Source organism: Halomonas sp. BMC6, assembly GCF_964204995.1.
Taxonomy (GTDB): domain Bacteria; phylum Pseudomonadota; class Gammaproteobacteria; order Pseudomonadales; family Halomonadaceae; genus Vreelandella.
This window is the reverse complement of sequence record NZ_CAXNSH010000001.1, coordinates 2,275,664-2,333,334: the sequence shown is the minus strand read 5'-3', so window position 1 is coordinate 2,333,334 and position 57,671 is coordinate 2,275,664. Positions and strand designations below refer to the sequence as shown.

Below are 57,671 nucleotides of genomic sequence, written 5' to 3'. Positions count from 1 at the left end.
GAAAAGATCGAAGCGCTGTTGACGACCCTCAATCAAAAAGTAGCGGCGGCGTGAACCTTGGGGCAAACTTATACCTAAGCAGCACACATCGGCAACGCATCGCTGCCCATTACCATGCGTACCAGCAGTGCATACATTGATTAGGATCGACCATGAACATTCGTAACAACATTACCCGTTGGGGCCCCACTAGCCTGGCAGTATTGCTAGCAGCGAGCCTTGTGGGACCCGTCTATGCACAGCCATCGGCCGAACAGGCCGAGACTGCGGTGGCGATCACCGATGATGCCGCCGCTAGTGCCGAGCAGGTTGCCAATGCCCAGGAACAGCTGCCCCGCGGCCACTTCCGTCTACCCGAACAGGGCGATATTATCGGCGAGTACTACACTGTCACTGTCGAGAATCCAGAAGACACGCTGATCGACATTGCCCGTCGCCATAACATCGGCTACGAAGAGATTCGCATGGCGAATCCAGACGTCAGCCTGTGGGTACCGGGTGAAGGCACCGAGGTGGTAATTCCTGCGCGCTACATTCTGCCCCCCGCCCCCCGCGAGGGCGTGGTGGTCAATCTCTCCGAGCTGCGTCTTTACTACTACCCGGCCGACAAACCCGGCATCGTCGAAACCTATCCGGTGAGCGTTGGACGGGAAGAGTTCGCCACGCCCGTGGGCATCACGCGGACCACGGTCAAGGTCAAAGATCCCGCCTGGGCACCGCCCGCCTCGATGCGTCGTGAAGCTGCCGAGCGCGGCGAGCCCGCCCCCTCTATCGTTCCACCGGGGCCCGACAACCCGCTTGGCCGCCATGCCATCCTGCTGGCCATGCCGAGCTACTTGATTCACGGCACCAACCGTCCTGATGGCGTGGGTATGCGCGTCAGCCGCGGCTGCATTCGTATGTATCCTGAAGATATCGAATCACTCTACGAGCGCCTGCCTAGCGGCACTCAGGTCAACCTGATGGATGCGCCGTTCAAAGCGGGCTGGGCGGCTGACGGCACACTGTTCGTGCAGTCGTATCCGCAACTCGAAGAGAACGTCGGTGATTTCGAGCCATTGCTCAATGCCATCGAGCGCGTTAGCGAGCTTGCCGACGAACAAGCAGAGATCGACTACGAGCAGGTCAAGCGTGTGGTAGAAGCGCCGGATGGTCGTTTCGTGGCGCTGTACGGCCCCCAGGCGCCTGCTCCCGAGCCGGAACCCGAACCGCAACCCACGCAACAGCTGGAAGGCATTTTGAAGGGCGTTGAGCTTTCCACTACCGTCCGCGTGGAAGGCGATGCCTGACAAGGCAAATGCTAGCCAACAAAAAACCCCGCCGAGGCGGGGTTTTTCACATCTACAGCAACCACCGAACATACATCATGTCCGGTGGTCCAAGCAGAATTACTTCTGCATGGAACGCTGGAACATGCGGTTCATTTCTTCACGGTTCTGCTCAGACATCTGCAGAGCAGCTTGCGCGTCGCGCTGAGCTTGGTTTGCAGTGTTCAGAGCCTGTGAAGCCATGCTGCGAGCTTCTGCAGCGTCAGCTTGTGCAGATTCAGCAGTCATGCGAACTTCTTCCAGAGCGCTGGTAGAAGCACAGCCAGCCAGGATTGCCAGAGAAGCGGCAGCGGCAGTCATCTTCAGAGCAGTCTTCAGAGTCATAGTGTTCTCCTTGAGTCTTCCTTGGGTACTACGTTAAGGGTATGACAAAAAATAAGGCTAAAAGGTTAGCTTAAATTTGTCTACCTGCGGTGCAGGTTCGTTACAGCGACTTGTACCAGGGTTACGTACCAGGGCACGCAAGTCAAACGCTGTTTTATAATAGACCACAGCGGTTGTCTATAGCCACGTGTTCAAAACCTAGAACTTCCTTCAACAACACAAGCCTAGCGGATCACCACGCGAGTGCCAACATCAACTAGCTCGGCCACTCGCTCGATCTCTTCATTGGTCACTGCCACGCACCCTTGGGTCCAGTGGAAGTTGCCATGAATCTCCGGATCACCGCCGCCGATCCCGTGAATGCCAATGGCCCCGCCCAGCGCCGTATTTTGCGGGGGCGAGCCATAACGCCGATAGTGATCGAAGTAGGCCTCATAGTCCGCTTGGGAGTAGATACCGGCTTCAAGCGCCATACGCGCGTGAGGTGGCGTAGGATAATCGATACCGATGAAGATATGCCACTGGCTTTCGTAATTAAATCGGTTAATCCTGAATTCTCCCAGCGGCGTGACGTTATCTCCCCGTACGCGCTGGGTTTTGGCACCGCCACGCCCGAGTGAAATGGGGGCAAATCGCTCGACGAGAGCATTGCCTCGGAAGATGCTCAGCGTTGCCTCTTTGTCGTCGATCAGCACCCACAGCTCGTTGCTGTGGCGTGGCACCGGCGCCCGTGCGAGCAACGTGGCCACCAAGTCGGGTGGCGCGTAATCGTTCACAGCGCTGGTGGTCGCGGCGCTGGCCGCAACAGGCCAGCCCAGGGCCATCGCTAAAAATCGGCGGCGGTTCACAGGCATCATTATGGCTCTCAAAAAAACGGGCCAGCGGTGCTGACCGACAATGCGTTAATGACGGCTGTTATACCCCATAGACGCCGCCATTGTCAGCGTCTTAGTGAGCAATCTGCGTTGAGAACCGCCGCTATCTCTTCACGAAAGTCTAACGAAGAGACTGGCTCGCACGCCTCTATGCCGCCTAAAGATCGTCGAACTCTTGCATACTGGCGACGAGCTTGCGGGCTTCGGCGTTATGGCCCTGCGCTAGCGCGTTGAAAAACGTCTCCTCGGGCTCGATTTTGGCCCGCGACGCTCGATGTTCATAAAGGCTCTGCAGCTTACGGTGAGCCTCCACTGCCGTTTCGGTCAGCTCATCGATGGAACCCGCCACGCTCTGCTCGGCAAGCGCATCCAGTTCGGGGGGCTGGGGAAAGTCGCCGGAATCATCGAACCAGGTATCCAACACTTCCCGGTGGTCGGTGCCGTCATGAAACAGCGCTTCTAGCCCCGTTTTCATTTTCAGCTCGCTATCCGCAAGATAGTTCAGCGCCATCGCTAGCCGCTCGTGTTCCGCTTGACTGGCGGCATCGCTGTACTGACGGGCCATGCGGGCGTGATAGCCTGCGGCCCACTCGATGAGATCCTTCACTTGGTTGTAGCGCATCCGTGTCTCCTCTGTCGTTGTCTTAACAACGTGGTGGCGAATCGGCACATTTCAACGTCTGGCATGACTATCCACAACGCGGCGCACGTCCACCCGCGACGGCTACCGTCTGACTACCACTCCTCGCTCGTCTCACGCAGAGAGGCGATCTCTCGCTTGGCGGCGGCCAGGTTATCCATCAGCTGCTCCGCCAACAAACGCTGGCTGCCTACGGCAATCATGGCGGGGTTTTGCACGCTACGGCGTGCAGCACCTTCGTTGCTGTGCAGCTTGTCTAGCTGCCCCACCAGCCAATGAAGCCAGCTTTCGGGCTGGTGCATCGCATCCCGAAGACGCTGAAGCTCGGCCACGTCAGGGCCGTCACTGGCGAGCAACGCTCGCCAGTCATGGTTCGTCAACCGGGCGTGCTCGGTCACCTCTTTGAGCAGTGAACCCAGGGCCAGTTCGAACAGAGACAGCGCGCTCTCCTCGATGGCCATCTGCCGAGCGGGACTATGCTCGTCATCGCCCACCGGCAGGCCGACCAGCAGTTCGGCCTGATACAGTAATTGATTAGTACGGGAACGAGGGGTCACTTACGCTTATCCTCCACGTGCCATTTGCCACCTTCGAAGGTCGCTTTCCAGCCGGTTGCTTTACCCTCTTCATCGGTCATCACGTACTGCTCTTTGTTTTTACGCGAATAGCGAATTTGCGCTGGACGACCATCCGGATCTTCGCTCGGCGCTTTAAGAATAAAGTGATACTTCTCTGGTAGCTCATCGGCATGTGCCTTGAGCTCCTTGACCAACGGCGGACGCGTCTCACGATTTTTGGGGAACTTGCTCGCCGCTAGAAACAGACCGCTTGCCCCATCGCGCAGCACGTAGTGATCTTCCACCTTTTGGCAGGCCAGTTCAGGCATCGGGATCGGGTCCATCTTCGGCGGCGCGACCTCACCACTTCGCAACAGTTTGCGGGTATTTTTACACTCGCTGTTGGTACAGCCAAAGTACTTGCCGAAGCGACCCGATTTAAGCTGCATGTCGGCGCCGCACTTATCACACTCGATGAGCGGACCGTCGTAGCCTTTGATCTTGAACTTACCGCTTTCGATCTCATAGCCATCGCAATCTGGGCTGTTACCACAGATGTGCAGCTTACGGGTTTCATCGATCAGGTAGTTATCCATGGCCGTGCCGCATTTCGGGCAGCGACGCTTGGCGCGTAGCGCATCGGTTTCGGCCTCTTCGCCCGCGTCTTCCGCGACGGCTTCCTCACCAGGAATCAGGTCGATAGTGGTCTTGCAGCGCTCTTTGGGCGGCAAATTGTAGCCGCTGCACCCTAGGAAGACGCCGGTCGAGGCGGTACGGATCTGCATTTTTCGACCACAGCTCGGGCAGTCGATATCCGTAGGCACCGGCTGGTTGGGGCGCATGCCCTCCTCGCTCTCGGCCTTCATCAACTCCATGCGGAACTCGTCGTAGAACGCATCGAGCAGCGCCTGCCAGTTGCGTTCGCCTTCGGCCACTTCATCGAGGCTGTCTTCCATCCGCGCGGTAAAGGAGTAATCCATCAGGTCAGGGAAAGACTCTTTCAGCCGCTCGGTAACGATGTCACCGAGTTTCTCGGCGTAGAAGCGGCGGCTCTCCAGCTTTACATAGCCACGGTCTTGAATGGTCGAGATGATCGACGCGTACGTGGAAGGACGCCCAATGCCCTGCTTCTCTAGCTCTTTGACCAGGCTGGCTTCGGTATACCGCGCCGGCGGCTTGGTGAAGTGCTGCTGTGGGTCGAGGGCTTCAAGACGCATGCTCGTGCCGGTTGGCAGATCGGGCAGGCTCTGATCTTCGTTTTTGCCGGTGGGCTTCATCACCCGTGTATAACCGTCGAATTTCAGCACGCGGCCTTTGGCGCGCAGCTCGTAGCCATCCACTTCCACGCTGAGCGTGCTGGACAGGTATTCGGCAGGCGTCATCTGACACGCAACGAATTGTCGCCAAATAAGCTCGTAAAGGCGTTCTGCGTCGCGCTCCATCCCAGAGAGGTCAGACGCTTTGCGTTCGACGCTTGAGGGGCGGATGGCCTCGTGGGCCTCCTGGGCACTCTCTTTGCTGCTGTAACGGTTAGGCGACTCGGGCAGATAGCGCGCCCCATACTCATCACCAATAAACGAACGAACGCTCTCCACCGCATCTTTCGAGAGGTTGGTGGAGTCGGTACGCATATAGGTGATGTAGCCCGCTTCGTAGAGACGCTGGGCCATGGTCATGGTTTTCTTCACCGAAAACCCTAACCGACCACTGGCCGCCTGCTGAAGCGTCGAGGTGATGAACGGCGCGGTGGGCTTGGAACTGGTCGGCTTGTCCTCTCGCGAGGTGATCGACAGCTTGGCTTTACGCAGCTGCGCGATGCGCTCCATGGTCTCTTTTTCGGAGGTCGGGCGGAACGGCTTGCCATCCTGCCTTGCTAGAGCAAACCGCACTAGCTCACCGTCAGGAGAGACGAGATCCGCGTGGACATCCCAGAACTCCTCGGGAATGAACGCACGAATCTCGCGCTCGCGCTCGACGATCAGGCGAACTGCCACCGACTGTACGCGCCCGGCGGACAGCCCACGAGCGATTTTTGCCCACAATAAGGGGGAGAGCATGAAGCCCACGACGCGGTCGAGAAAGCGGCGTGCCTGCTGGGCCTCTACGCGGGGCAGGTTCAGCGCACCTGGGGCTTTGAAGGCGTCCTGAATGGCATTTTTGGTGATCTCATTGAACACCACGCGCTTGTAGCGGCTGTCGTCGCCCCCAATGGTCTCGCGAAGGTGCCACGCAATGGCTTCCCCTTCGCGGTCCAAATCCGTCGCAAGGTAGACGGCATCGGCTTTTTCGGCGAGCTTTTTGAGCTCGGCGACGACTTTCTCTTTACCGGGCAGCACCTCGTAGTGGGCTTCCCAGCCATTATCGGGGTCGATACCCATGCGCCGAATCAACTGGTCGTGGGCCTTGCGCTTTTTATACTCTGCCTTCTCTTCCGCCGACATCTTACGCGTTGCCGCGGCTTGGCGAGCGCGCTCCTTAGGGTCGGAGGCTGCCTTACCTGAGCCGCTGGTCGGCAGGTCACGGATGTGACCTACGCTCGACTTGACGATGAAATCGTTGCCGAGATACTTATTGATCGTCTTCGCTTTCGCAGGCGATTCGACGATGACCAGTGACTTGCCCATAGTGCTCCACTTTCCTATTGCCCAGGCGCTATCGCCCATGCTTTGAATACGTTACTGCCACCACGGTGACGTGGCGACCATGAGAAAAATGCGCCTACCCTACCCCAGCCCTTGATGAAGCGCCAGTAGCAACCTGATCAAGAGAAGCATGGCTTATGCTGCGCAACGTCAGTGAATGACACTCGCCAGGTGAAGTGCTGTTTTTACCAAGGGGTAGCTAGACACTAGACTGCCGCTTGCCACTCGGCAACCCAAATAGCCGCCTCCTATAAAAAAACGCCCCCACTCGGTGGTGGGGGCGTGGTGCCTTCAGGCAAACCCATTATCGCTTGCGCGGGGTGCCTCGGCGCTGGCCTGCCGCGCGACGGGCGGGCGTTTTAGCGGCCGTGTCGCTGGCCTGGTTCGGCGCAGCGGCTGCGGGCGTCGCATCGCTGATGTCGGCGCTGCCCGCCGAAGCGTTCTCCGCCTTAGCGGGTGCCCTGGCTGCGGGGGCAGCCACGGCTTTGGGGCGCGCCTTGTCGAATAACGACGTTACCTGTGCGAACCGCTCGGCGGCATGCTCCGATAGCTCGCCACTGGCAGCAAACACGTGCTCGAGGTGCTTCAGATAGCCGTCGATACGCTCACTGCTTTGGCCTTTCAGCAGCGTCGGCAGCGAGGCCAGCGCCTGTTCACGGTCCAGTTTCAAAATGAAGAACTGCTCGCGCACAAGACGCTTGAATTCACTGAGAGACGTGCTCGGTTCAAGCTCCGCACGAGACGCGCGTAGCCGCTTGAAGTTACGCTCGTCAGTGGCCGGAGCGCCACCTAAGACATATATGACGGAGCGCATAACCGCTTCAGCCGGGCCACCTTGAGCAATCTTGTGACGCAGCTCGTTTTGTCGATTTTCGATAAAACGGCGATGCTCTGGCTCTGCGCCCGGGCGGCGGCGATGCACATGGGCATCGCCATACAAGCCGACAGCGGCTTGCAACAGCGGCTGGCCGTAAATATCCATGAACAGGCGTTCTGTCGTACTGTCGCGTAGGTCCCGCCACGCGTCCAGGCTCGCGACGATCTGATCCGACGCCATGGTCTCCAGCGCCTTGAACATATTGTGCTGTTCGACCGGCTGACGGTGGCGGCGAACGTAATCTGCCATGACGGGCAGCGGCACCGTGAGCGGGTTGCGATCGGACAGCAGCTTGTAGCCCAGGCGGATGGGGTGCATACGCCGAATCCAGCGGGCGGCCTCAGGGGTCATCACGGCTTGCAACCAGGGCTGCAGATACAGACGGTAGAGGCCCAGGTTGATTTCAGAGATCCGAGCCACCGTGGCAAAGCGGCGATCGTCCTCCGGCTTGTGCATAACCTCCTGGTCCAACTCTGCGAAATTGCGCGGTGAGAACTCCAACAGGTAGTCCCGCTCAATCAGCTCGGCATCCGTGCGCTCGCTGGCATGGGAGATGGTCGTTTCGTACAGCCCCGGTGGCATCACGTCGATGTAATCCATATTCGCCGTGAACTCGGAGTGCTCTTTGCGCGATACGCTGCCAGAGACGAAAATACCCAGGTGGCCGGTGGTATCGTGCAGGCAGTAGATGATTGTCTGCTCGTTGGCGACGATATCCTCCTCGCCTTCGTAGAGATCACGGATCCAGCCCAGGGCCTGAGGCGGCGGGGTAATGTCGTCACCACGGGAGCAGAACACCACTACTGGCGAGCGCACGTTGCGCAGATCGATGCGACGGCCATCCCGGGTGACCAGCTGCGCCGTCGAGAGGCGGTTGCCGACAAACAGGTTATCGACAATGTACTGAATCTCTTCGCCGCCCAATACCACATGGCCGCCCCACCAGCGCTCGAACTCCAGGTAGCGCTTGGTTTCGGTATCCACGTTGGCATACAGATGGTACTGCTTTTTCCAATAGGTATTGGCGGGGTTAAGACGCTCGAAGTTCTGTACCAGCCAGGCACCATCGAACAGGCCGTTGCCGATATCACTGGTCAGCGCCGTGACCCAGCTACCGCCTGTCATACCACCGGTGTAGCGCATAGGCGCTTTACCATGCTCGCCAGCCCAGTAAGAGAGCGGCGCACCGGCAATCAGAATCGGACCGAACACATCCGGTTCTAGCGCGGCGGCCATCATGATCTGCCAACCCGCCTGACAGTTACCAACCACCATGGGCTTCTCGGTGGTTTCTGGATGCAGTTCGATCACATGGCGTAAAAACGCCACTTCCGCCTCGACCACGTCCTCGACGGTTTGGCCGGGCTCGGGAAACGGCAAAAAGCCGATGAAGTAGCAGGGGTGCCCCGCTCTGAGAGCGACACCCAGCTCGCTATCGGGCTTGAACCCACCGATGCCCGGCCCATGGCCAGCGCGAGGATCGACGACGACGAAAGGCCGTTTACCCGGTTCGATGTGGGTATCATTGGGCGGCAGAACGCGTAGCAGCTCATAGTTCGTCGGGTTGGGCAGCGTACGCCCATCCATCAACACTTCTGTCTCAAACCCCAGCACATTGGGCTTGGTTTGCTCCATGTGCGCTAGGTATTGATTACCGCGTTCACGCATGACATCCCAGTAAAGGATGTTACGCTCGACACTGTCGCGCCAGTAATTCATGGCGGCACGCCCGAACCCGAAGGGGTCCATCATGCTTGCAAGGGCGTCACCGCTCGATGTCGACGTCAGTAGAGGGTTTGCGAGAAAGTTCATAGAGTCTCCCGTTGGGTTGGTGCCTGGCACCAAGCCCGAAGCCATGATGCTGCAATGCAATATAGTTTAGGCCACTCCTTGCCTAACGTCGATGATTACCAGCCGCTTTTACGATGGGCCTCTCATGAATGCCGCCACTGCCGTATTTATATACCGCCAAGCTTTCAAGGCGGTAGCGTTGAATCAGTGATAGCATTTCGCCAATGAAGCCACGCTTGCAGCCGCATCGGCACTGCCAGCGATCGCGCATCGCATGATCGAGAAAGTTTACCCGAGGTGGTTATGTCATCCCCTACGCTGCTCAACCGCTTAACGTTCCGCCAGCTACAGGTGTTCCAAGCGGTTTATCGTCAGCGCTCTTACTCCCGAGCAGCCGAGCAGTTAGGGTTGACCCAACCCGCCGTGAGTGCGCAGATCCGCCAGCTCGAGCAAGCCCTGGGCCAGCCGCTGTTCAAGTACGCAGGCAAAACGCTTCACGCGCTCCCTGCCGCGGATACGCTCGCTCTCTCGACGCGGGAAATCTTTGGCCAGCTCTCTCGACTGCAGATGAGTCTGTCGGATATTAACGGCAAAATCAGCGGCAAGTTGAACATCGCAGCGGTCTCCTCCGCGCAATACGTCGTGCCCTACCTGCTGGCAAAATTTCGTGCCCGCTACCCGGACGTGCAGCTGCGTCTTAAGGTCTGCAATCGTAGCCAAGCCCTCGAGCGGCTGGCCGAGCAGCAGGACGATGTCGTCATCATGGCCATGGTGCCGGAAGACGACAATCTGGTGGTCATGCCGATTCTCGAAAACGAATTGGTAGCGGTAGTATGGCCCGAGCACCCGCTGCTGCGCATGACACAGCCAACGCTGGCGGATTTCGCGCGCCACTTCGTACTAATGCGAGAGCCGGGGTCGGGGGTGCGCAGTGCCTTTGAGCAGCTAGCCGTGGATCAAGAAGTGGGGCTGGCACACCGTATCGAGCTGGGCACTAACGAGGCGATCAAACAAGGCGTCATGGCGCACTTGGGCGTCGCTGTGCTACCCCGTTTGGCCGTGCAGCGCGAACTGGAGCAAGGCTTGCTGGCGACGCTGTCACTGCCGCACTTTCCAATCCGTCGCGCCTGGTGCACGGTCTATCGCCGGGATTACTTTCCCACCCCGGTGGCCGAGCTTTTTCTGCGCTTCGTCCGTGAGCATTTGAGCGAGTTCCAGCGCCACTTTCAGGCCCCCGGCAGTCCGCTCCCCAGCCATGGCGTTTCTTGTCTGCCCGCCCTCTCGCTGGCGCATGATGAGTAGTGGTTGGCGGTGTCTTGTTGATTGCCAGATATGTTACATTATCTACAACCTACGTATCAGTTAGCGTTACTCAGGGCATGGCAAGCAGTTGCCGAGCGACCCCGTTAGACAAACCTCGTTTGCAGCGTACGTCGCGTGATGGTTCCCTTTGCCAGCCGCACAGTAGAGAGGCTCTCTCCTATGAGCAACACCCCTTCCCAGCGCGTGCCCAGCGGCGAAAAATTCCGTAACGAACACGGCATGACGGTGATTAAAGATGGCATGAAGCAGCGCAAAGCGCAGGCCGAAGCCCCCTCACTCGAGCGCAAGCCCAAGTGGCTGCGCGCGCAAATCCCCGGCGGCGAGCGTTTCGAAGCCGTTAAGAAGAACGTGGCCACCCACCGATTGAGCACCGTGTGCGCCGAGTCCCACTGCCCCAACATGGGCGAGTGCTGGAGCAATGGCACCGCCACCATCATGCTGATGGGGTCCGTGTGTACGCGAGCCTGCCGCTTCTGCGCGGTGGACACCGGCAACCCAAAAGGCTGGCTGGACCGCGAAGAGCCGGAAAACACCGCAAAATCCGTGGAACTGATGGGCCTGCGTTACATCGTGCTGACGTCCGTCGACCGTGATGATCTCGATGACGGCGGTGCCACTCACTACGCCAACTGCATCCGCGCCATCAAGGCACGTACGCCCGAGGTAGTCGTGGAAGCCCTCACGCCGGATTTCGACGGCGACAAAGCCGCCATCGAGCGCGTGGTGGATTCTGGCCTCGAAGTATTTGCGCAAAACGTCGAGACTGTAGAGCGGCTGACCAGCAAAGTGCGCGACCCGCGCGCGGGCTACCGCAAAACGCTGGACGTATTGGCCCACGCCAAACAGTACCGCCCCGACATCATCACCAAAACCAGCTTGATGCTGGGGCTGGGTGAAACGGACGAAGAGATCCTGCAGACCTTTGATGATTTGCGCGACATTGGCGTGGACATCGTGACATTAGGCCAATACCTTCGCCCCACCAAAAACCACTTAGCGGTCGAGCGCTGGGTCAGCCCGGAAGAGTTTGAACGCTACCGGGTACTGGGCCTGGAAAAAGGCTTTATGGAAGTGCCGTCTGGTCCGCTGGTACGCTCTAGCTACCGAGCAGACCGCGTGTTCGAAAAGAACAACCTTGGCCTTGCCGCGCCAGCAGCCGTACCGGGCCAAGAGCCCGACAGCAATCGCATTCCTGCCTTCAACGTCGGCTAGCCTGCTAAAACGCCTGCATGGGCCTCCATGCAGGCGTCTCTCTTTCGCAAGACACTCCTACCGAAAAACACCGCCCCTGCGTACTACGACGGGCTCACCAAGGTGCGCTTCAGTCGCGCTGCCAGGGCGTAGGCTAACTGCTCGCCAACGTCTTTGTCGGACGAAAGCTCGGCTACATCGGCAAGGCGGGTCACCTGCATCCCCGCATAACCACAGGGATTGATACGCGCAAACGGCGACAGATCGCCGTCGACGTTCAGCGCGACGCCGTGATAGCTGGCCCCACGACGAATACGCAGGCCGAGCGAGGCAATTTTGGCCTCCCCCAGCGCCGTGTCCACATAGACCCCCGGTGCATCGGGCTTGGCCCAACCGCGTACACCGTGCGCTTCTAGTACATCGATCACGGCATTCTCGAGCGCCGTGACCAAATCGCGCACGCCGATCTTGCCCCGCCGCACATCCAGCAGCGGATAGAGCACTACTTGGCCCGGGCCGTGATAGGTCACTTGCCCGCCACGGTCGGTCTTCACCACCGGGATATCGCCCGGCATCAACAGGTGTTCCGGCTTGCCAGCTTGCCCCTGGGTAAACACGGGATCATGCTCGACCAGCCAAAATTGATCCACCGTGTGTTCGTCGCGGGTATCGGTGAGTTTCCGCATGGCTTCCCATACCGGCAGATACGAGCGATGGCCGAGGCGATGCAGCGCGATCGGGGCGTCGTGGTTCATGATTACACCACCATGTGCACGCGGCCAGTGGCTTTCAGGTCGTCGAACAGTTGACTTAACTGCTGCTCACCCGTCGCCACGATCGTCACCCGCACGGACTGGAAACGTCCATTACGACTGTCCACGACTTCCAGCGTGGTTTCATCGAAGTCCGGGGCGTGACGCACGATGACCTGACAAACGGCGGCTGGGAAATCGTCGGCGGCATCGCCGACGACCTTTAACGGGTAATCACAGGGAAACGTGATTTTCGGTGGCTCTGTGGCCGCGGGCTGGCGTAAATCACGGAGCCCTTGCTTGGCACCTTTTTTCATAACTGGCCTTTTGGAAATAAGTGAATCGTTGAGCTAATCCCAATAAATAAGGCCCAGCCCCTCACAATACAAGGTGTATTGCGTCGAGGCTGGGCCCGCCACCGGCAATTTAGCTGGTGAAATTGCTGATCAAGTTACTGAAGAAGCGCTGCACTTGATCGAACAGACGCTTGAACAACCCGCCCTCTTCGATATTTTCCAGCGCGACCAGCTGGCGCTCACCCACCATCTCTTCGCCCAGGTAAACTTCCAGGGTGCCGACGTCATCACCCACGGCCACGGGTGCGTGAATGTCCGCATCCAGGTTCAGGCGAGCGCGCAGCTCCTCGTTACGATTCCGGGGCAGCGTCATGAAGACTTCTTCATCCACGCCCACACGCAGTTCGTTGATGTCACCGCCCCATACGCGTGGCGTTGCCAGCACGGCACCACGCTCATACAGTTTCATGGTTTCGTAGAAGCGAAAGCCGTAGCTCAGCAGCTTTTGCGACTCCTGGGCTCGCGCTTCATCGGAATTGGTGCCCATCACGACAGAGATCAGGCGCATGCCATCCCGCTGTGCCGAAGAGACCAGACAGTAGCCTGCCTCGGTGGTCCAGCCGGTTTTCAAGCCGTCCACGGACGGGTCGCGCCACAGCAGGCGGTTGCGGTTCGGCTGATCGATTCCCCCGAACGAGAAATTGCGCTGAGAGTAAATCGCGTAATGTTCGGGATAGTCGTTGATGATATGGCGAGACAGGCGTGCCATGTCATGGGCAGTCGAGTAGTGGTTCTCATGGGGCAAGCCGGTGGCATTCATGAAATTAGTGTCATTCATGCCAAGCCGGGTGGCGTGCTGATTCATCAGGTCGGCAAACGGCGCTTCACCGCCCGCCAGGTGCTCTGCCATGGCCACGCTGGCATCGTTACCCGAGACGATGATGATGCCGTGTAGCAGGTTATCCACCGATATGCGGTCACCCACTTCGATGAACATCTTGGAGCCGCCGGTGCGCCAGGCATTTTCACTGATGTTGACCATGTCGGTCAGATTGATGGTGCCACGGTCCAGCTCGCGCTCAACCAGATAGGCCGTCATCAGTTTGGTCAAGCTCGCCGGCGGTAGACGCTCATCAGAGTTATGCTCTGCCAAAATACGCCCGCTGTTGGCATCCATCAAAATCCACGAACTCGCGGCAAGCTGCGGCGGCGCGGGAATGATCGTTTGCGGCTGAGGAATCACCTGCGCCATTGCAGGGGATATGACAGCCGTCATGGCCGCGAAGAGGCAGAGCTTGGCGGTACGGCGGATTGACATCAATACATTCATCACACACTTCTCACTGACAAAGAATATGGCGGCGCATAGCACGCCACTTGGGCACATGTTGAGAGCTATTATCTCACGACAAATACTTGAGGAAAGCCTGCACGACGGAGTTCTTCGCGGGCCTGTGTCTCTTGCTGGGGGCTCACTGGCCCCACCTGTACGCGGTGAACATCGGCATCGCTTTTCACGCGAACGCCATGGGGAAGCTCACCCGAGAGCCGCTGTTGAAGCTGTTGTGCCCCTTCGGCACTGCCTAACGCGGCAATCTGTAAATAGATGGCATCGCCACTGCCTGGCTCGGGTGCTGTCGCTGCAGCGGGACGAGCCGATGGCGCAGGCGTCCGCGCGGCAACGGCAGGCGCCGCCGGTGCCGTTTGAGAGGGCGTAGCGCTACCACCACGACCACGCTCCGCCAGCCACTGGGCGGGGTCGATCGCTTCGACGCGGACAGGCCCCGTCCCGTTATCGAGAATACCCAGACGAGCCGCCGCCGCATAGGAGAGATCGATTTCACGGTCGCTATGGAACGGACCACGATCATTGACGCGAACGATCACGGAACGACCGTTGTTCAAACTCGTTACTCTGGCAAAGGTCGGCAGCGGCAGCGAACGGTGCGCTGCCGACATTTTGTACATGTCGTAGATCTCACCGTTGGACGTGGCGTAGCCGTGGAATTTTTCACCGTACCAGGAGGCCGTTCCCTGGCGCGCGTAGCCGCGCGAATCGGGGAGCACGTGATAGGTTTCGCCCCACACTTCGTAGGTCGACCGGTTGCCCGCCCGAGAAGGGGCTTCGATACGCGGTTCGGCATCGGGCACGGTACTCACGTCTGGCGGGGCTACCGGGTAAGCGTCGCCGGTCATGGCGTAGCGCTCACCGCTGGCGGGAGCGGGAGTAGCGGGCGCCGGGCTTGCGCCCCCAGCTTCCCCCGCCACCCGCTGCGGAGAGGAAGAACTGGCGCAGCCGCTGACCAAGGCCGCCACCAGCAGCGAGCCGCTCAAAAGTCGCACATCGATTCGCAGTTTAATCATGCTCAGCCTCGGCTTGCTGCTTGATGGCCTCTGCCAACTCGGCTACCGCCATGGCGTAGAGGTGGCTGTGGTTATAGCGAGTAATGACGTAGAAGTTGGTCTCGCCTAGTCGATAGCGCTCCTGCCCATCGGCATACTCTAGCACCAATGGGATCACCGGCGTGTCGGGCGATAGGGACGCCTCCGTCACGACGCCTTGCTCGGCGGCTTCGGCAGCCGTGGTATCCGGGCGCACCGTTTGGTTAAAGCGGAGTGCGTCGGGGCGCGTCTCAGGCCCTTTGGCCTCATGATAAATCGCCCCTCCCCGTTGCCAACCGTGCTCAGCAAAGTAGTTGGCGACACTGCCAATCGCATCCACGGGGTTATTCCACAAATCGCGTTTGTCGTCACCGTCGAAATCGACGGCATACGCCTGATAGCTGGTAGGAATGAACTGGGGATAGCCCATGGCACCGGCGTAGGAGCCGTAGAGCGAGCTTGGCTCTACCTCTTGCTGGTAGGCAATCGTCAAGAATGCGGCGAGTTCGCCACGAAAGAAATCCCCCCTCGCCGGGTGATGGAAGGCCAGCGTGGCGAGGGAATCCAGCACCTTATGGCGCCCTTTATGGCGACCATAGTAGGTCTCCACGCCGATGATGGCGGTAATGACCTCCGGCGGCACGCCGTAGTCGGCCTCGGCACGCGCCAATGCGTCGGCATGCGTCTGCATGAACGCGGCCCCTTCGACGATACGCTGCTCGGTCAGAAAGATATCGCGATACTCGAACCAGCGCAGCCGACGCTCTGCCGCCCCCGCCATGGCGTCCAGCACCTCTTGGCGATAGCTTGCCTGAGTCAGCGCTTGCTCGAGCCACTCCTTTGGCACTCCCTGCTCGGTCAGTTCCTCGACCAACGGCTGGGTCTGCGGGTGTTGCCGAGGGTCGAAACTGACTGCTTCCTCTGCAAATGCCGCAGGGACCGAACACGCTACTAGCATGGCAATGGCATAGCCACCCGCTTGACTTCGCGCCCTGTTCATTGACTCACCACTCCTGTGAATTCGTACCGCCACGGTTGATGTCGTTAACGTGGCAGTAACCGCCGATGGGCGTGTATGGACATGAGAATACCGAACCCCGCTAACAAGGTCACGCTGGAGGTGCCGCCATAACTGACCAGCGGCAGCGGTACGCCCACCACGGGCAGAATACCGCTCACCATGCCCACATTGACAAAGACATAGATAAAAAACGTCAGAATAATACTACCTGCAAACAGACGCCCAAACGTGTCCTGAGACGATGCCGCAAGCCAAAGCCCGCGCCCCACGATCATCACGTAAAGTGCCAGCAGTACCAGCATGCCGACTAGACCAAACTCTTCGCCCAGCACGGCAATGATGAAATCGGTATGACGCTCCGGCAAAAACTCGAGCTGGGATTGGGTGCCTTCCAACCACCCCTTCCCCCACAACCCGCCACTGCCGATGGCCGTGGTGGACTGAATGATGTTCCACCCGGAACCGAGCGGGTCGCTATCGGGGTCCAAAAACGTGAGCACCCGCTGCCGCTGATAGTTGTGCATGTTCATCCACAGTACCGGCAGGCCCGCCGCGCCCAATGCAGCCACTAACCCAATCAATTTCCAGGACAGCCCGGCAAGCAGCACCACGATCAACGCCGCACTGGCCACCAACAGCGACGTGCCAAGGTCAGGCTGAATCGCCGTGAGCACGACCGGCACGCCGATGATCACCGCACACACGACGATATCGCGAAGCCGAGGAGGCAACTGGCAGCGGTTCAAGTAGGCCGCCACCATCAGCGGCACGCCCAACTTCATCATTTCAGAGGGCTGAAAACGGATGACGCCTGGAATTTCCAGCCAGCGCTTGGCCCCCATGCCAACATCACCGGCAATTTCCACGGCCAATAGCATGGCGAGCCCCACGCCGTACGCCAGCGGTGCCCAGCGTAAAAACGTCGACGGCGAGAACTGCGCAATGATGACCATACCCGCAAGGGCGACACCAAAGCGCATGGCCTGAGCGATGACGGTATCGAGTCGCTGCCCCGAAGCGCTGTAGAGCACCAGAAGGCCGCCCCCCATGAGCACCAGCAGCATGCCGAGCAACCATGGGTCGAGATGGATGCGTTCCCAGATACTTTTACGCCGAGCGATACCGCTATCGGGCGGACGCGTCGGGTAACGCCTCAGGGAACGGGTAATCAGTTGCCAAGGCATCGCTAGTTACCCTCCACGTTGGCAGTATCTTCTTCGAGCACCTCTTTGACGTCATCGACCTCGGGGGCATCCTCTTCGAGTAGCCACGCATCGGTCATCGCCCGCGCCAAATGCGCGGCATGGGTACTCCCGCCCCCTGCGTTCTCGACGATGACCGACACCGCAATCTGCGGATCGTCGATGGGAGCGAAGGCCATGAACAGGGCGTGATCGCGCAGTCGCTCTTCCAGCTCTTCGGCGTTATAGCGCTTGTCCTGCCCCAGGGAAAACACCTGGGCCGTCCCCGACTTGCCCCCCATACGGTACTCCAGACCCACGCCGGTTCGGCGTGCGGTGCCTTCGCTACCGCTGAGCACTTTCTCCATACCGCTATACACCCGATCCCACCAGTTATCGTTGGCAAGCTCGATATCGGGCAGCGTATCGGGAAGCTCCTCGGGCATGGGCTCATCGCCAATGCGCAGGGCCAGGCGCGGTTTCACCCAGTGCCCGCGGTTGGCCAGCGCCGCAGTGGCGCTGGCCAGTTGAAGCGGTGTGACCTGCCAATACCCCTGACCGATACCCACCGACAGCGTTTCGCCGGGGTACCACGGCTGGTTGAAGCGTGCTCTTTTCCAGTCCCGCGAGGGCATCAGTCCCGTGCTCTCCCCTTGCACGTCGTGAGCCACGCGCTGACCAAAACCAAAGTTGGTCATCTGCTCGTGAAGTTTATCGATGCCCAGGTCGTGCGCCAGCGTGTAGTAGTAGGTGTTGTTGGAGACCGCAATGGAGCGCTCCATATCCACCCGTCCGTGCCCCCAGCGTAGCCAGTTGCGGTAACGGCGCGAGTCGTTGGGCAGTTGATAGTAACCAGGGTCGTTGATGGTGCTGTCGGGGGTGATCACGCCCTCCACTAACCCCGCCAATGCCAAGAACGGCTTGATGGTCGACCCCGGCGGGTAGTGGCCGCGAATGGCCCGGTTGAACAGCGGCAGGTCGATGTCTTCCTGCAGCGCTCGATAAGAGGCCACATCGATGCCGGTAACGAACTGGTTGCTGTCGAACCCGGGGGTCGACACCATGGCCAAAATCTCACCGGTATCGGGCACGATGGCCACGATGGAACCACGCCGACCGTCCAACAGCTCGTAGGCGAGCATTTGTAAGGAGCGATCGAGGGTCAGGGTCAGGTTGGCGCCAGGCACTGGATCGGTACGACCAAGCTCGCGCAGCACGCGCCCACGCGCGTTGGTTTCGACCTTGCGCAGCCCCGCTTCGCCGTGTAGCTCGGTCTCGTAGAAACGCTCGACGCCGGTTTTACCAATGAAGTGGGTGCCGGCATAGCGGCCTGGATCAAGCTCTTGCAGCTCGTCAGCATTGATACGCCCAACGTATCCCAACGCATGGGCCATGACTTCTGAATCGGGGTAATAGCGCAGCAGCTGCGCTTCTACTTCGACACCGGGAAGACGGTGGCGATTGACGGCCAGCCGAGCGATCTGCTCTTCGCTCAGGTCGCTCATCAGTAGCGCAGGCTGGAAGGGTCGCTGGCGCTGGCGGGAACGCACCTGGAATGCCTCGATCTCTTCGTCGGGCAGTTCGAGAAGATCCACCAGCAGAGCGAGAGTGTCGTCTAGGTCGTCTACCCGCTCACGCACTAGGGTCAGATTGTAGGTGGGGCGATTTTCCGCCAGCAGCACGCCGTTACGGTCATAAATGAGCCCGCGATTGGGTGGCAAAGGCTCGACTCGCACGCGGTTCTTTTCAGAGCGGGTGCTGTAGAGGTCGTGCTGCACGATTTGCAGATAGCCTAGCCGACTGACCAACAGGCTGGTGAGCACTACCACCACCAACACGGCAAGCAGCGCCCGGACACGGAAAATACGCAGCTCTTGCTCGGGATTTTTTAGCGTGTCACGGCGCTGGGGCATGGCAACAGATGACTCTCACAAACAATAAAAGCGGCGGCCCCAGTGGGGAGTAAACGCAACCTAGGTTCCAGCGGCGCGTAGCGCCTATCGGTGATAGGGGTGTCCCACCAAGAGGGTCCAGGCACGATAAAGCTGCTCTGCCAGCATGATTCGAACGAGCGGATGAGGCAACGTCAGGGGCGAGAGGGACCACGCTTTGTCCGCCATGGCAGACAGCGAAGGTTCCAAACCGTCGGGTCCACCGACGAGCAGAACGACATCTCGCCCTTCCATGCGCCAAGCATCTGCTTCTTGAGCGAGCTGCTCGGTGGTCCAAGGCTTCCCTTTGACTTCCAGTGCAACGACGATTTCATCCCCCCGCAGCTTTTCGCGGATACGCTGCGCCTCTTGCGCACGCGCTTTGGCGATATCGGCATTTTTGCCGCGCTGACCCAGTGGGATCTCTTCGATCTCTAAGGTGAAATCCCGAGGAAGCCGCTTGCGGTAGGTCTCAACGCCCTGCTCTACCCACGCTGGCATTTTGGTACCCACCGCTAACAGCCGAATCCTCATGACATCGTGGCTCGCTCTTCGAACTGTTTGAGCGATTCGCCGATGGCGCCAGCATCGCTGGGCAAGTCGGCCCAAAGACGCTCGAGATCATACAGCGCACGGGCTTCAGGCAGCATGATATGTACGACGATGTCGTCCAAATCGACCAAGACCCAATCGGCATTGTCACCGCCTTCTACGCCGCGAGGATGAAGACCGGACGCTTTGGCTTTTTCGACCACGTTCTGCGCCAGGGCAGCCACGTGACGGGTAGAAGTGCCGCTGGCGATGAGCATCAGGTCGGTCACTTCGGTGAGTTTCGCAACGTCGAGTTGCGTGATATCGCGTGCTTTCAGCTCTTCTAGCGCGTCAATCGCTAGATTTTTCAGTGTATCGATGTGCATGACTCCTAAAGGCAACCCCTTGTGGTGATAGAGAGTATCGTGACTAACGTTGGACTTTTACGTGGCATCAGCCTGCAAGCGGGCCATTGTAACGGCTTCTTTCACGACTGCCAGCGCTATTCATCGGATTGATAAAGACGCTCGTGAAAAATCGCCTGCTCCACCGCCTCAGGCACCAGATAACGCACGCTTTTTCCCTCTTTCAACCGTTGGCGTATGTAAGTGGCCGAAATCGCCATCAGCGACGGCAGTTCTAACCGTAAAACGCCGCCACGCGTGCGCGCCATCAATTCGCTGACACTACTGACTTCACGATCGCCGACCAGTTCCGTCAGCGCCGACGGCCACGGCGATTGATAGCCTGGACGCGCAATGACCACCAAATGCGCCAATGAAAATACCTGCTCTGGGCGATCCCAGTGCGCCAGGCGTAAAAAGGCGTCGTAGCCAATCACCATGACCAGCGGCACCGCATCGCCATACTGTTGGCGAAGCTCGGCCAGGGTATCGACACTGTAGGAGGGGCCATCTCGGTGAAGCTCACGATCATCCGCCACGATCCCTGGGGCGTCGCCGATGCCCGCTTGCAAGAGCGCCAAACGTTGGGCTGGCGACACTTGAGGGGTATCGCGCAGGGGCGGTTGCGGCGCAGGCACCATGTGCAGCGTATCCAGGCCTAGCGCCTCTCGCACTTCCAGCGCGCTGCGCAAGTGGCCATGATGAACCGGGTCGAACGTTCCTCCCATCATGCCCACCCGCAGAGGCTGCGGGTGGTGTGGCGTCTCACTCATTGCCTAACCTGACCATCGCCGAACACGATGTATTTCTGTGTCGTCAGTCCTTCCAGCCCTACCGGCCCCCGAGCATGAAGCTTGTCGGTAGAAATACCGATTTCGGCCCCCAGACCGTATTCGAAGCCATCGGCAAAGCGAGTAGAGGCATTCACGATCACCGAGCTCGAATCCACTTCTGCCATGAAGCGTCTTGCCAGGGAGTAGTCCTGCGTCACGATAGCGTCGGTATGGTGCGAGCCGTAGCGCTCGATATGTTCGATGGCTTCCTCGATGCCGTCCACCACCTTGATCGCCAAGATGGGGGCCAGGTACTCTGCCTGCCAATCCGCGTCGGTGGCTTCGAGCGCCTGGGGCAGCAGCGCACGGGTGCGCTCACAGCCACGCAGTTCGACCTCGTGTTCGGCATACGCGCGGGCGAGTTCAGGTAGTAGGATATCCGCCACCGGCGCGTCCACCAACAGCGTCTCCATGGTGTTGCACGTGCCGTAGCGATGGGTTTTGGCATTGACCGCAATCGCCAGTGCCTTGGCGGGGTCGGCCGTCGTATCGATGTAGACATGGCACACGCCGTCCAAATGCTTGATGACCGGCACCTTGGCATCGCGGGAAATACGTTCGATCAGCGACTTGCCGCCACGGGGAATGATCACGTCGATATAGGCCGGCATGCTGATCATCTCGCCGACGGCCGCACGGTCCGTGGTCGCCACGACTTGCACGCTGCCTGCGGGTAGCCCTGCATCGGCCAACCCTGCTTGCAGGCAGCGGCTCAGCGCTGCGTTGGAAGCGCTTGCCTCGGAGCCGCCACGCAGCACACAGGCATTGCCCGATTTCAGGCAGAGGCTGGCCGCTTCGATGGTCACGTTAGGACGCGACTCGTAAATGATACCGATCACCCCCAACGGCACCCGCATTTTCCCCACCTGAATACCGCTGGGCCGATAGCTCATCCCATCTATCTCGCCGACCGGGTCTGGTAAGGCCGCCACTTGACGCAGACCCTCGATCATCGCGTCGATGCGCTGGTCATTGAGCGCCAAACGATCCAGCAGCGCGTTATCCAGTCCATTCTCCCGTCCACGCTGCATGTCTTGAGCATTGGCCTGTAAAATATCGCTGCGCGCCGCATCGACACGTTTGGCCATGGCGGCCAGTGCTTGATTCTTGACGTGCGTATCAGCGCGACGCAGGGCGCTGGCGGCGGCTCGGGCGCTTTGTCCTAGCTGTTGCATGTACGCGGGTACATCCCCGGCTGCCAGATGGTGTTGGGCGTCTTGTTGGAATGTATCTGAACCGCGCATGCGATCTCCCTATGTCGTGAGCGTTGCCAATGAAGTGAGGCGTGTCGTATTGCCAATGAACATTATACTGAGTGATTCCAAGGACGAGGCCAAGCAATGCGTTATGCTACGGGCCACTGGGCCATTCGCCATCAGGTAGATAGTAAGCCACCATGCAAAGCAAATACAAAATCAGCCTATTGAGGGCCAACTTGCTCGCCGCAGCCGTCGCCTTATCTCTCTGGACGCCCAGCGACGCGCCGGCGGCCGCCGTTATGATGTGGCTCTCTGTCGGCTGGCTATTGATGACTGCCCTCATTCTCGACTTTAGCCATCGCCGCTCCCGGGGCCTGCCCTGGCAAATGCTGGCCGGTACACTGCTGTTAGGCCTGATAGCGACCGCCCCCGAACGTCATGCGCTACTCATTTGGGCGTGGGGGGCCGTCTTCATGCTGCCGCAGCATCGGTGGGCTGCCGTGTTCAACGGCTGCGCGGCGTTTGCCAGCTGCCTTGTGCTGGCGCCGCTCATATCACTCCCCGCCTGGCTGCTGATGACACTCTCCCTGACCGTTTTGATGGTGTTAGCCATGTCGCGTACCCACCAACTGCTGGCGATCAACGGCGCCATTCGCCAACGGCTGCGCCTGATCCCGGGTTTGAATCTTTGGGCAGGCGAGCAGCTACTGCGCGATTTGATGCGCGAACAGACACGCTCTGAACGGGAAGCCATCTACGCCGAGGTGTTGCTCTTTCGGGTAAGACGGCATCAGCTCTGGCAGGTAGCGCAAAAGCTGTGCGAACTCACCTACGACTTCGAGAACGTCTACCGCCTCAACGGCACGACCCTAGCTACGCTGATGCTTTCCAAAACGCCCAGTGAAGCCGCTAGCCGCCGCACGCTGCTGCTGGCAGCGCTACCGGATAGCGTGCTCACGCAGCACAAGCCGCTCATGGACATCGAGCTGGCATCGTTGACCCTCGAAGAACTCAGCCGCTTTCCGACCTCCCCGTTACGCGAGGCTGCATGAACACGCTCATCTCGTCTAAGCGCCTAATGACGTCAACCTATGGTGCGAGCATCGTCATGATGGCGGCCTATACGCTATGGCTCTATGCCATGGGCAGCTATCGTGAATTGCTGGTGCCGCTATTCGTGTCGATATTGCTGTTGGTGTGTCTATTGATGCATTTGGCCCAGGGCACACAGCCCGCGCTCCCCCGCACGCTGTTACTGATCAGCACGTATGTCGTGGTATTGAGCGCCGTGCATGCCCACCCTGACACGGCCTCTCTTTGGCTGGGCCTGCCCCTTGCGGCAACGTTCTTACTGCTTCCTTTATGGAGTGCGCTAGCGGTCAACACGGTGTGCTTGGTAGCGTGGGGATGGCTGGCGCCTTTCGACGCGGCGCCGCTCTCGTTGGGCGTGGTGGTATTGGTGCTACTGCTTGCGCTGCCTCCTTGGGAACACGCCCGACGCCGAGCGCTACTGCGTGCTACGGACCCTAACGACAGCGACTGCAATGCTTACCACATCGATACGCTGAAAGAGCGCCTGAACAATGAGTTCCAACGCGCCGCCATGCTGAATAAGCGCTTGGCCGTTTTGGTGCTGCACCTTCCCCAGTTGGACATGGCAGAAGAGCAGTTTGGCCAGCGTGCCCAAACGGCGCTATTGGGGGCGCTGTGCCAAGAGGTCAATAGCCGCTGCCGCGACCACGACCTGCTAGGACGCGCGGGGAACGCCACCTTCTGGCTGGTGCTGCCCGACACCAGTGAGAGTGGCGCCCTGCTCGTGCGCGAGCGACTGCAGCGAGCCTTGTCCCGCTGCGTATTGGTCGAGACCGGTCAGTTGGAAGCGCGCATTGCTACCTGCCTGCCGCTGCGCAAAGAGAGTTTCGAGCGTTACGTACAGCGCCTGGAAGCGCGTGCCGACGCGATGGCTAACGGTTGACTTTCTACCCACGGATGCGTCTTTGCCGATGACCGAGTCGTTACTCTCCCTATCGCCCTCTCCAGAGATTTTAGTACTTCTGGTGCTAGGCATCGCGTTTATCGAGTCTCTCGCGCTGGTGGGGCTGCTGGTTCCCGGCGTTGTGCTGATGACAGCAGCCGCCTCCATGGCAGGGCATCAGATGATTGCCCTGCCATGGCTGCTCGGCGCGGCGTTCGTGGGCGCCGTGCTGGGCGATGGCGTGAGCTACTGGCTGGGCGCACGCCACCGCGATCACGTGGTATCACGCTGGCCTCTATCGCAACATCCCGAGTGGCTGGGTCGGGGCGCGCGCTTTTTCGAGCGCTACGGGGTCTACTCCGTGTTCATTGGCCGTTTCGTCGGTCCGGTACGACCGATCATTCCGCTCGTTGCGGGCATGATGCACATGCCCGCACGCACGTTCTTGCTGGCCAACGTCGCCTCGGCGCTACTCTGGGCGCCCGCCTACCTGCTGCCGGGCTATTTGCTGGGCCACACTTGGCAGCGGCGTCTCGACCTGCCTGCCAACGTGGAGATGGCCTTGCTCGTGATGGCAGCCAGCGTCGTGGGGTTGGCCGTCGTCTTCTCCTGGGGGCGCGCCCAGGTAGGACGGCACGGACGCGTGTATTATGCCGTAGCGCGTTTGGCTCGACGCGTGCCCGTCATGCGCCGCCCCTGGCTGGCCATGAGCCGTAGCGGCGAGGTGCCCTTGGCATCGCTGTTTTTATCGCTCCTCGCACTGACGCTGACCTGTGCCTGGACACTGCTGGTGGTACAGCATCCCGAACCGCTGATGATCGATCTTCAAGCGCAGCGGCTTTTTTCATGGCTAAGCGCCGACTGGCTAACCGAAACGAGCCTGCTTCTTGCTCAAATAGGCGATAAAGCGGGCATCGCCGCTCTGTCACTTCCCTGGGTCGTTTGGCTGACGTGGATCAAGCGGTGGGACGTGCTCGCGCACGGCGCGGTGGCCATGGGAGGCATCGGTGCGCTCAACACGCTGGGTAAGGCCGTTTTCGCCAGGCCCAGGCCCGAGACGCCGGAGTACCTCACGGGGTCGTTCTCCTACCCCAGCGCTCATACCTCGACGTGGGTCGTCATCGTTGGACTGCTCGCTGCCTTCGTGGCCTCGCGACTGCCTCGACAGCGACGTATGTGGGTGTATTGGTTGGCCATGGCCACGGCGCTACCCATGGCGCTCTCACGCTTGGCCATAGGGGTTCACTGGCTGAGTGACCTCATCGGCGGCGCGTTGCTGGGGTTGGTGGTCTGCGCGATGATTCAAATTAACTGGCAGCGCCGATACCGGGCACCGCTACCGCCACTCCCCTGGGCTGCGCTGCTGCTAGGGTCGCTGTTATGCGTGGGTACCCGCGTCGTGTTTTTCTCGCCCGTGTGATGGCGTGCCGCTTAGCCCAGCGCGAGCCACAGGCCGACACCTATCATCAACGTTCCGGCAATACGGTTTAGTAGCCTGACGTTCCCGCTTTTGCCCAGCAGCTTACGCAGCGTCTTACCGCCGGTCGCGTACACCAGCATACTGGCAAATTCGATGGTAAGAATGACTGCGATCAACATACTGAGCTGCGGCGCTAGCGGCTTGCTGCCGTCTAAAAACGGAGGCAGCAGCACCATGAAAAATGCCCACCCTTTCGGATTGGCGACCGCCGTGACCAACCCTTGCATCGCCAATTGAAGCCGACCGGCGGCCGGGCCGGCATCCAGCTCACTGGGAATGGCCATCCGCCCGCGGGAGCGCCACATCATGATACCCAAGTAAGCCAAATAGGCACCGCCCACCCATTTGAAGGCGACGAACAGCTCTGGCTGGCGCAACATCAGCGCGGCCACGCCCGCCCCTGCGGCGGCAGCCACGAACCCGACGCCAATCAGCTCTCCGATCATCATCCACAGCGTGCGTTTGACGCCTTGCGTCATCCCCAACACCATGGCCAGGGTCATACACATCCCTGGCGTTAACGAGACGAAAAGAAACGTAGGTACGAAGACCGAGAGCGTCGCCCATGACATCATGGCTCACCGTCCTTGTTTTGTGCATCGCGAGAGGTCCCGGTGGCGTGGGATTCTTCGCCCCAGCGCGGCATCAGGGTATGCGCAATCCCCAGCTGGTTGAGAATGCGGGCTACGATGAAGTCGATCAAATCTTCCAGGCGCTGCGGGCGGTGATAAAACCCCGGCGCGGCGGGGAGGATCACCACGCCCAGGCGGCTCAGCGCCAGCATGTGCTCTAAATGGATCGGTGAGAACGGACTTTCTCGGGGCACCATCACCAGCGTGCGGCGCTCTTTGATGGCGACGTCCGCCGCGCGCTCGATCAAATTATTGCTCGCGCCGGTGGCCACTGCCGAAAGCGTGCCCGTCGAGCAGGGGCAAACGACCATCGCCGACGGAGCCCCCGACCCAGACGCCACTGGCGCCATCCAGTCCTCACGGCCAAAGCAGCGAATCTGCCCAGGCTGCGCACCGCTTCTTTCGGTCAGCGCCTCGACCAAACGCTGCGGCTGCGCCGGAAGGGAGACGTCGGTTTCCGTCGCAATCACCATATGCGCCGCCTTGGAAATCATCACCCACACTTCGTGCCCGGCGTCCACCAGCACGTCGATCAATCTCAAGCCATACTGCGCGCCAGAGGCACCGGTGAGGGCTACGGTTACCGGTGGTTTAAACGTCGTCGTCACTTCGCCTGCTCCCGCTTGGTTAATGCGTCCAGTAATCGCTCATGCACGCCGTCGAAGCCACCGTTCGACATCACCACGATACGGTCGAGGGGTGACGCCTGTGTGACCACAGCATCGACCAGAGCATCGATGTCATCAAACAGCGCGGCCCGCTCCCCTTGGGCCTTTACGAGCGACTCCATCGACCAGGCCACGCCGCTGGGCTGAAACCAGAACACGGCATCCGCCTCGGCGACGCTCTCGCTCAAACGCTCCCGCAGAGCGCCCAAGCGCATGGTGTTGGAGCGGGGCTCGATCACTGCCAGCAAACGTCCTTTGGTGGTAGCGGCGCGCAGGCCTTGCAGCGTGGCGGCAATGGCCGTGGGATGATGGGCAAAATCATCGATGACCTGGATGCCGTTGACCTCTCCTCGAACCTCCTGGCGACGCCGTGGCGTTTGAAAGCGCGCCAGCGCCGCACAGGCACGCGCCAAATTCACCCCGCAAAGGCGTGCCGCGGCCAGGGCGGCCAGGGCGTTGCGGGCATTATGTTCGCCCGTAAGCGACCACTCCACGACGCTATCCTCTTCGCCCTGCTCACCTAAATGCAACACCTGAAAACGGCTGGCATCGGGACGCTCCAGTCGCAGCTGCCACTGGCTGCCGTGGTCGGTGCCAAAACGGATTACGGGAGACCAGGCCCCCATCGATAGCACCCGTTCCAAGGCGGGCTGCTGATCGGCCACCAGCAGATGCCCTTGGCTGGGCACGATACGTACCAGATGGTGAAACTGACGTTCGATGGCAGCGAGGTCAGGAAAGATATCGGCATGATCGAATTCAAGGTTGTTCATCACCGCAACGTTTGGCCGGTAGTGAACGAATTTTGAGCGCTTATCGAAGAAGGCCGTATCGTACTCATCGGCTTCTACTATGAAAGGCGCATCGGGAGCCCCCAACCGAGCGGACACGCCGAAGTTGCGCGGTACGCCGCCAATCAGGAAACCGGGCGATAGTCCGGCGCTTTCCAGCAGCCACGCCAAAAGGCTTGCGGTGGTGGTCTTGCCATGGGTACCGGCCACCGCAATCACGTGGCGCCCTGGCAGCACGTAATCCGCTAGCCACTGCGCCCCCGAGGTATAGCGCTGGCCACGATTAAGAAGTGCCTCTACCTCTGGATTTCCACGTGAGAGCGCATTGCCGACGATCACCACGTCGAAGGCCTCCGAGAGATTTTCCTGGCGATAGCCCTCCATCAACGTGATGCCCGCCTCGGCAAGCTGGGTGCTCATTGGCGGGTACACATTGGCATCGGAGCCGCTCACCTCATGACCCAACTCCCGTGCGAGAAGTGCAAGGCTCCCCATAAAGGTGCCACAGATACCAATTATGTGTAGACGCATGGGCCGAGCGCTCCCTTCCTAACCATTTCAAACGATTGAACTTACTAGACACATCAATCAACGAGCGCTGAGATTAGCACGCCAAGCGGTGTTGCTCACCTCGTTCGCGGGAAGAGAGGGCGTGCAGGGTAGAGAAAGTGACAATGGAGGCGATTTATTGCAGGATGCGCCCACCCTTTCTTCACCATTTCCATTACCAGACCCTGCGCGGTGATCCGCAACCCAGGAGAGGAGTCCATCATGCGTCTATTGATTCGTTACTTTTTTAGAGGTGTTCGCGTTCTGCTGGCCCCGGTCATGCTGATCTCCGAGAAGCTCTCGACGCCCGCCTCCGTTACACGCACGCCTGAAGAGCAGGCCGAGGTGGATGCCGCCTGCCAGAAACTCGCGCTCTACCAGTTTCGGACATGCCCCTTCTGCATCAAAGTGCGCAAAGAGATGGCACGATTGGGGCTCAATATCGAACGTCGAGATGCCCAGCTAGACCCCGACCACAAACAGGCCCTATTGGAGGGCGGCGGTAAGGTCAAAGTCCCCTGCCTGAAAATTGAGCATGATGACGGCCAAGCGACATGGCTCTATGAATCGGATGAGATCAACCGCTGGCTGCAGCAGCGCTTTGGCGCTCACTAACGGCCTTTAAAACTCCACCCTTTGCGCGACCAGCTCGAAGTGGACGTGAATATCGATGCCCTCCGACGTGTTGGGGGGCGTATTCGCGTCGCGTTGCAGTGCCAGCACGCCTTGAATCTCTCCTTTTAGATGTAGCTCGCGTCCCTGCTGCTCACCGTGGTTCAACGTCACGTCGACACTGCCCCCTTCCGAGGTATAGAGAGGTGGCATGGCCGTATGACCGATGAGCTGCATGACCTTGGCCGCGACGAGCTCGTCACCCTCCAACACGAAGCTCAGTACCAGCGCCTCTTGGGCATCCCACTCCAACGGGTCGATGAAGCCGGTAACCTCGACTTGGCGCTGATCGCCGACTTCCATAAACGTCGCATTGGAGTCGTCCCCCTGTCGTAATACGAACCAAGCATGCTCCTCACCGTCCAACGTTCCGACTATGTTCGCCGTTTCGTCAGCGCCTGCCAGCAACGAGCCGCAGGTTAATGCACTGGCGAGCAGCCAGCCAACTCCTTGTTTGAACATCGTCTACTACGCCTTATGTGATCGGTTCGAGGCTAGCCTAACCCACCGCTGACACGCATCGACTTTTGTCTAATCCTATTGCTTCCAACGTGCGCCGTTAGCCCCATCATTTAGCAGATGAATGATGCCAGTCATTATTTCGATTGTATGACGCTATCACCTCTCTCTATGTTGTCAGCATAGCTTACGAGCTGACCGTGTCTGTTTTGCTGGTCCGTGACGCGCCTGCGACTCGCCCAGCAAAGCGAACAATAAACAACATGCATGGGAACAAAGATGACGCTCAAGAAGACACTACTGGCCTCCGTGATTGGTGCGACCGTAGCAGCAACTGCCATGTTGCCGATGACGGCTAGCGCTGAAACCCTGCGCATCGGTTACTCTGCCGACCCTGAAACCCTGGACCTGCATGAGCAGCTCTCGGGCGGCGTGCTGCGCTTTTCGCATCTTGCTTTCGATCCGCTGGTACGCTGGACCAAAGACTTCCAGTTCGAGCCGCGCCTGGCAACCGAGTGGGAGCAGGTAGACGACACCACCATGCGCATGACCCTGCGCGAAGGCGTTACTTTCCATTCCGGTAACCCTTTCACAGCAAAAGACGTCGTATGGACCATTGAGCGTCTGAAAGAGAGCCCGGACTACCGCGCCATTTTTGACCCGGTGGCTAGCGCAGAAGCCATCGACGACTACACCGTCGAAATCACCACGTCTGAGCCCTATCCGCTGCTGCTGAACCTCGCCACCTACATTTTCCCGATGGATAGCGAGTTCTACACAGGCGAAACCGAAGAGGGTAACGACAAAGCCGAGATCGTCAAAGCCGGTAACTCGTTTGCTTCACGTAACGTATCAGGCACCGGCCCGTTCATCGTGACCGACCGCCGCCAGGGTGTCCGCGTCGACTTCAAACGTTTTGAAGACTATTGGGACACCGAAAGCGAAGGCAACGTTTCTGAAATCATCCTAACGCCGATTGCCGAAAACGCCTCACGCGTGGCGGCCCTGCTGTCTGGCGGCGTGGACTTCATCGATGCCGTTCCGCCCAACGACTTGGATCGTGTGCGTGACGCTGACGGTGTGGAATTGGTCGAAGTGCCCGGCACCCGTATCATCGGCTTCCAGCTCAACGAAGAGCGCGTTGAAGCCTTCCAAGATGCTCGCGTTCGTCAAGCCGTTGACCTGGCCATCAATCAGGAAGGCATCGCCGACCGCTTAATGCGCGGCTTCGCCACACCGGCTGGCCAGTTCTCTCCGGAAGGTTACTCTGGCCACAATCCGGATCTCGTTCCTCGCTACGACCTGGAGCGCGCCCAAGCACTCATGGCCGAAGCGGGCTACGAAGAGGGCTTCACCGTCGACATGATCGCGCCGAACAACCGCTACGTGAACGATGCGCAAATCGCCCAGGCGGTGGCCAACATGCTGGCACGCATCAACATCACGGTGAATCTGCGCACTATGCCGCTGGCCCAGTACTGGCCTGAGTACGACACCCGTCAGTCCGACATCGCCATGATCGGCTGGCACGCGGATACCGAAGATACCGCCAACTTCTTCCAGTACCTCTCGTTCTGTATCGATGAGGAGAGCGGTGCTGGCCAGTACAACTACGGCAGCTACTGCAACGAAAAGATCGACGCGCTGGTGACGGAAGCCGATGGCGAAACCGATCTCGAGAAACGTAACGAGATGCTGCGTGAAGCCGAAGCCATGCTGTATGAAGACGTCGGCTTCGTCATGCTGCACTGGCAAAACCTTGCCTACGCCGCAGCGGAAGGCGTTGACGTTGAACCAGTCGTTAGCGCACTGGACTTCCCCTACCTGGGTGACTTGGTGATCGAGCGCTAAGCCCCACGCAGAACCGATAACCCGCAAGGATGCTTCGCTCTCCAGTCATGCTGGAGGGCGAAGCGTTTTCTTTGGGCCGCCACGGCCCTGATGCGGCGCTTCTCTGATTAACCTACATAGGTGGCGTACGCCATGATTGCTTTTTTAATCAAGCGGCTGATGCACGCAATATTGGTGATGTTTGTCATCAGTGTACTGGCCTTCGCCATCCAGGATAACCTGGGTGACCCTGTACAGCAGATGGTCGGACAGTCGGTCCCCGAAAGTGAACGCGAAGCCATTCGTGAACGGCTGGGGCTCAACGACCCCTTCCTGGTTCAATACGTGCGCTTTGCCAAAAATGCCGTTCAAGGGGATTTTGGCGACTCCTATTTCTACCGCGAACCGGCGCTGGAAGTGATTGCTCGGCACCTGCCCGCTACCCTTGAGCTGGTTTTTGCCGCCACGCTGATAATCGTGCTGCTGTCGGTGCCCATTGGCGTTTATAGCGCGATCAAACCGCGCTCGCCCATCTCCCGATTTTTCATGGGCGCATCGATCATCGGCATTTCGATCCCGGTCTTCTTGACCGCCATCGTGTTGATTCAAATTTTTTCGATTGGCATCACCGTCTCGCTGTTCCCCGAAAGCACGGCTTGGGGCGCTTGGCTCAACGGCCTGCTCTCGACCGAGGGCAATATGCCGTCTTTTGGCCGTGGCTATGATTTGGTGCACGTCGTGGGCCACTGGGATACCAACCTAGTGACCTGGGACGGCTTGAAGCACTTGGTGCTGCCCGCCGTGTCGCTGGCGTCGATCATGCTGCCGCTGTTCATACGTTTGATTCGCGCAGAAATGATGGAAGTGCTGCAGTCCGAGTACGTGAAGTATGCCCGCGCCAAAGGGATCTCCATGCGTCGGGTCTATTTCGTGCACGCGCTGAAAAACACCATGCTGCCGGTGATTACCGTGGGCGGCGTGCAAATCGGTACTATGGTGGCCTACACCATTTTGACCGAAACCGTATTCCAATGGCCGGGCATGGGGCTGATGTTCCTTGACGCCATCAACCGTGCCGACATTCCGCTGATTGTTACCTACCTGATGATTGTCGGCGTCATTTTCGTGGTTACGAATACCATCGTGGATCTGATCTACGGCTTCGTGAACCCCACTGTAAAACTGACAGGTAAGCCCGCATGACCACGTCTACCACGTCCACTGCCCCAAGCCGCTGGGAGCGCATGCGCGACTCCTTCTTGTGGTACAGCTTCAAACGCGACCGCACGGCGCAACTCTGTTTGGCGGTCTTCATCTGCCTCGTCATTGCGGCTTTTTCAGCACCGCTTTTAGCGCCGACCGACCCTTATGACCTGGCGCAAATCGACATTCTCGCCTCCGAGCTGCCGCCCTTTTGGATCGATGGCGCCGACGAGATGTATACGCTGGGCACCGACGCACAGGGGCGCGACCTTTTGTCGATCATTCTCTACGGCACGCGGGTATCGCTGCTGATCGGTTTTGGCGCAGTGGCACTACAAGCCCTCTTGGGGGTGACCTTCGGCCTGATGGCCGGCTACCTGGGTGGCCGTGTCGATGCATTCCTGATGCGCCTGGCCGACATTCAGCTCTCGTTCTCGACGCTGATGGTAGCCATCGTCGTGGGTGCCGTGGTGAAAGCCACACTGGGCAGCGCGTTCTACAGCCAGTACGCCGTTCTGATGCTGATATTGATCATCGGCCTTGCTGAATGGCCCCAGTATGCTCGTACCGTGCGCGCCTCGGTACTGGCCGAGAAAAACAAAGAGTACGTGGATGCCGCCCGCGTCATGGGCCTGCGGAGTAAACGCATCATGTTCCGCCATGTGCTGCCGAACACGCTGTCACCGATCTTCGTTATCTCCACGGTGCAAATTGCCAACGCCATCATCTCCGAAGCGGCGCTGTCGTTTTTGGGGCTGGGTATGCCGGAAACGCACCCCTCGCTGGGTTCGCTGATCAAAGCAGGCTTTGACTATATTCAATCAGGCTCTTGGTGGATCACGCTGATCCCCGGTGCGGTGCTGGTAGTGCTGGTGCTGTCAATCAATCTTCTGGGCGACTGGCTGCGCGATGTCATGAACCCACGACTCTACAAAGGCTGAGGACACCATGGCACTTCTTGAAGTTTCTCAACTCGATGTCCGCTTTGCCCTGCGCCAGGGCGAAGTGCGCGCCCTGCGCGACGTGAATTTCACCCTAGAGCGCGGCGAGCGCTTGGGTATTGTAGGCGAGTCTGGCGCGGGTAAATCCGTCGCCGCTTTCTCACTGCTGAATTTGATCGCCAAGCCCGGCTTTATTGCCGGGGGTAGCATTACTTTCGAAGGGAAAGAGCTCAACAGCATGTCGGAGCGAGGCCTGCGCAAAGTGCGCGGCAACCGCATTTCGATGATCTTTCAAGATCCGATGATGACGCTGAACCCAGTGCTCTCCATCGGCGAACAGATGGTGGAGTGCTTAAAGGCACACCGTCGCATCTCTACCAAAGAAGCCCGTGCCATCGCCCTGGATAAGCTGCGCCAGGTGCAGATCCCTTCTCCGGAAAAGCGCTTAGACCAGTACCCCCACGAGCTTTCCGGCGGGATGCGCCAGCGTATTATTATCGCCATCGCCCTGCTGCTCGACCCGGACATCATCATTGCCGACGAGCCTACCACGGCGCTAGACGTGACGATCCAGGCCGAAATCATGGCGCTGCTGCTGGAGCTGTGTGAGCAGCACAACGTGGGCTTGATTTTGATTACCCACGACCTGGGCGTGGTGAGCCAAGTGACTCAGCGCATGCTGGTCATGTACGCAGGCCGTGTCATCGAGCAAGGCCCCACGCGGGAAATCATCAACGACCCGCAGCACCCTTACACGCAAGGTTTGATCAACGCACTGCCGCAGATGGCAACGCCAGGGGAAAAGCTCAATCAGATTCGTGGCAGCATGCCGTCGCTCTCTAACCTGCCCAGCGGCTGTGCGTTTCACCCCCGCTGCGACTTTATTAACCGTGCCGACGGTCAGCCTCGGCCTGCATGCACCCAGCAAGTCCCCGATTTCGTTGATTCTGGAAACTGTCGCGTGGCCTGTCACATGGTGGCGGAAATGCTGGAAGATCGCCGCTTGAAGGAGGAAAGCCTATGAACGCCCAGGCGGAAACGTTAGCGACCATGCCGACCCAAAATGAAGAGAGCAGCGAGTCACTGCTACAAATTCGCGGTCTCAAAAAGCGCTTCTCACTCTCCGGTGATTTTCTGGAACAGCTACGTTTTAAAGGCGGCAAGCTGGTTCGCCATCAGGAGTATGTCCACGCCATTAACGGCGTGAACCTGGACATCAAACGCGGCGAAGCGCTCTGCGTGGTGGGTGAATCTGGCTGCGGCAAATCCACCGTGGCGCGCACGGTCATGGGGCTAATTTCACCTTCAGAAGGTGAGATTCGTTACGACGGCCAGCGCATCGACAATCTTAGCTCAAAGCAGCTCTTGCCCTACCGCAAGCGCATGCAGATGATCTTCCAGAATCCTTACGCGTCGCTAAACCCGCGTATGACAATTCAGCAAACCCTGGAAGAGCCGCTGCGCTTGCACCACCCCGACTGGAACCGCCAGCAAATCCTCGACAAAGTCGAAGACGTGATGCGCTCAGTGGGCATCGACCCGGACTGGGGCAAGCGTTTTGGACACGAGTTCTCCGGCGGACAGCGCCAGCGTATTGCGATTGCTCGCGCACTCGCCGTCGACCCCGAATTTATCGTGGCCGACGAGCCCATTTCAGCGCTGGACGTATCGATCCAGGCGCAGGTGCTCAATCTTTTGATGGATGCTCAGCGAGATCGTCACCTGACCTATCTGTTCATTACCCACGATTTGGCGGTGGTCGAGCATTTCGGGACGCGGGTGGCGGTGATGTATTTGGGTACGGTATGTGAGGTGGCGACGACGGCAACGCTGTTTGCCAAGCCCCGCCACCCCTATACTCAGGCGCTGCTGTCAGCGATCCCCCGCCTGGAAGATGACCGCCCGCAGCATATTCGTCTTTCAGGGGAAGTGCCGACGCCGGTCAACCTACCTAGCGGCTGCGTTTTTCATGGCCGCTGCCCCCATGCCAACGCCCGCTGCAAACAGGAAGTTCCAGCCCTGAAAACCCAGGATGACGGCACCCGCGTGGCGTGTCACGCTGTTGAGGAAGGCCGCCTATGAGCGCGGCCCTTTCAACCGCTATACGCTTGGCCGCTTTGCGAGGTAAGGCATGGAAATTCGCTGGCTAGAAGACTTCATCGCCCTGGCCAGAACGCGACACTTTTCCCGCGCCGCCGACGAACAGCACGTCACACAGCCCACCTTCTCCCGGCGCATTAAGCTGCTGGAAGAGGAGATGGGCGTTACGCTGATCAATCGGCAAACGCTACCGCTATCGCTAACGCCTGCGGGAGAAGAGTTTTTGACGCTATGCGAACAGGTTACCGACCGGGTTCGCTTAACACGCGACCGCGTTCGTGAAATCAGCGCCGGGCAGCAGCGGCGCATCATGGTGGCCGCACCGCAAAGTCTGCTGGCGCACTTTCTGCCGGAATGGCTCGCCAGAACCGGCTGGCAGGCGCGTATTCAACCGTATTTGCGCGCCACGGGCTGGGTGGCCAGCGACTACTTTCAAGCGCTTGCCCGGGCAGAGTGCGACTTGGCGATTTGTTACTGGCCCGTTGGGCGCTGCGATTTGGACATCGATACCAGCGCCTGTACGTATCGGGTGATCGGCCATGAGCGGCTGATCCCCGTAACCGGGTTGACGCGGGATGGCACTGCCTGCGCTTTGCTACCCGGCTCACGCCAGCAGCCAGTGCCGTGGTTGGCGTATCCCAAGCGAGGGCTGTTAGGCTCGGCGGTCAAAGCGCACCTGGCGAGACTCCCCCAAAGTACGTACCTAACGGCGCAAAGTGAGAACCTCTATGCAGCGGGCATCAAAGAACTGGTGCTGCTGGGCTACGGCATGAGCTGGCTACCCGAGCGCAACGTCGCGGCAGAGCTCGCCAGCGGCGCTCTGGTGAGAGCGGGTGACAGCCGCTGGGACGTCCCCATGGAACTGCGGCTTTATCGTCACCAAAGCCAACACCACGCCGAACTCGATAGCCTGTGGAGCGAACTCACCCCGCCCCGACCTTGAAAGGATGCCTTTTATGTCAGCAACCCTACACCAACAGCAGCGCGAGCATATCGCGTCGCTACAGCGCGCTTACCAGCAGTGCATGGCGGCTCATCAGCTGGATAGCGTGGCGATTTATAGCGGCCACGCACGCAACCACTTTGCCGACGATCACGCCACCAGCTTTCAGTCTTACGGCCACTTCATCCACTGGGTCGGTCTAGCAGACGTTCAGCATAGCTGGCTGGTGATTCAACCGGATCAACGCCCTCAGCTCTATCTTTACGCGCCCGCCGACTTTTGGCACTTGCCGACACAGCTACCTGAAGAGCCGTGGGTCGCTGAATTCGATGTGCATCTATGTAGCGATAAAATCACCCCACCGCTCTCGGGCCGAGCGGCTATCCTTGGCGATGTGACGGAGCTTGAGAGCGCCGCGCTGCTTTCCAATGTGGCTACGCTGCACCCGGAAGCGCTTGTGCGGGAGCTTGATGAGCTACGCATGGTGAAATCCACCTATGAAATTGCCTGCCTGCGTGAGGCGAACCGGCTGGCGGTAGCAGGTCATCAGGCGGCCAACGCGGCTTTTATTGGTGCAGCTGCCGAGCTGGATGTGCAACTCGCCTATTTGGGGGCCAGCCGACAGCGAGAATCGGACGTGCCCTACCAAAACATTATCGGGCTGAATGAGCATGCCGGGGTCTTACACTATCAGCGCTATGACCTGTCAGCCCCCAAGCAGCGTTACAGCCTGCTGGTAGATGCGGGCAGACGTTTTCGAGGTTACTGCGCCGATATTACCCGCACCCATGCAGGCCCAGATGCTCCTAGCGAATTTGGCGATTTAATTACCGCCATGCACAGCCTCAGAGATGAGCTGATTGCACACATCGCCCCTGACGTCGATTTCGTTGCACTGCATGAAAAAATGCACCAAGGCTTGGCTGATATCTTGGTCGCACACGGGCTGTATACCGGCAGCGCAGAAAGCGCCGTGGAAGCAGGTATTACGCGTGCTTTCTGCCCCCACGGGCTAGGGCACTCGTTGGGTATTCAGGTACACGATGTGGCCGGGTTGATGCAGCCAGACGGCACGCCATCACCAGCACCTCAAGCTCACCCTGCCCTGCGCCTCACCCGGACACTGCAACCCGGCATGGTCGTCACCATCGAGCCAGGACTCTATTTCATCCCCATGCTGCTCGCGCCGCTGCGTAAGCAGCCCCACCCCATCGACTGGACGCTGGTCGACCATCTTGCCGTTTGCGGCGGCATTCGCATCGAGGACAATATTTTGGTGAAGGATAGCGGCTCAGATAACTTAACACTGTAACGATTGGCCAACAAAAAACGCCCGGCTCACGTCAGTGAGCCGGGCGTGTACCTAACAAGCCTTGATTAGAAGCGGTAAGTGATACCGCCGCCGATGGTCACAGGCTCGATATCGACTTCACCAATGGTGGCGCCAGCCGCGTTGATATCAGCGCTCACGTCAGCGTAGCTAACGTAGCCGTTCAGCATGACGTTATCCGTCACTGCCAGATCCACACCCGCTTGGCCAATCGCGCCATAGCTCTCATCGATGCTCAAGCTAGCTGGCTCGCTAGAGAAGCTGGTGTAGTTCAAGCCGAGGCCTACGTAAGGCTGAACTTTGGAATCCAACCCACCCATCGGGTAGTAGTTCACCAGCAGGTTCACCGGCAGACGATCTACGCTACCTGCGCTACCGCCGGGCGTGGTGTTCAGATCATGCTCGAATTTTTCCGAGCTGTTGAGCTCAACGCCAAATTTGTCACTAAACAGGTAGCCCGCACCGTAAGTGAAACCACGTGCGCTTTGTACGTTGAGGTCTGCGCCACCAACGTTGCCATTACCTGAGCCCGTGTCCGTTTGGGCAACACCGCCGCGAACAAAGACATCGCCCGCTTCATAAGCCATAGCGGCTTGGCTCGCCATGAAAGCGCTGGCTGAAACGATAGCGGCGGTGATCAATTTCATTTTGCTCATCAGGGTCATCCTCTTGCATCTTGCTTGGGGTTGGTGCTGGTCGACACTAGCTAACCTATACAATATATAGTATACGAACACTGTTTCCAAATTTCCTGTGAAATTTTATTATAGGTTTTCTGACTCTGATAGCTTTTATTAACCAACGGCCCCGACAAGCAGGCATAAAAAAAGTCCCCCGAAGGGGACCCAGGTGGAGCACGCCAGCTCACTCGGTGGGTTGCCAGGCATCGCCTTAGCAACGTCGCAAAGAAGGGAGAGCATCGAGTGTCGTCACGCAAGTGACCTAAATGACTCTGTTCATTTGCTGCTTACCGTTTGTATAGCGAGCCGCATGCCAATAAATATATTTCTATTTAAATACATAGCGTTATAAAAAATAAACCGTGTTCGAAAGACGTGCATCGCTTGCCAGTCGGCAAAAGCGCACCAGCAGTGCGCAATTGTTGCTGCGTTGCTCCATAACGAATCATGCCAGCGCCGTCGACGGATAGCGCTACTGGCACACCTGGTTGCGGCCCCCGCGTTTGGCGCGGTAAAGCGCCTCATCCGCCAATACCAGTAAACGATCCCGATCTTGATCTGACGCATCGAGGCTGCACACCATGCCCGAAGAGAGCGTACAGGCAAACTCTTGATCACCCTGGTTGAAGCGTAGCCGAGAGAAGTATTCACGGATGTCTTCTAAACGCTTGCGACCATCCTCTGCGCTGCAGTGAGGCAACACCACCAAAAACTCCTCGCCACCGTAGCGACCGATCATGTCCGTTTGCCGCAGGCGCTGACGGAGCAGCGTCGCCACCGAGGCAATGACGACATCCCCCGTGGCATGACCATAGGTATCGTTGACCGACTTGAAGTGGTCGATATCCACCATCGCCACGACCACCGAGTAGTTCTGGCGATAGCCACGGCTGATTTCATTGATGGCAGCGCTTTTGATACTGGCGTGCTTGAGTAGCCCCGTCAGACTATCTTTATTGAGCAGTGCCGAGAGCGTACGGGAACGCGCCACTCGCACGCGAATCGACGCCACCAGTTGCGCGGCGAGGATAGGTTTGGTGAGGAAGTCGTCGGCCCCGTGGCTAAGCGCATCCACCTGTTTGCCCAGATCCATTTCGGCCGATAAAAATACAATGGGCAGGCTGCTCCACTCGTCATACTGGCGAACCACTGAGGCCAAATCGGGGCCGTCGTAATCCGGCATGTGTACATCCATCAGCAACAGCTCGGGTCTAAACGATGTCAGTTGATCGATGATATGGCGTGGATTATCCAGAATCCGCACTTCCATCCCAGCGGCCTCCAGCACGAGCTGGTAATACGCAGCCAGCTGCTGGTCGTCGTCCACGACGAGAATACGTGCGGGGGGCGACTGGCGCTCTTGAAGCAGCTGTTCGAGGCGGTTCACCAATTGCGGAATGTTCAGCGGCTTCAAAAAATAGCCTTGTGCACTTAACTGAGCCGCCCGCATACGCGCATCGAAGCTGTCGCAGTCGCTGATGAATAGCAGCGGGCACGAGAGCGCTTGCAGCGGCGCCAAGTGTCCAACGCCGGCCATGGCATCCACGATCAAAATATCAGGAGACTCGTCGGCAATCTGCTGACACGCTTCCGGCACGGAGGTAAACAGACGCACCTCGTAACTGAAATTCGTCAACTGTTCGCGAATGTGTTTACCGAGTTTGTCGTCCTCTTCGATCAGCCAAATCTTGGCGGTCGTGCCGCTGACTTCTTGAGGGGCGTCGATGGCCGGTGCCTGCTGGAGGCTTGGTACCAGCTCTACTTGCATGGACTGAAGCTGGCCACTCACTACGTTGACCAGTTGAAGGTCAATCTCTTGATCGCTCTCTTCCAACCAGCGTTTCAGCCCGCCTTCCAATATGCGCGCCTGGCTGCCGATCGTATCGAAACCAAACGTACCCGCCGACCCTGCCAGTTTGTGCAGCCGTCGGTATACATCGGTCAGCGTTTCCCGAGGCGCTTGCGCTTCATCGTCGAGCGCCTCTCCAACGGGGGTCATGAGCTGGGCACGCAACGTCTGTTGAAGACGCGTGAGCACACTGCACAACGAGGCGAGTTCGGTCTGTAAGTTTTGCTGATACGTTTGCTTTAACAGTGCCAGCTTGTGTTCTAAGGATTGTTGATCACGGTTTACCACACGCCTGCTCCCAAAGAGTGCGAACTTGATTAGCCAGCGTCATGGGATCAAACGGTTTGGCAATCACACTTTCGGCACCCAGTGCAATGAGTTGGTCCACCTCGTGGGGCTGCACTTTAGCGGTCATAAACGCAACGGGCACTTTCTCAAGGCTCGGCAGTTTACGCAGCGCAGCTAAGGTAGATGGCCCGTCCATGCCGGGCATCATCACATCGAGAAGAATCATGTCCGGCGCATAGGCCACCGCTTCTTCCAACGCCTGCTCCCCCGAGGAGCATACCTTGACATTAAAACCACCGACGACTTCCAGCGCAAGCGCCGCTACCGTTTGGATATCCGGGTCATCTTCCACATACAAAATACGCTCTAAACTACTCATCCGTTATCCACCATCTGCGCCAGTTGGGTTCGTTGTTGAATGGCCTCGAGCAATTGTGCCGGGCTTATACGCGATTTTAAAAAAACCGTCTCAACTCGATGTTGATCTGTCTCACTAATTGGCTGTCCCGAGAGAATGATGATGCGTGCGCGGGGCTGGGCTTCTCGAATCTGCTCCAATAAATCCCAGCCCTGGCCGTCGGGCAGCCCTATATCCAAAATGATGGCATCGTAACGACGATAGGTTAACAACCGGCGCGCCATAGCCACGCTCACCGCGTGGTCGCACTCTGCATGTTCGTTCAGCATGGTACGAATCACCGCATGCAGGTCGGGATCATCTTCGATGTGCAGTAGCGTTGGGCGCTCTTGATGGGCCTGGATTTGCTCGCCCAGTAGTGCTAACAAATGCTGAGCTTGAATGGGCTTCGCTAACCAAGCGATGTCTTCGAGGTGCCCTTCTAAAGCCACTCTGCCCCGCTCTACGCTGCCCGTCACGACCAGCACTGGCGTATGCTTCGAGGCATGCTGCTCGCGTAGGGCATGAATCACATCGAACCCGCTCATGTCTGGCAAGCCGATATCGACGGTGATGGCGTCGTAGCGCTGCTCGGCCAGTTTTTCTAACGCCATGGCACCATTCAGCGCGGAGTCTACCTCGAAGCCCGCCTGAGACAACGTTTCAAACAGCACCCGGACGACGGAGGGATCGTCCTCGATCACCAACACCCGACCAACCTCAGCGCCACTGCCCAATGGGCCGCTGACCGTATCGGACGGATGGAGCGGGAGCGAGAACCAGAAGCAACTTCCCTTGCCTTCTTCGCTGGTGAAGCCCATCGAGCCTTCCATGTGCTCCACCAGTTCACGGGTGATCGCCAATCCTAGCCCCGTACCGCCTTTCGCTCGGGAGTCGGAAGCGTCTACCTGGGCAAACTTACTGAAAATGTGCGCTTTGAAATGCTCGGGGATGCCCGGCCCAGCGTCTTTGACGCTCACCGTGATGACATGGGCCTGCTTCTCGACACTGATCTGGACATCCCCGCCCTCCGGTGAAAATTTCACCGCATTGGAGAGTAAATTTGCCATGACCTGCTGAAGGCGCTGGCCATCTACGCGCACCTGAGCCTCTGGATAGGGGTTATCCAGCTTTAACGTGACTTGACGCTCGTGTCGGTAGTGGCGATTTTCTTCGATGGCGCTCTCCAACAGCCGCTGTAACGGCTGCCACTGCATGTCGAAGGCCAGTTTACCGGCAGCGATTTTTTCGATATCCAGCAGGTCGTTGATCAAGTGCGTCAGCCGCTGGCTGTTTTTGTGTGCAATGTTGACCATACGCATGACGGTATCCGGCACACTGCCCAGCGCGCCTGCAGACACCATCCCTAGCGCGCCCGAAATGGAAGTGAGCGGCGTACGAAGTTCGTGGCTCACGGTCGCCACGAACTCGTTTTTCATCTGCTCTACCCGCTTCGATTCAGAGATGTCTTCGGCAATACCCAGGTAGCCAGTGATATGGCCTTGTTGGTCTTTGATCGCCGTGACCACCAGCTTGATGGGCACTCGCTCCCCTGAACGGGTCACATAGAACCACTCTTTGGCATCACGCTTGTCCAGGGCGGCGCGGTGCGTGAACACTTCGAAGGGCGTCAACGTGTAGCCGACGCTCTGGTTGAGATCGATGAGCCGCTGTTCGACTTCGTCGGCATCGTGGAACAACATGGGCGTTTGACTACCCACGACCTCGCTCGCCTGATACCCCAACAGGTCTTCAGCGCCTTTGTTGAAGAGCTTGATCACTCCTTGGGTATCGGTGGCGATAATGGCGAAGTCCACCGCAGAATCGAGCACTGAGCTCAACAAGTCATTGCTGCTGGCCAGCGCTTTAGTGCGTTGATCGACCTCACGCTCTAAATTGCTTTGCGTATGACGCAGCCGTTTGAACGCATCGCTGAGTTCGGCGCTCATCGCGCCCAATAGATCGGATAACTGCTGGAACTCTACGATACGGCTGCTAGGCAGCGTGGGCGTCTTGCCGTTTGCGATACTGTCACTTAGCGTACGACCTTTTTTGCCAAGACGGGTCAGCGGCTGGGTGATCGTTCGACTCAACAGCTCGGCCGCTAAAATACCGAAGATCAATACCCCTGCTAACATCGCAAACAGGACGATGCGGTAGGCTTCCATGGCGCTGACGGTAGGGAGTGCCGGTGTTTCAAGTACGACCTGGTCGACGCCTGCCACGCCGAGCGCAGGCAGCTTGATCGTGTAAAGGCCTTGTGAAAAACGCACCGCTGGATTGTCTAAATTGCCGGGCAACCACATTGTGATGCGCTCGCCCACATCAATGAGCTCATCGCCAGGCGCCAGCGTCAAGGAGTTGAGGTTTCCCACCTGCGCCAGTAGCTCACCGTCTGCGTCTAGAAGACCGATATTGACGTCATTGCCCGCACGTACCCGGCCAATATGGTACATGTAGCGCTGATCGGCTTCGGGTTCGGACAGGCGCCCCACCAACTCGTTACCCAAATTATTGAGGTTTTGTTTGACGAAGTTCTCTTGGCCTTGGCGCATGGCGTGGCCTTCATAAAGAATCAGCGGAATACCCGCCATCAGCGTGACCGACAGGAGAGAACAAAATAGTAGGTGTTTGAGCGTTAACAGTGCGCCTGCCGTCGGTAGCCACGTTTTTTTGGACAACCCACAAAAGATGATGATGGCGCTGGCGATAACCGCATTAAAGACACCGTTAATGGCTTGTTTCAAATACACCAGCAGGGTCAGCTCTTGTCCCCATCCCAGCCAATAAGGGAATAACAAGAAGTCGATCGGTGCGGCCACTGCAATCCAGTAAATCAGAGCGGCAATGATCAGGTTTTTGACTTTATGGTGATAGAGCCACGAGACCACTAATGCCTCTAACACGAACACCATGACGGTGACCGGATTTTCCCAAAAGACGTAGGTATAAAGCCCCGCTGCCACGCCTATCAATACAGCAGGCCACATGCCTAACCAAGCAATGGCCAACATGACGGCCACCGAGCCGAAGACGAAATAGACGTTAAACAGTACCGATAACTGCAGCATGTTGCCCGCCACGCCCGCCACGAACAACAGCGCGAACAGCAGGCCTGCATACCAGGGAGAACCCGCGGGTAAGATGTTTCGTTCAGTGCGCATCATGAGGGCGCTCCTCCGCGTAAGGGAACGTCACATAAAACGTGCTGCCCTCTCCTTCGGTAGACTGAAACCCAATGGTGCCACCCATTTGTTCGGTAATCGCTTTACTGATAGAAAGTCCCAACCCCGTTCCTCCTTTAACGCGTCGATCACTGGCATCTGCTTGCGAAAATTTTTGGAATATCCTGGCTCTAAACTCTTCGGGTATACCGCAGCCGCTATCTTTTATATTGATACGTACATCTTTATCACACTCGTCGCAGAAAATAACGACGTCACCGTTCAAACGAGAAAATTTAGCGGCATTTGAGAGCAAGTTGGCCATAACCTGCTGGAAGCGTAGTGCATCGACGTTGATAAAGCGCTCTTTAGATAGCGCCTCTAAACGCAAAGTAACGCCGTACTGTTCCGCATAAGGCTGGTTTTCTTGAAGCGCCGCGTTAAGTAACACGCCTAACTCTCTGGGATGACAAATGAAATTTAACTGCCCCGCCAAAAGTTTTTCAACGTCCAGCAAATCATTGATCAATAACGCCAGTCGCTCGCCATTTTTCAGCGCCATGGAGAGCATTTTATGAGTGCTCTCTGGCAGCTCTCCCGTCGCCCCGCCCAGTACCAACTTCAACCCGCCGGTAATGGCCGTCAGCGGCGTACGGAGTTCATGACTCACCGTCGAGACGAACTCGCTTTTTAGCGCATCGACACGCTGACGCTCTAGCGCCGAGCCAATCCACCGGCTCAGTAGCTTGATGAAGAGGATGTCGGTTTCCGCAAAGGGCTGCTGACGAGGGACGGCAGAGGAGAAGCTTACCGTGCCGAACAGCTGGTCACCTAATTGGATAGCGCTTCCAATATACGCTTCGAGCCCAAAGGTCTCGTAACATGGATGATGTCTGAGATCGCTCAATGCCGCATTATGGACGGCAAGAAAACCATTGTTCTTTAGCGTCATATCGCAGTAGGTGTTAGCCAAAGGCAGGCATTGCCCAACTCCCATCGTGACATCCTGCGGGGCCGTCACGGAGACGACCTCAAAAATTCCTTTGTGGATGCGGCTGATGATGCCAATGTCCAGCTGTAAGTAGCGACAGCCCAAGGCCAACGCTTCCTGAAACTGTTGCTCAAGGCTCAAATGATTGGACGTGCTGATTTCGTTGAGCGCAGCCAACGCTTCAGCCAGTAAGCGCTGACGGGCTTCATCGTGAGCCAGTTGGCGCTTCACCTCGTTCACGCTAACAAGCTCATTCTCAAGCCCAGCTCGGTTGATCTCGTCTTCTGCGCACGCTGCCAAATCGCAAAGCGCTTGGCGCTCTTGCGGGCTCAACCGGCGCGGCTCGGAGTGGATGATGCACAGGGTACCCACGGGAAAACCGTCGGCGGTGGCCAGTGGAACACCCGCGTAGAAACGAATACCGCGTCGGGCAGTCACCAACACGTTGGTGTCAAAGCGAGGATCCAGACTGGCATCTTCGATTTCAAAAATGCCTTTCCCTTGAATGGCGTGAGCGCAAAACGACTCTTCCCGGCAGGTTTGCGTCAGCGAAAATCCTTGCCGTGACTTGAACCACTGACGCTCCTCATCGACTAACGACACCAGGGCAATGTCCACGTTGAAAAGGCGTGTGGCCAGCCGGGTAATCCGGTCGAAGCGCTCTTCAGGTGGGGTATCCAAAATAGCTAAGCTATGTAACGCCATTAGCCGCGCTTGCTCACTCTCCACCATGGCAAAAACCTCAAGGGTATCTAACCGCCAATTTTATCCATCGGGCATAGCGCCGCTAAGCTCGTTTAGTTAATGTCAATGTATGCATTATTGTGGCGGCTGTCGTTAGCTGTATCGTTATTTCACATTTGCCTTGGCGGCACGGCTGTAAACACCCTTTTCACACTGGAACAAAACGCATGACAAAACCCCATACCTACTACGTAACGGGTGGCGCGCAAGGCATCGGACTGGGCATCGCCCATCTGCTGCTGGCCGAAGGCCATCGCGTCGCCATTACCGACATCGATGAAGAAGCCCTAGACGCCGCTGCGAAAAGGCTGCCTAACCCGTCGCAAATGCTCACGCTCACGGCAGACGTTAGCGATGAAGCCCAGGTGGCGGCCAGCCTCGAAAAAACCGTCAGCCACTTTGGTCAGCTCAACGGCATCGTGCATAACGCAGGCATTGCGGACCCCTTCCATGGCCCGGTAGAGCAGCTCTCGCTAGCGACATGGCAGGCCTACTTAAACACTAACCTCACCGGCGCCTTTTTGTGCGCCAAACATGGGGCTGCTTACTTACGCCCGCACGGCGGCAGTATGGTGCTGATGGCCTCGTCACGCGCCATCCAATCTGAGCCGGATACTGAAGCCTACGCCGCTAGTAAAGGTGGCATTGTCGCGTTGACCCACGCGCTAGCGGTCAGCCTAGGGCCGGATATTCGCGTCAATGCCGTTAGCCCGGGCTGGATTGAAGTCGGTGACTGGCAAAAACCCAGCCGCCAGCAGCCGGTGGAGCACCGTGATATCGACCGCGAACAGCACCCGGCGGGGCGCGTGGGCACTCCCGAAGATATTGCCGCGCTCACCCGCTTTCTGCTCTCCAAAGAATCCGGCTTTATCACCGGGCAGAACTTTGTCGCCGACGGCGGGATGACGCGCAAAATGATCTATGCCGAGTAGCGGCACCGCCCATCAAAAAGATCCCATTAAAAAAGGCCATACGGAGATGGCCTTTCGCTTTTCAAAAACGTACCGCTATGGCGTGACGATAATTTTCACCTGCGCCTTATCGCTCAGCAGCACCTCAAAGCCCTCCTCCACGATATCCGCCAGCGGAATGCGTTGAGTGACCATATCCTCGGCGCGGAAGTAGCCCCGCTGCATCAGCGCCATCACCGCCGGGTACACATGACGATAGGCAATAATGCCTTTCATGGTGCGCTCTTTAATCACCAAGTCGTTGGGGTGAAAGCTGGCCTCTCCCTCCCAAATACTCACCACCACCACTTCGCCGCCCTCGTGAGTGCTGTGCAGCGCTTGGTTGAGCACGGCGGGAATGCCGGTCACTTCGAAGGCCACGTCCACCCCGCCGCCGCTCAAGGCGTGCAGTTTCTCCACCGCGTCCTCTTGCTGTGGATCGATGACCATGGCTCCCAGCGCTTCGGCTTTAGCCTTACGGGATGGCGCGACTTCCACCGCATAAATATGTGCAGCCCCGGCGGCTTTAAGCGCTTCGATGGTCATTAAGCCAATAGGCCCAGCACCAAACACCACGGCGCTATCCCCGGCTTTGATGCTGCTCTGGCGCACCGCATGCAGCGCGACCGCTGCAGGCTCGACCAGCGCCCCCTGCTCGTAGCTGAGGTCATCCGGCAGTTTGTGCACCATATGCTCACCCATCACGGTGAACTCCGAAAATCCTCCGCCACCGCCGGAGAGGCCATGAAAGCCGAGCAGCGGCGTCAGGTTGTAGCGCTCCATCTGGTAAGCGCCATCCTTGTTAGGTGAAAGGATCGGCTCAATAGCCACACGGTCGCCTACTTTCACCCGCGTCACTTTCTCACCAACCTCCACCACTTCGCCCGCAAACTCATGGCCCATAATGATCGGTGCCTGCTCGCCGCTAATGGGGTGCGGTTTGCCTACCGGAATAAAAATTGGCCCGGCGGCATATTCGTGTAAATCGCTGCCGCAAATACCACAGGCGGCGACTTTTACTTTCACCGCATGGGGGTCGTTGATCATCGGCACCGGCACGTGTTCAACGCGCAGATCTTTAGCGGCATACCACACTGCGGCCTGCATCTGTGGCTGATTCGTCGACTGACTCATAAGTATCCCTTCCTGTTAAGACGCATAGCTTTTAAGACACATGGTGAACCGGCTGCAGGCCATAGACAGGCGTTTCCAGCCCTTCCATACGAGCCTTTAACTGCAGCGCCAAATAGTGCGAGTAGTGCCGAGACTGATGCAGGTTGCCGCCATGGAACCACAGCGCTTCCTGCTGGGTGGGCTTCCACATATTGCGCAGCTCGCCCTCCCAAGGGCCGGGGTCTTTAGTGGTATCGGAGCCCAAACCCCAACACTTGCCTACTTTATCCGCCACTTCTTGAGAGATAAGCCGTGCCGCCCAGCCGTTCATGGAGCCATAGCCAGTGGCGTAGACGATTAAATCAGCGTCCAGCTCGCTGCCGTCAGTGAGCGTGATGGAGTGCGGATTAATACGCTCGATGCCAACACCGCTGCGCAGCTTGATATCGCCATTGGCGACCAAATCGCAGGCCCCCACATCGATGTAGTAACCTGAGCCACGGCGCAGGTACTTCAAAAACAGGCCAGACTCATCGTCACCGAAATCGAGCATAAATCCCGCGTCTTCGAGTTTTTGGTAAAACTCAGCGTCGCGCTTTTTAATCGCCTCAAACGCCGGGCGCTGGAAATCGGGCAACACCTTGTAAGGAATCGAGGCAAACAGCAGGTCGGCTTTTTCGTGGGTCAACCCGCCAGCTACCGCCTCTTCCGAGTAGAGCGGCCCCAGCACTTCTTCCATCAATGAGTCCGACTTGACGATATGGGTCGAGGAGCGCTGGAGCATGGTGACATCGGCATCGTGCTCCCAGAGCGCGGCGGCAATATCGTGAGCCGAGTTATTCGAGCCCACGATCACGCACTTTTTGCCCGCGTAAGCATCCGGCCCTGGGTGCTGGCTGGAGTGCTGCTGCTCGCCCTCGAAGCTCTCCGCGCCTGCAAACTTGGGCACGTTGGGCATACCGGACATCCCGGTAGCCATCACCAGCTGCTTCGGGCGCAGCGTGATATCTTCGCCGTTGCGCTTCACGTTCACGATCCACTCGCCTACGGCTTCATCGAAGCGTGCATTGTCGCAGGTCGTGGAACTCCAATAATTGAGCTCCATCACCTTTGTGTACATTTCCAGCCAGTCGCCCACTTTGTCTTTCGGGGCAAACACCGGCCAGTTTTCCGGGAAAGGAATGTAGGGCAGGTGGTCGTACCATACCGGGTCGTGCAGGCAGAGGGATTTATAGCGCTTGCGCCAGGAGTCCCCCGCACGCTCGTTGCGCTCAATGATGATGGTGGGCACGCCCATCTGCTTTAGCCGCGCCCCCAGGCCAATACCGCCCTGGCCACCGCCAATGATCACACAGTAAGGCTGGCGCGTGTAACCAAGCTCCGCTTCTTCCCGCTCGCGGGCTTCCAACCAAGTTTCACGCTGTTTATTGGCACCATGCTCGGCCCCTTTAGGGCGGTGTTGGTTGCGCGGTTCGGGAAAATCGTCCAGCGCCTGCATGGTGGTCAGCAGCGTCCAGCACTTGCCGTTCTTCAGGCGCACATAGCCTTTTCCGCTGGCAATGGCTGTTTTGAAGGTGAACCACGCTTCAACGGTATCGCCATTTTCGCTGGCCTCCCCGTCAAGCTGCCACTGGGTAGGCTGGGTATTGGCCAGCGTGGCATCAAGCATTGCCTGGATTTCCTCCTTGCCTTCGCAGGTTTTTAGATTCCAGGTAAACGCCAGAAAATCGCGCCAGTAGCATTCGTCGTTGAATAGCGTCAGCACGCGTTGGATATCGCGCGCCTGGAGCGTCTCATCAAACTCCTGTAGCCATGCGCTGACGGTGCTGTTGGCGTGGGATGGGGTTCTTACCTCTGTGTGAGTCATCGCGGGTACTCCAAGGTCGTTGTTATTGTTGAACTGTCGATAAGACACTCAACCCTAAGCACCCGCCGTGCCAAATGCGCCAAATAGTCAATAAGCGATTGAAAAATATAAGCAATCAAACATCCACACACCGTTATAAAACAGCGCAAACCGCGTACACCTGTCACGCCTTGTGTACGGCTAACGTTACAGGTGTAACGCACGACTAACGGCGTAATACAGCCTCGTTGACACCCACTACAAAGCGCATAGGCTGGAAGTACAACAATAATCGTGTGTGGATTCGCCATGCCAACGCCATCACTACCACCGACACGCTTGGCCTCCGTGCAGCGCCAGCATATCGAGCACATCTTCCAGCTCGGTGAAGGGCTCGATGCGCCACAGCTACCGGCACAGGCCACCATCCGCCGCTCCTGGCTGCGCTGCCTCAACGAGTACCAACTCGACCCCACGCAGCCACGCCCTGCCCGGGTGGTGCCCCAGCAAACCTTGATCGAGCACCGGGAGTCCGTTGATGAGCTGCTGCACGTTGCCCGCGCCGGGGTCGATCAACTGTATGGGCAAATCGCCCAGCTCGGCTACGTGCTGCTACTCACCGACCATCGCGGCATTACCGTCGAGTTTCGCGGCAACCCCAACCAAGACCAGCAGCTACGCAAAGCGGGCCTCTATTTAGGTGCCGACTGGGACGAGCGCTTCGCGGGCACCTGTGCGGTCGGCACCTGCCTGCACGACCGCCAAGCGATCATTTGCCACCGCCAGGAGCACTTCGACGCCACGCATATTTCGCTCACCTGCACCGCCGCCCCCATCGCCGACCCGCAAGGCAACGTGATGGCCGTGCTGGATATCTCTGCGCTGCAGTCGCCCACTCAGCATGAGAGCCAGAACTTCAGCCTCTCGCTGGTGACGCTCTACGCCCGCATGATCGAAGACGCCTACTTCCTGCAGCGCTACCGCGACTGCCTGATGGTGCGCTTAGATACCTCGCGAGAGTTTGTGCATGTGAACGGGCGTGGGCTTATCGCCATTGAAGAGAACGGCCAGGTGATTGCCGCCAATGCCGTCGGCCGCGAACTGATCAGTGCGCACCAACAGCGCTGGCTGCCGTGGTCTGCCCAACACGCGCCGATGCTCAGTGAACTATTTGAGTGCGAGATTGCCGATGTGCTGAGCATCAACAGCGCGACCAACGACCAGCTCAGGGCGTTTCGCGCCCGCGCCAGCAACGCCATCTACTTTATTAGCCTGCTGGAGCCGCGCAGGCCGCGCATCGCGCCACTCGGAAAGCCCGCCTCCTCGCTGCCAACAGCGCTAGAACGGCTGGGGGGCGACGACCCTGCTATACGTAAAGTGCAAAAGCTGGCCGAACGGCTGCGTAACGAAGCCAGTGTCAACGTGCTGATCAGCGGTGAAACCGGTACCGGCAAAGAAGTGGTTGCCCGTGCGCTGCACGATAGCGGCAACCGCGCCAAAGGCCCCTTTATTGCGGTGAACTGTGCGGCGATTCCCGAAGCGCTGATCGAAAGCGAGCTGTTCGGCTATGAACCCGGCGCGTTTACCGGCGGGCGGGCAAAAGGCATGCGCGGGCTGATCCCCCAGGCCCACGGCGGCACGCTGTTTTTAGATGAGATCGGCGATATGCCGCTGGCCCTGCAAACCCGCCTGCTGCGGGTGCTGGCCGAGCGGGAAGTGATGCCGTTGGGGGCGAACAAACCCGAAAAAGTCGACATTCGGGTAATCACCGCTACCCACCGCCACATCGATACCATGATTGCGCAGGGCGAGTTTCGTGAAGACCTCTACTACCGCCTGAACGGTGCCCAGCTGCGCTTACCATCGCTGCGCGAACGCGCCGACAAGCTCTACGTGATTCGCCAAGTATTCAGCGATGTGGTGAGCGAACGCGGCGCAAGCTCCGCCCCTCGGCTGCGGGCCGACGCCATCAGTGCGCTGCTCGCCTACGCCTGGCCCGGCAATATTCGTCAGCTAAAAAACGCCCTGGCGTTTGCACTCGCCACCGCCGAGAGCGATGAAATCACCGTGCACGACCTACCCGAACAGTGCCTCAGCCAGCGCATTACTCGCACGCCTACGCCAACCGCGCCTGAAAGCGAGGCCACTGATCGCCACCTCATGACACGGCTGCAGCAACACCACTGGAACATTAGCGCCGTGGCACGCGAGCTGGGGGTTTCACGGCCAACGGTGTATCGGCAAATGCAGCGCCAAGGCATCGTACCGCCGAATAAGGCCTAGTGATTAAAAACTCTAAAGCCTGCTAACTGTCGCTTAAAGCGCAACATCTCGTTCCTGCCGCTTCAATTGAAATAAGAATTACTAGCAAATAAAGTAAACCTCTATTCATTTTTCAATTGACTGCTCGAGAATCCGCTGGTGACCCGTCATTACATTTCTACTCCGTCTGCCCTGGCTGTGTCTGCCTTATTGCCCATCAGTGCGTTGATATCATTAGACGCTGCTGCCCAAGAGAATGTGTCCCTATCTGAGGTTGTCGTTTCTGCTTCTGGCTACGAGCAGTCTGTTGCGGATGCGCCTGCTTCAATTAGCGTTATCACCCGCGAATCGCTAGAGCAACGCGCTTATCGAGACATCACGGATGCACTGAGCGATGTACCAGGTGTCGTGGTGACGGGTGGTGGCGACGGAGAAGATGTCAGCCTAAGAGGTATGCCAGTGCAGTACACGCTGTGGTTGGTAGATGGACGGCGCCAATCTACACGCGAAACCCAGCCCAATGGTGGCGGCGGTTTTCAGAAGGACTGGCTTCCTCCCCTCTCTGCCATTGAGCGGATCGAGGTCATTCGCGGGCCAATGTCGACTTTATACGGCTCAGAAGCATTAGGCGGTGTCATTAATATCATCACGCGCCGCGTATCCGATGAGTGGAGCGGCAACCTACGCCTTGAAACTACCTATCAAGAAGACCGAGCATCAGGGGATGAACACCAGCAGCAGCTGTACCTCAGTGGACCGCTGATTCAAGATACCTTAGGGCTCCGCTTGCAAGGCCAGTTCCAAAAGCGCGAAGAAGACCGCATTGTGCGCGGCTATGCAGGACGAGAGTTTCATAACTTATCCGCGCGATTCTCTTGGACGCCCCATCAAGACCACGATATCGACGTTGAAGTAGGCCGCCAAGCGCAAGAACGAACATTCCGCCCAGGCTTCACACAGGCAGGATCCAGCGCGTCGTCCACCGACAATGAGCGTGAATATATCTCTGCATCCCATCTAGGCCGTTGGAGCCACTTCACCTCAGACTCTTATCTCCAGCAGGAAACCGGCTACAACCGAGGCCGGGACATCGAAATTAACAATACCGTTTTCGATTCGCGCGTCGTGGTGCCGTTAGGCGCTCATTTCGTGACGGCTGGCGTCAACTATGAGCATGAACAGCTCAATGACACGACGTCCAATGCCAACGCATCGCTTACCGAAATCACTCAATCTCAGTGGGCCATCTTTGTAGAAGATGAATGGATGCTGGCTGACACAGTGTCAGTCACCGGTGGCCTGCGGCTGGATGACAACGAGAGCTTTGGTAATCACTTGAGTCCGAGGCTGTACGGCGTTTGGCACTTCCAACCAGAATGGACCCTAAAAGGTGGCGTTTCCACAGGTTACCGTGCTCCTAATCTACGCGACTTGACACCGGGCTGGGTGCAAGCCAGCCGTGGAGGAGATATCTATGGCAACCCAAACCTTCAGCCTGAAACCTCGGTGAACCATGAAGTTGGTTTGCTTTACCAAGGTGATGGCGGTATCAGTGCGAACGTGACAGCGTTCTATAACGACTTCAACGACAAAATCAGCCGGGCTGCCTGTCCAAGTGACATTTGTCTCAATGGCCACAATCAAACAGGAGCTGATCCTACTTACAACATCAATATCGATAAAGCGGTCACCCAAGGGGTCGAGGCAGGTGTAACCCATGCGCTGACTCCCTCGCTTAATTTGCAGGCTAGCTACACCTATACCGATTCAGAGCAGCGTAGCGGCGAGAATGCCGGACAACCGCTCACTCAATTGCCAACACACTTACTGAACGCAGGTGTCGATTGGCAAGCAAACGCAGACTTGGGCATTTGGACACGCTACAGCTTCCGTGGCAAAGAAAGTCAGCCCACTACGCTAGACACCAGTCGTGCAGTCAGAGCTCCCTCTTACGCCACCTGGGATACCGGTGCACGCTGGTCTTTTGCGCCAAACATGCAAGTAATGCTGGGCGTTTATAACTTGTTTGATAAAGAAATCGGTCAGGATAGCTTCGGTTATGTCGAAGACGGGCGTCGCTACTGGGCTGGTCTCAATATTGATTTCTAAAGACGGGTCTATCACGATGAAAGCATCATTACTATCAGCCTTACTTACCGTCGGCATAAGCCAAGCGGCCATAGCTGAGCCAGCGATGCCTCTAGCCGAGGCCATTGCACAACGCGGCCTGTCATCAGGTGAAGGGCATACAGGCCTTCACAGCCTATGCGATCTTACAATGACCATGCGTGTTGCCGGACAGCGCCCCGCGGGTGCTGATAATCATCGCCATGAGCACCGGGAAGAGCGTACGCCTCCAGAAGCAATGCCGACCCGAGTCTTTGATAATCTCTACTTTTTGGGACATCGAGGCGTCACAAGTTGGGCAATCACCTCGGATGAAGGCATCGTGTTGATCGATACAATGAATAATGATGAAGAAGCCAAGGCTTTTATTGAACAAGGGCTTATCGCGTTGGGCCTGGACCCCAATGATATTACGCACCTCATCATTACTCATGCCCACGGGGATCATTACGGCGGACAACAGTATTTAGTGGACAACTTCACTCCTCGCGTGCTTATGGCAGACGCAGACTGGGCGGCTTTGGAACAAGAAGAACTCAGCGTTAGCAACCCACGCTGGGGAGAACCGCCCCTAAGGGATATCACCGTGGCCGATGGTGACGTGCTGAGTCTAGGAGATACAGACATTTCCATGTACGTCACGCCAGGCCATACAGCCGGGACACTGTCGCTGATTTTCCCTGTTCATGATGGCAACGACACGCATTACGTCGGGCTATGGGGCGGCACAGGATTTAACTTTGGCCCTGATGAGGCAAGGCTTCGCGAATACTCCGCGTCAGGGGCCCGCTTTCGTCATTTAGCGGCAGCGGCCAACGTCGATGTTTTCCTGTCAAACCATGCGCGACGCGATAACAGCATTGAACGTATTGAGCTGCTAACCCAACGCGCCTCAGATGAGCCACACCCCTTTGTCAATGACGATGCACTGGGTGCGTTTGACTTGTTCAGCGACTGCGCTCTTGCTCAAGCCGAACGTCTGAGAGCCGAACGCTAAGCTCAGCACGCATCTGCCCAGGCCTGCTTGGCCTGGGCACCTTGCCTCACGTACACTTGTTTGAATCCGATATTCACCACGCTTTCAACAAGCCGAGGCCCACTATGGCGTTTGATTCCACTTCTTCGTATATCGCAACCAATGCGCTTAAACAGGCGGTGAATGCTGCCGTGGTGCTTGAGCGCCCGCTGCTGATCAAAGGCGAGCCAGGCACCGGCAAGACGCTACTGGCGGAAGAGCTGGCAGAATCCCTCGGCACCAAGCTGATCACTTGGCACATTAAATCCAGCACTAAAGCCGCTCAAGGGCTGTATGAGTACGATGCGGTGAGCCGCCTGCGGGACTCCCAATTGGGCGTAGAAGGTGTTGAAAACGTCGCTAACTACATCAAGCCCGGCAAACTGTGGGAAGCCTTTACCGCCGATGAACGAGTGGTACTGCTGATCGATGAAATCGACAAGGCGGATATCGAATTCCCCAACGACCTGCTCCAAGAGCTGGACCGTATGGAGTTTCACGTCTACGAAACCGGTGAAACCATCCGCGCCGAGAAGCGCCCCATCATCGTCATCACCTCCAACAACGAAAAAGAGCTGCCGGATGCCTTTCTGCGCCGCTGCTTTTTCCACTACATCGAATTCCCCGACCGTGAAACCATGCAGGCGATTGTGGCTGTTCACTTCCCGAACATTGCCCCAAAACTGGTCCGCGAAGCATTGGAGGTTTTCTTCGACCTGCGCAGCGCTCCAGGGCTGAAGAAAAAGCCCTCTACCTCAGAGCTGGTCGACTGGCTTAAGCTGCTGATGGCCGATGAGCTGGCGCAAGAAGCGCTCTACCATCGCGACCCCGCCAAAGCGCTGCCGCCCATGGCCGGTGCGCTGGTCAAAAACGAGCAGGATACCCACCTGCTTGAACGCCTGGCCTTTATGATGCGTCGCCAGAAGAACAGCGGGCGCTAAGCCATGTTTATCGGCTTATTTGGAACCCTCAAGCGCGCGGGCGTACCTGTTTCACTGCGGGAGCTGCTAGATCTTCATGCCGTGGTCGAGCGGGGCGTGGTGTTTGCCGATATAGAGGCGTTTTATCAGGTGGCGCGTACGGTGATGGTCAAAGATGAGCGCCACTTTGACCGCTTCGATCGCGCCTTTGCCGCTTGGTTTAAGGGCCTTGAGGACATGGATGCCGCCATCGAAGCGCTGATTCCCGATGAGTGGCTGCGCCGCGAGTTCGAAAAACAGCTCACCGACGAAGAGAAGGCCAAGATTGAGTCTCTAGGTGGCTTAGAGGAACTCATCGAGACCTTTAAGAAACGCCTGGAGGAGCAGAAAGAGCGCCACGCGGGCGGCAATAAGTGGATTGGTACCGGCGGCACCAGTCCGTTTGGGGCTTACGGCTACAACCCAGAAGGCATTCGCATCGGGCAGGATGGCTCACGCCACCGCCGCGCTACCAAGGTGTGGGACGAGCGGCGCTTTCGGGATTACGATGACTCGCTGGAGCTGGGCACCCGCAATATCAAAATGGCCCTGCGGCGACTGCGCAAATTCGCCCGCCAAGGGGCGTTAGAAGAGTTCGACGTGGATAGCACCATCCGTGAAACCGCCAAGGATGCCGGGCTACTCAACGTGCAGATGCGCCCAGAGCGCCACAACGCGGTGAAGGTGCTGCTGTTTCTGGACGTAGGTGGTTCGATGGATGACCACATTCGCGTCTGTGAAGAGCTATTCTCGGCGGCCCGCTCTGAGTTTAAGCACCTAGAGCATTTCTACTTTCATAACTGCCTGTATGAAGGCGTGTGGAAAAACAACCAACGCCGTGGCAACGAACGCATTCCCACCATGGATGTGCTGCACACCTACGGCGCCGATTACCAGGTGGTAATTGTAGGTGACGCCGCCATGTCCCCTTACGAGGTCACGCACCGCGGCGGCAGCGTCGAGCACTTTAACGACGAAGCCGGCGGCGTGTGGCTCAAACGCTTGGCCGACAAATTCCCCCGTTTGGCTTGGCTAAACCCGATGCCTCCCAGGGCATGGGAATATACTTACTCAACCACGCTCATCCGTGAACTCATCGATGACCGTATGTACCCGATGACGCTGGAAGGGCTGGAAACCGCTATGCGCGAATTGGCGAAGTAGCGTTGGCCTAGACAGCAACAGTAGCAACAACAGCAACAAAACGGCGCACCCAGTGGGTGCGCCGTTGCGCATGTTGCAACGCCCAAATGGCTATGCCATGCGCGTCATAATGCTGTGGTTAGTCAGCCTGCGGTGCAATACCGCCATCGCGATATGGCCTACTACCAGTGCTAACAGCGCCCAACCCAGCTCGCCATGTAACAAGCCGCCCAAGTTAGTCATCCACTCGATGCGCTCGCCACCGCCCGACATCAGATGAATGCCCAATACATCCAGCGAGCGGCCCGAGCCATACTGGCGAATCAGTGCAATCGCAGGCACGGCAATCATCAACCCGTACAGCGCTAAGTGGCCAAGCTTCGCCATCACGCTCACCGCTGGCGGACGCCGTGACGCATTTATCAGCGCCCAAACAGCGCGAATCACAACGAGTGCCATTAGCACAACGCCCACTTGGCTATGGGTACCCCA

The 57,671-nt window shown here is 58.2% G+C and carries 50 protein-coding genes (2 of these 50 running past the window's edge); 21 read left to right on the top strand and 29 right to left on the bottom strand.

The window, feature by feature from the left end; genetic code table 11:
* A protein-coding gene (mfd, locus tag AB6K10_RS11190; RefSeq protein WP_339118745.1) for a transcription-repair coupling factor crosses the window boundary here: on the top strand, positions 1–54 show its end. 3,396 nt of this gene lie to the left of the window's left edge; the window shows 54 of its 3,450 coding nt (coding positions 3,397–3,450); the start codon falls outside the window, past its left edge; it ends in the stop codon at positions 52–54.
* A 98-nt stretch (positions 55–152) separates the two neighbouring features.
* Positions 153–1,289, top strand: coding sequence for a L,D-transpeptidase family protein (locus AB6K10_RS11185; protein WP_339118744.1), 1,137 nt, complete (start codon positions 153–155; stop codon positions 1,287–1,289).
* Positions 1,290–1,388: 99 nt separating this feature from the next.
* Here the strand turns inward: AB6K10_RS11185 and AB6K10_RS11180 are convergent, their stop codons facing one another.
* The 6 genes from AB6K10_RS11180 to AB6K10_RS11155 form a co-directional block, all read right to left on the bottom strand.
* Positions 1,389–1,652 (bottom strand): Lpp/OprI family alanine-zipper lipoprotein, encoded by a 264-nt coding sequence (locus tag AB6K10_RS11180; protein ID WP_016914087.1) that lies wholly within the window; start codon positions 1,650–1,652, stop codon positions 1,389–1,391.
* Positions 1,653–1,876: 224 nt separating this feature from the next.
* Positions 1,877–2,509, bottom strand: a complete 633-nt coding sequence (locus AB6K10_RS11175) for a murein L,D-transpeptidase family protein (RefSeq protein WP_159341919.1) — start codon at positions 2,507–2,509, stop codon at positions 1,877–1,879.
* 175 nt (positions 2,510–2,684) lie between these two features.
* Positions 2,685–3,149: a 2-hydroxyacyl-CoA dehydratase gene (locus tag AB6K10_RS11170; protein WP_159341918.1), complete on the bottom strand. Its 465-nt coding sequence runs from the start codon at positions 3,147–3,149 to the stop codon at positions 2,685–2,687.
* Positions 3,150–3,262: 113 nt separating this feature from the next.
* Entirely contained in the window at positions 3,263–3,724 is a 462-nt protein-coding gene (locus AB6K10_RS11165; protein ID WP_339118743.1) for a DUF6586 family protein, read from the bottom strand.
* Positions 3,721–6,348, bottom strand: coding sequence for a type I DNA topoisomerase (topA, locus tag AB6K10_RS11160; protein ID WP_159341916.1), 2,628 nt, complete (start codon positions 6,346–6,348; stop codon positions 3,721–3,723). Before topA ends, AB6K10_RS11165 begins: the two co-directional genes overlap by 4 nt.
* A gap of 322 nt (positions 6,349–6,670) precedes the next feature.
* Positions 6,671–9,055 (bottom strand): DUF3141 domain-containing protein, encoded by a 2,385-nt coding sequence (locus tag AB6K10_RS11155; RefSeq protein ID WP_339118742.1) that lies wholly within the window; start codon positions 9,053–9,055, stop codon positions 6,671–6,673.
* Positions 9,056–9,337: 282 nt separating this feature from the next.
* Here AB6K10_RS11155 and AB6K10_RS11150 point away from each other — a divergent pair, with 282 nt between their 5' ends.
* Positions 9,338–10,336: a LysR family transcriptional regulator gene (locus AB6K10_RS11150; RefSeq protein ID WP_159341914.1), complete on the top strand. Its 999-nt coding sequence runs from the start codon at positions 9,338–9,340 to the stop codon at positions 10,334–10,336.
* Between the two features lie 180 nt (positions 10,337–10,516).
* Positions 10,517–11,569: a lipoyl synthase gene (lipA, locus tag AB6K10_RS11145; protein ID WP_339118741.1), complete on the top strand. Its 1,053-nt coding sequence runs from the start codon at positions 10,517–10,519 to the stop codon at positions 11,567–11,569.
* An 83-nt stretch (positions 11,570–11,652) separates the two neighbouring features.
* Here lipA and lipB read toward each other — a convergent pair whose 3' ends face one another.
* The 11 genes from lipB to AB6K10_RS11090 all read right to left on the bottom strand — a co-directional run bounded on the left by lipB (position 11,653) and on the right by AB6K10_RS11090 (position 22,123).
* On the bottom strand, positions 11,653–12,303 hold the full coding sequence (gene lipB / locus AB6K10_RS11140) for a lipoyl(octanoyl) transferase LipB (RefSeq protein ID WP_159341912.1): 651 nt from the start codon (positions 12,301–12,303) through the stop codon (positions 11,653–11,655).
* Between the two features lie 2 nt (positions 12,304–12,305).
* A complete protein-coding gene (locus AB6K10_RS11135; RefSeq protein WP_159341911.1) occupies positions 12,306–12,617 on the bottom strand; it encodes a YbeD family protein in 312 nt (103 codons plus the stop codon).
* 109 nt (positions 12,618–12,726) lie between these two features.
* On the bottom strand, positions 12,727–13,926 hold the full coding sequence (locus AB6K10_RS11130) for a D-alanyl-D-alanine carboxypeptidase family protein (RefSeq protein WP_339118740.1): 1,200 nt from the start codon (positions 13,924–13,926) through the stop codon (positions 12,727–12,729).
* Between the two features lie 68 nt (positions 13,927–13,994).
* On the bottom strand, positions 13,995–14,960 hold the full coding sequence (locus AB6K10_RS11125; protein ID WP_253018864.1) for a septal ring lytic transglycosylase RlpA family protein: 966 nt from the start codon (positions 14,958–14,960) through the stop codon (positions 13,995–13,997).
* Positions 14,953–15,978, bottom strand: a complete 1,026-nt coding sequence (mltB, locus tag AB6K10_RS11120; protein WP_339118739.1) for a lytic murein transglycosylase B — start codon at positions 15,976–15,978, stop codon at positions 14,953–14,955. The genes AB6K10_RS11125 and mltB overlap by 8 nt, the downstream gene beginning before the upstream one ends.
* A gap of 44 nt (positions 15,979–16,022) precedes the next feature.
* Positions 16,023–17,183: a rod shape-determining protein RodA gene (rodA, locus tag AB6K10_RS11115; protein WP_159341907.1), complete on the bottom strand. Its 1,161-nt coding sequence runs from the start codon at positions 17,181–17,183 to the stop codon at positions 16,023–16,025.
* A 2-nt stretch (positions 17,184–17,185) separates the two neighbouring features.
* Complete coding sequence (mrdA, locus tag AB6K10_RS11110) at positions 17,186–19,093, bottom strand: penicillin-binding protein 2 (RefSeq protein ID WP_339118738.1); 1,908 nt, start codon at positions 19,091–19,093, stop codon at positions 17,186–17,188.
* 84 nt (positions 19,094–19,177) lie between these two features.
* Positions 19,178–19,645: a 23S rRNA (pseudouridine(1915)-N(3))-methyltransferase RlmH gene (gene rlmH, locus AB6K10_RS11105; RefSeq protein WP_253018868.1), complete on the bottom strand. Its 468-nt coding sequence runs from the start codon at positions 19,643–19,645 to the stop codon at positions 19,178–19,180.
* Complete coding sequence (rsfS, locus tag AB6K10_RS11100; protein WP_159341904.1) at positions 19,642–20,028, bottom strand: ribosome silencing factor; 387 nt, start codon at positions 20,026–20,028, stop codon at positions 19,642–19,644. The genes rlmH and rsfS overlap by 4 nt, the downstream gene beginning before the upstream one ends.
* 116 nt (positions 20,029–20,144) lie before the next feature.
* Complete coding sequence (nadD, locus tag AB6K10_RS11095) at positions 20,145–20,819, bottom strand: nicotinate-nucleotide adenylyltransferase (protein ID WP_285264303.1); 675 nt, start codon at positions 20,817–20,819, stop codon at positions 20,145–20,147.
* Entirely contained in the window at positions 20,816–22,123 is a 1,308-nt protein-coding gene (locus tag AB6K10_RS11090; protein ID WP_285264304.1) for a glutamate-5-semialdehyde dehydrogenase, read from the bottom strand. The genes nadD and AB6K10_RS11090 overlap by 4 nt, the downstream gene beginning before the upstream one ends.
* A gap of 152 nt (positions 22,124–22,275) precedes the next feature.
* Here AB6K10_RS11090 and AB6K10_RS11085 point away from each other — a divergent pair, with 152 nt between their 5' ends.
* The 3 genes from AB6K10_RS11085 to AB6K10_RS11075 are packed head-to-tail and all read left to right on the top strand — an operon-like array spanning position 22,276 to position 25,473.
* Positions 22,276–23,130 carry a hypothetical protein gene (locus AB6K10_RS11085; protein ID WP_339118737.1) on the top strand — a complete coding sequence of 285 codons (855 nt, stop codon included), beginning with the start codon at positions 22,276–22,278 and terminating at the stop codon, positions 23,128–23,130.
* A 26-nt stretch (positions 23,131–23,156) separates the two neighbouring features.
* Positions 23,157–24,053, top strand: a complete 897-nt coding sequence (locus AB6K10_RS11080) for a diguanylate cyclase (RefSeq protein WP_253018872.1) — start codon at positions 23,157–23,159, stop codon at positions 24,051–24,053.
* 28 nt (positions 24,054–24,081) lie between these two features.
* Positions 24,082–25,473, top strand: coding sequence for a bifunctional DedA family/phosphatase PAP2 family protein (locus tag AB6K10_RS11075; RefSeq protein WP_339118736.1), 1,392 nt, complete (start codon positions 24,082–24,084; stop codon positions 25,471–25,473).
* An 11-nt stretch (positions 25,474–25,484) separates the two neighbouring features.
* Here AB6K10_RS11075 and AB6K10_RS11070 read toward each other — a convergent pair whose 3' ends face one another.
* From AB6K10_RS11070 to mpl, 3 genes are read right to left on the bottom strand one after another with little or no spacing between them, the layout of a single operon-like run.
* Positions 25,485–26,108 carry a LysE family translocator gene (locus tag AB6K10_RS11070; RefSeq protein WP_339118735.1) on the bottom strand — a complete coding sequence of 208 codons (624 nt, stop codon included), beginning with the start codon at positions 26,106–26,108 and terminating at the stop codon, positions 25,485–25,487.
* Positions 26,105–26,773 carry a flavin prenyltransferase UbiX gene (locus AB6K10_RS11065; protein ID WP_339118734.1) on the bottom strand — a complete coding sequence of 223 codons (669 nt, stop codon included), beginning with the start codon at positions 26,771–26,773 and terminating at the stop codon, positions 26,105–26,107. The genes AB6K10_RS11070 and AB6K10_RS11065 overlap by 4 nt, the downstream gene beginning before the upstream one ends.
* The gene (gene mpl, locus AB6K10_RS11060; RefSeq protein WP_339118733.1) at positions 26,770–28,155 is read right to left on the bottom strand and encodes a UDP-N-acetylmuramate:L-alanyl-gamma-D-glutamyl-meso-diaminopimelate ligase; all 1,386 of its coding nucleotides are present in this window, start codon (positions 28,153–28,155) and stop codon (positions 26,770–26,772) included. The genes AB6K10_RS11065 and mpl overlap by 4 nt, the downstream gene beginning before the upstream one ends.
* Before the next feature lie 240 nt (positions 28,156–28,395).
* Here mpl and AB6K10_RS11055 point away from each other — a divergent pair, with 240 nt between their 5' ends.
* Entirely contained in the window at positions 28,396–28,788 is a 393-nt protein-coding gene (locus AB6K10_RS11055; RefSeq protein ID WP_253018876.1) for a glutaredoxin, read from the top strand.
* Between the two features lie 6 nt (positions 28,789–28,794).
* Here the strand turns inward: AB6K10_RS11055 and AB6K10_RS11050 are convergent, their stop codons facing one another.
* Entirely contained in the window at positions 28,795–29,307 is a 513-nt protein-coding gene (locus tag AB6K10_RS11050) for a hypothetical protein (RefSeq protein WP_285264307.1), read from the bottom strand.
* Between the two features lie 276 nt (positions 29,308–29,583).
* Between AB6K10_RS11050 and AB6K10_RS11045 the strand changes: the two genes are divergently transcribed.
* The 7 genes from AB6K10_RS11045 to pepQ all read left to right on the top strand — a co-directional run bounded on the left by AB6K10_RS11045 (position 29,584) and on the right by pepQ (position 37,633).
* Positions 29,584–31,155 (top strand): ABC transporter substrate-binding protein, encoded by a 1,572-nt coding sequence (locus AB6K10_RS11045; RefSeq protein WP_339118732.1) that lies wholly within the window; start codon positions 29,584–29,586, stop codon positions 31,153–31,155.
* A gap of 132 nt (positions 31,156–31,287) precedes the next feature.
* Complete coding sequence (locus AB6K10_RS11040) at positions 31,288–32,337, top strand: ABC transporter permease (RefSeq protein ID WP_285264308.1); 1,050 nt, start codon at positions 31,288–31,290, stop codon at positions 32,335–32,337.
* On the top strand, positions 32,334–33,278 hold the full coding sequence (locus tag AB6K10_RS11035) for an ABC transporter permease (protein ID WP_253018879.1): 945 nt from the start codon (positions 32,334–32,336) through the stop codon (positions 33,276–33,278). The genes AB6K10_RS11040 and AB6K10_RS11035 overlap by 4 nt, the downstream gene beginning before the upstream one ends.
* Before the next feature lie 7 nt (positions 33,279–33,285).
* Positions 33,286–34,302: an ABC transporter ATP-binding protein gene (locus tag AB6K10_RS11030; RefSeq protein WP_339118731.1), complete on the top strand. Its 1,017-nt coding sequence runs from the start codon at positions 33,286–33,288 to the stop codon at positions 34,300–34,302.
* On the top strand, positions 34,299–35,360 hold the full coding sequence (locus AB6K10_RS11025; RefSeq protein WP_339118730.1) for an oligopeptide/dipeptide ABC transporter ATP-binding protein: 1,062 nt from the start codon (positions 34,299–34,301) through the stop codon (positions 35,358–35,360). Before AB6K10_RS11030 ends, AB6K10_RS11025 begins: the two co-directional genes overlap by 4 nt.
* A 49-nt stretch (positions 35,361–35,409) precedes the next feature.
* Positions 35,410–36,321, top strand: coding sequence for a LysR family transcriptional regulator (locus AB6K10_RS11020; RefSeq protein ID WP_339118729.1), 912 nt, complete (start codon positions 35,410–35,412; stop codon positions 36,319–36,321).
* 13 nt (positions 36,322–36,334) lie between these two features.
* Positions 36,335–37,633, top strand: a complete 1,299-nt coding sequence (gene pepQ / locus AB6K10_RS11015) for a Xaa-Pro dipeptidase (RefSeq protein WP_339118728.1) — start codon at positions 36,335–36,337, stop codon at positions 37,631–37,633.
* A gap of 65 nt (positions 37,634–37,698) precedes the next feature.
* Here pepQ and AB6K10_RS11010 read toward each other — a convergent pair whose 3' ends face one another.
* From AB6K10_RS11010 to AB6K10_RS10990, 5 genes are all read right to left on the bottom strand, one after another.
* A complete protein-coding gene (locus tag AB6K10_RS11010; RefSeq protein ID WP_253018884.1) occupies positions 37,699–38,307 on the bottom strand; it encodes an OmpW family protein in 609 nt (202 codons plus the stop codon).
* Between the two features lie 496 nt (positions 38,308–38,803).
* On the bottom strand, positions 38,804–40,468 hold the full coding sequence (locus AB6K10_RS11005) for a diguanylate cyclase (RefSeq protein ID WP_253018885.1): 1,665 nt from the start codon (positions 40,466–40,468) through the stop codon (positions 38,804–38,806).
* Entirely contained in the window at positions 40,455–40,847 is a 393-nt protein-coding gene (locus AB6K10_RS11000; RefSeq protein WP_339118727.1) for a response regulator, read from the bottom strand. The genes AB6K10_RS11005 and AB6K10_RS11000 overlap by 14 nt, the downstream gene beginning before the upstream one ends.
* Positions 40,844–44,032, bottom strand: a complete 3,189-nt coding sequence (locus AB6K10_RS10995; protein ID WP_339118726.1) for a response regulator — start codon at positions 44,030–44,032, stop codon at positions 40,844–40,846. The genes AB6K10_RS11000 and AB6K10_RS10995 overlap by 4 nt, the downstream gene beginning before the upstream one ends.
* Positions 44,019–45,752 (bottom strand): GAF domain-containing sensor histidine kinase, encoded by a 1,734-nt coding sequence (locus AB6K10_RS10990; protein WP_339118725.1) that lies wholly within the window; start codon positions 45,750–45,752, stop codon positions 44,019–44,021. The genes AB6K10_RS10995 and AB6K10_RS10990 overlap by 14 nt, the downstream gene beginning before the upstream one ends.
* A gap of 179 nt (positions 45,753–45,931) precedes the next feature.
* On the opposite strand from AB6K10_RS10990, the gene AB6K10_RS10985 reads away from it, so the two are divergent.
* The gene (locus AB6K10_RS10985) at positions 45,932–46,696 is read left to right on the top strand and encodes an SDR family oxidoreductase (protein ID WP_339118724.1); all 765 of its coding nucleotides are present in this window, start codon (positions 45,932–45,934) and stop codon (positions 46,694–46,696) included.
* Between the two features lie 75 nt (positions 46,697–46,771).
* Here the strand turns inward: AB6K10_RS10985 and AB6K10_RS10980 are convergent, their stop codons facing one another.
* A complete protein-coding gene (locus AB6K10_RS10980) occupies positions 46,772–47,848 on the bottom strand; it encodes a 2,3-butanediol dehydrogenase (RefSeq protein ID WP_339118723.1) in 1,077 nt (358 codons plus the stop codon).
* Between the two features lie 31 nt (positions 47,849–47,879).
* A complete protein-coding gene (locus AB6K10_RS10975; RefSeq protein WP_339118722.1) occupies positions 47,880–49,694 on the bottom strand; it encodes an NAD(P)/FAD-dependent oxidoreductase in 1,815 nt (604 codons plus the stop codon).
* Between the two features lie 288 nt (positions 49,695–49,982).
* On the opposite strand from AB6K10_RS10975, the gene AB6K10_RS10970 reads away from it, so the two are divergent.
* The 5 genes from AB6K10_RS10970 (at position 49,983) to AB6K10_RS10950 (ending at position 57,200) form a co-directional block, all read left to right on the top strand.
* Complete coding sequence (locus AB6K10_RS10970) at positions 49,983–51,956, top strand: sigma-54-dependent Fis family transcriptional regulator (protein WP_339118721.1); 1,974 nt, start codon at positions 49,983–49,985, stop codon at positions 51,954–51,956.
* Between the two features lie 237 nt (positions 51,957–52,193).
* On the top strand, positions 52,194–54,044 hold the full coding sequence (locus tag AB6K10_RS10965; RefSeq protein ID WP_339118720.1) for a TonB-dependent receptor: 1,851 nt from the start codon (positions 52,194–52,196) through the stop codon (positions 54,042–54,044).
* Positions 53,995–55,059 (top strand): MBL fold metallo-hydrolase, encoded by a 1,065-nt coding sequence (locus tag AB6K10_RS10960; protein ID WP_339118719.1) that lies wholly within the window; start codon positions 53,995–53,997, stop codon positions 55,057–55,059. The genes AB6K10_RS10965 and AB6K10_RS10960 overlap by 50 nt, the downstream gene beginning before the upstream one ends.
* 104 nt (positions 55,060–55,163) lie before the next feature.
* The gene (locus tag AB6K10_RS10955) at positions 55,164–56,018 is read left to right on the top strand and encodes a MoxR family ATPase (protein ID WP_339118718.1); all 855 of its coding nucleotides are present in this window, start codon (positions 55,164–55,166) and stop codon (positions 56,016–56,018) included.
* Positions 56,019–56,021: 3 nt separating this feature from the next.
* A complete protein-coding gene (locus AB6K10_RS10950) occupies positions 56,022–57,200 on the top strand; it encodes a VWA domain-containing protein (protein WP_339118717.1) in 1,179 nt (392 codons plus the stop codon).
* A gap of 90 nt (positions 57,201–57,290) precedes the next feature.
* Here the strand turns inward: AB6K10_RS10950 and AB6K10_RS10945 are convergent, their stop codons facing one another.
* Positions 57,291–57,671, bottom strand: the 3' portion of a protein-coding gene (locus AB6K10_RS10945; RefSeq protein WP_339118716.1) for a cytochrome b. The gene runs 147 nt beyond the window's last position; only the last 381 of its 528 coding nucleotides appear in the window; its start codon lies beyond the right edge, outside the window — the gene reads right to left on this strand; it ends in the stop codon at positions 57,291–57,293.

Excerpts from the sequence above, each read along its gene's own strand:
- AB6K10_RS11185 (WP_339118744.1), top strand. The coding sequence starts at position 153 with ATGAACATTCGTAACAACATTACCCGTTGGGGCCCCACTAGCCTGGCA.
- AB6K10_RS11180 (WP_016914087.1), bottom strand. The coding sequence starts at position 1,652 with ATGACTCTGAAGACTGCTCTGAAGATGACTGCCGCTGCCGCTTCTCTG.
- AB6K10_RS11175 (WP_159341919.1), bottom strand. The coding sequence starts at position 2,509 with ATGATGCCTGTGAACCGCCGCCGATTTTTAGCGATGGCCCTGGGCTGG.
- AB6K10_RS11170 (WP_159341918.1), bottom strand. The coding sequence starts at position 3,149 with ATGCGCTACAACCAAGTGAAGGATCTCATCGAGTGGGCCGCAGGCTAT.
- topA (WP_159341916.1), bottom strand. The coding sequence starts at position 6,348 with ATGGGCAAGTCACTGGTCATCGTCGAATCGCCTGCGAAAGCGAAGACG.
- AB6K10_RS11155 (WP_339118742.1), bottom strand. The coding sequence starts at position 9,055 with ATGAACTTTCTCGCAAACCCTCTACTGACGTCGACATCGAGCGGTGAC.
- AB6K10_RS11150 (WP_159341914.1), top strand. The coding sequence starts at position 9,338 with ATGTCATCCCCTACGCTGCTCAACCGCTTAACGTTCCGCCAGCTACAG.
- lipA (WP_339118741.1), top strand. The coding sequence starts at position 10,517 with ATGAGCAACACCCCTTCCCAGCGCGTGCCCAGCGGCGAAAAATTCCGT.
- lipB (WP_159341912.1), bottom strand. The coding sequence starts at position 12,303 with ATGAACCACGACGCCCCGATCGCGCTGCATCGCCTCGGCCATCGCTCG.
- AB6K10_RS11135 (WP_159341911.1), bottom strand. The coding sequence starts at position 12,617 with ATGAAAAAAGGTGCCAAGCAAGGGCTCCGTGATTTACGCCAGCCCGCG.
- AB6K10_RS11130 (WP_339118740.1), bottom strand. The coding sequence starts at position 13,926 with ATGAATGTATTGATGTCAATCCGCCGTACCGCCAAGCTCTGCCTCTTC.
- AB6K10_RS11125 (WP_253018864.1), bottom strand. The coding sequence starts at position 14,960 with ATGATTAAACTGCGAATCGATGTGCGACTTTTGAGCGGCTCGCTGCTG.
- mltB (WP_339118739.1), bottom strand. The coding sequence starts at position 15,978 with ATGAACAGGGCGCGAAGTCAAGCGGGTGGCTATGCCATTGCCATGCTA.
- rodA (WP_159341907.1), bottom strand. The coding sequence starts at position 17,183 with ATGCCTTGGCAACTGATTACCCGTTCCCTGAGGCGTTACCCGACGCGT.
- mrdA (WP_339118738.1), bottom strand. The coding sequence starts at position 19,093 with ATGCCCCAGCGCCGTGACACGCTAAAAAATCCCGAGCAAGAGCTGCGT.
- rlmH (WP_253018868.1), bottom strand. The coding sequence starts at position 19,645 with ATGAGGATTCGGCTGTTAGCGGTGGGTACCAAAATGCCAGCGTGGGTA.
- rsfS (WP_159341904.1), bottom strand. The coding sequence starts at position 20,028 with ATGCACATCGATACACTGAAAAATCTAGCGATTGACGCGCTAGAAGAG.
- nadD (WP_285264303.1), bottom strand. The coding sequence starts at position 20,819 with ATGAGTGAGACGCCACACCACCCGCAGCCTCTGCGGGTGGGCATGATG.
- AB6K10_RS11090 (WP_285264304.1), bottom strand. The coding sequence starts at position 22,123 with ATGCGCGGTTCAGATACATTCCAACAAGACGCCCAACACCATCTGGCA.
- AB6K10_RS11085 (WP_339118737.1), top strand. The coding sequence starts at position 22,276 with ATGCAAAGCAAATACAAAATCAGCCTATTGAGGGCCAACTTGCTCGCC.
- AB6K10_RS11080 (WP_253018872.1), top strand. The coding sequence starts at position 23,157 with ATGACGTCAACCTATGGTGCGAGCATCGTCATGATGGCGGCCTATACG.
- AB6K10_RS11075 (WP_339118736.1), top strand. The coding sequence starts at position 24,082 with ATGACCGAGTCGTTACTCTCCCTATCGCCCTCTCCAGAGATTTTAGTA.
- AB6K10_RS11070 (WP_339118735.1), bottom strand. The coding sequence starts at position 26,108 with ATGATGTCATGGGCGACGCTCTCGGTCTTCGTACCTACGTTTCTTTTC.
- mpl (WP_339118733.1), bottom strand. The coding sequence starts at position 28,155 with ATGCGTCTACACATAATTGGTATCTGTGGCACCTTTATGGGGAGCCTT.
- AB6K10_RS11055 (WP_253018876.1), top strand. The coding sequence starts at position 28,396 with ATGCGTCTATTGATTCGTTACTTTTTTAGAGGTGTTCGCGTTCTGCTG.
- AB6K10_RS11050 (WP_285264307.1), bottom strand. The coding sequence starts at position 29,307 with ATGTTCAAACAAGGAGTTGGCTGGCTGCTCGCCAGTGCATTAACCTGC.
- AB6K10_RS11045 (WP_339118732.1), top strand. The coding sequence starts at position 29,584 with ATGACGCTCAAGAAGACACTACTGGCCTCCGTGATTGGTGCGACCGTA.
- AB6K10_RS11040 (WP_285264308.1), top strand. The coding sequence starts at position 31,288 with ATGATTGCTTTTTTAATCAAGCGGCTGATGCACGCAATATTGGTGATG.
- AB6K10_RS11035 (WP_253018879.1), top strand. The coding sequence starts at position 32,334 with ATGACCACGTCTACCACGTCCACTGCCCCAAGCCGCTGGGAGCGCATG.
- AB6K10_RS11030 (WP_339118731.1), top strand. The coding sequence starts at position 33,286 with ATGGCACTTCTTGAAGTTTCTCAACTCGATGTCCGCTTTGCCCTGCGC.
- AB6K10_RS11025 (WP_339118730.1), top strand. The coding sequence starts at position 34,299 with ATGAACGCCCAGGCGGAAACGTTAGCGACCATGCCGACCCAAAATGAA.
- AB6K10_RS11020 (WP_339118729.1), top strand. The coding sequence starts at position 35,410 with ATGGAAATTCGCTGGCTAGAAGACTTCATCGCCCTGGCCAGAACGCGA.
- pepQ (WP_339118728.1), top strand. The coding sequence starts at position 36,335 with ATGTCAGCAACCCTACACCAACAGCAGCGCGAGCATATCGCGTCGCTA.
- AB6K10_RS11010 (WP_253018884.1), bottom strand. The coding sequence starts at position 38,307 with ATGAGCAAAATGAAATTGATCACCGCCGCTATCGTTTCAGCCAGCGCT.
- AB6K10_RS11000 (WP_339118727.1), bottom strand. The coding sequence starts at position 40,847 with ATGAGTAGTTTAGAGCGTATTTTGTATGTGGAAGATGACCCGGATATC.
- AB6K10_RS10995 (WP_339118726.1), bottom strand. The coding sequence starts at position 44,032 with ATGATGCGCACTGAACGAAACATCTTACCCGCGGGTTCTCCCTGGTAT.
- AB6K10_RS10990 (WP_339118725.1), bottom strand. The coding sequence starts at position 45,752 with ATGGTGGAGAGTGAGCAAGCGCGGCTAATGGCGTTACATAGCTTAGCT.
- AB6K10_RS10985 (WP_339118724.1), top strand. The coding sequence starts at position 45,932 with ATGACAAAACCCCATACCTACTACGTAACGGGTGGCGCGCAAGGCATC.
- AB6K10_RS10980 (WP_339118723.1), bottom strand. The coding sequence starts at position 47,848 with ATGAGTCAGTCGACGAATCAGCCACAGATGCAGGCCGCAGTGTGGTAT.
- AB6K10_RS10975 (WP_339118722.1), bottom strand. The coding sequence starts at position 49,694 with ATGACTCACACAGAGGTAAGAACCCCATCCCACGCCAACAGCACCGTC.
- AB6K10_RS10970 (WP_339118721.1), top strand. The coding sequence starts at position 49,983 with ATGCCAACGCCATCACTACCACCGACACGCTTGGCCTCCGTGCAGCGC.
- AB6K10_RS10960 (WP_339118719.1), top strand. The coding sequence starts at position 53,995 with ATGTCGAAGACGGGCGTCGCTACTGGGCTGGTCTCAATATTGATTTCT.
- AB6K10_RS10955 (WP_339118718.1), top strand. The coding sequence starts at position 55,164 with ATGGCGTTTGATTCCACTTCTTCGTATATCGCAACCAATGCGCTTAAA.
- AB6K10_RS10950 (WP_339118717.1), top strand. The coding sequence starts at position 56,022 with ATGTTTATCGGCTTATTTGGAACCCTCAAGCGCGCGGGCGTACCTGTT.